The sequence below is a fragment of the Brevundimonas sp. GN22 genome (assembly GCF_054824005.1).
Genome location: NZ_JSYD01000015.1, coordinates 1 through 56777 on the forward strand (window position 1 = coordinate 1; position 56777 = coordinate 56777).

Annotated in this window: 52 protein-coding genes, 4 tRNA genes and 1 pseudogene (1 of these 57 running past the window's edge); 34 read left to right on the top strand and 23 right to left on the bottom strand. The window is 60.7% G+C overall.

Annotation, left to right across the window (positions count from 1 at the left end; translation table 11 throughout):
• Window positions 1-40: 40 nt before the first annotated feature.
• Window positions 41-790 (bottom strand): DUF72 domain-containing protein, encoded by a 750-nt coding sequence (locus OB03_RS02420; RefSeq protein ID WP_461343124.1) that lies wholly within the window; start codon window positions 788-790, stop codon window positions 41-43.
• An 85-nt stretch (window positions 791-875) separates the two neighbouring features.
• On the opposite strand from OB03_RS02420, the gene OB03_RS02425 reads away from it, so the two are divergent.
• Window positions 876-1211 carry an excalibur calcium-binding domain-containing protein gene (locus OB03_RS02425; protein WP_242915642.1) on the top strand — a complete coding sequence of 112 codons (336 nt, stop codon included), beginning with the start codon at window positions 876-878 and terminating at the stop codon, window positions 1209-1211.
• A gap of 63 nt (window positions 1212-1274) precedes the next feature.
• Here OB03_RS02425 and OB03_RS02430 read toward each other — a convergent pair.
• Together OB03_RS02430 and OB03_RS02435 are read right to left on the bottom strand one after the other, a co-directional pair.
• Window positions 1275-1349, bottom strand: a tRNA-Asn gene (locus tag OB03_RS02430).
• A gap of 159 nt (window positions 1350-1508) precedes the next feature.
• Window positions 1509-1583: transfer RNA gene (locus tag OB03_RS02435), tRNA-Asn, on the bottom strand.
• Between the two features lie 124 nt (window positions 1584-1707).
• Here OB03_RS02435 and OB03_RS02440 point away from each other — a divergent pair.
• A complete protein-coding gene (locus OB03_RS02440) occupies window positions 1708-2526 on the top strand; it encodes a TrmH family RNA methyltransferase (RefSeq protein WP_461343125.1) in 819 nt (272 codons plus the stop codon).
• 42 nt (window positions 2527-2568) lie between these two features.
• Here the strand turns inward: OB03_RS02440 and OB03_RS02445 are convergent, their stop codons facing one another.
• Together OB03_RS02445 and OB03_RS02450 are read right to left on the bottom strand one after the other, a co-directional pair.
• Window positions 2569-3888, bottom strand: a complete 1320-nt coding sequence (locus OB03_RS02445) for an SGNH/GDSL hydrolase family protein (RefSeq protein WP_461343126.1) — start codon at window positions 3886-3888, stop codon at window positions 2569-2571.
• A gap of 469 nt (window positions 3889-4357) precedes the next feature.
• Window positions 4358-4431: transfer RNA gene (locus tag OB03_RS02450), tRNA-Cys, on the bottom strand.
• 127 nt (window positions 4432-4558) lie between these two features.
• Between OB03_RS02450 and OB03_RS02455 the strand changes: the two genes are divergently transcribed.
• The 5 genes from OB03_RS02455 to OB03_RS02475 all read left to right on the top strand — a co-directional run bounded on the left by OB03_RS02455 (window position 4559) and on the right by OB03_RS02475 (window position 11244).
• Complete coding sequence (locus OB03_RS02455; RefSeq protein WP_461343127.1) at window positions 4559-5188, top strand: protein-L-isoaspartate O-methyltransferase family protein; 630 nt, start codon at window positions 4559-4561, stop codon at window positions 5186-5188.
• Between the two features lie 145 nt (window positions 5189-5333).
• Entirely contained in the window at window positions 5334-6914 is a 1581-nt protein-coding gene (locus OB03_RS02460; protein ID WP_461343128.1) for a TolC family outer membrane protein, read from the top strand.
• Window positions 6915-7118: 204 nt separating this feature from the next.
• Entirely contained in the window at window positions 7119-7667 is a 549-nt protein-coding gene (locus OB03_RS02465) for a DUF2497 domain-containing protein (protein ID WP_461343129.1), read from the top strand.
• A gap of 113 nt (window positions 7668-7780) precedes the next feature.
• Window positions 7781-10510 (top strand): valine--tRNA ligase, encoded by a 2730-nt coding sequence (locus OB03_RS02470; RefSeq protein ID WP_461343159.1) that lies wholly within the window; start codon window positions 7781-7783, stop codon window positions 10508-10510.
• Window positions 10507-11244, top strand: coding sequence for a TlyA family RNA methyltransferase (locus OB03_RS02475; protein ID WP_461343130.1), 738 nt, complete (start codon window positions 10507-10509; stop codon window positions 11242-11244). Before OB03_RS02470 ends, OB03_RS02475 begins: the two co-directional genes overlap by 4 nt.
• Before the next feature lie 66 nt (window positions 11245-11310).
• Here OB03_RS02475 and OB03_RS02480 read toward each other — a convergent pair whose 3' ends face one another.
• A complete protein-coding gene (locus OB03_RS02480; RefSeq protein WP_242913597.1) occupies window positions 11311-11892 on the bottom strand; it encodes a glycine zipper 2TM domain-containing protein in 582 nt (193 codons plus the stop codon).
• A gap of 154 nt (window positions 11893-12046) precedes the next feature.
• Here OB03_RS02480 and OB03_RS02485 point away from each other — a divergent pair, with 154 nt between their 5' ends.
• The gene (locus tag OB03_RS02485) at window positions 12047-13291 is read left to right on the top strand and encodes a class I SAM-dependent RNA methyltransferase (RefSeq protein WP_461343131.1); all 1245 of its coding nucleotides are present in this window, start codon (window positions 12047-12049) and stop codon (window positions 13289-13291) included.
• Between the two features lie 19 nt (window positions 13292-13310).
• Complete coding sequence (locus OB03_RS02490) at window positions 13311-13715, top strand: hypothetical protein (protein ID WP_461343132.1); 405 nt, start codon at window positions 13311-13313, stop codon at window positions 13713-13715.
• A 4-nt stretch (window positions 13716-13719) separates the two neighbouring features.
• Here the strand turns inward: OB03_RS02490 and OB03_RS02495 are convergent, their stop codons facing one another.
• The gene (locus tag OB03_RS02495; RefSeq protein WP_461343133.1) at window positions 13720-14790 is read right to left on the bottom strand and encodes a PA0069 family radical SAM protein; all 1071 of its coding nucleotides are present in this window, start codon (window positions 14788-14790) and stop codon (window positions 13720-13722) included.
• A 323-nt stretch (window positions 14791-15113) separates the two neighbouring features.
• Here OB03_RS02495 and dnaE point away from each other — a divergent pair, with 323 nt between their 5' ends.
• From dnaE to lpxB, 16 genes are all read left to right on the top strand, one after another.
• The gene (dnaE, locus tag OB03_RS02500) at window positions 15114-18569 is read left to right on the top strand and encodes a DNA polymerase III subunit alpha (RefSeq protein ID WP_461343134.1); all 3456 of its coding nucleotides are present in this window, start codon (window positions 15114-15116) and stop codon (window positions 18567-18569) included.
• Window positions 18570-18758: 189 nt separating this feature from the next.
• Window positions 18759-19556 carry a 30S ribosomal protein S2 gene (gene rpsB / locus OB03_RS02505; protein ID WP_242913592.1) on the top strand — a complete coding sequence of 266 codons (798 nt, stop codon included), beginning with the start codon at window positions 18759-18761 and terminating at the stop codon, window positions 19554-19556.
• Window positions 19557-19657: 101 nt separating this feature from the next.
• Complete coding sequence (tsf, locus tag OB03_RS02510; RefSeq protein ID WP_461343135.1) at window positions 19658-20596, top strand: translation elongation factor Ts; 939 nt, start codon at window positions 19658-19660, stop codon at window positions 20594-20596.
• Between the two features lie 140 nt (window positions 20597-20736).
• Window positions 20737-21474: a UMP kinase gene (pyrH, locus tag OB03_RS02515; RefSeq protein ID WP_242913590.1), complete on the top strand. Its 738-nt coding sequence runs from the start codon at window positions 20737-20739 to the stop codon at window positions 21472-21474.
• Between the two features lie 41 nt (window positions 21475-21515).
• Window positions 21516-22073: a ribosome recycling factor gene (gene frr / locus OB03_RS02520; protein ID WP_242913589.1), complete on the top strand. Its 558-nt coding sequence runs from the start codon at window positions 21516-21518 to the stop codon at window positions 22071-22073.
• Between the two features lie 38 nt (window positions 22074-22111).
• On the top strand, window positions 22112-22870 hold the full coding sequence (gene uppS / locus OB03_RS02525; protein WP_461343136.1) for a polyprenyl diphosphate synthase: 759 nt from the start codon (window positions 22112-22114) through the stop codon (window positions 22868-22870).
• Entirely contained in the window at window positions 22870-23688 is an 819-nt protein-coding gene (locus tag OB03_RS02530; protein ID WP_242913587.1) for a phosphatidate cytidylyltransferase, read from the top strand. The genes uppS and OB03_RS02530 overlap by 1 nt, the downstream gene beginning before the upstream one ends.
• Complete coding sequence (gene dxr, locus OB03_RS02535; protein ID WP_461343137.1) at window positions 23685-24881, top strand: 1-deoxy-D-xylulose-5-phosphate reductoisomerase; 1197 nt, start codon at window positions 23685-23687, stop codon at window positions 24879-24881. The genes OB03_RS02530 and dxr overlap by 4 nt, the downstream gene beginning before the upstream one ends.
• Window positions 24882-24908: 27 nt before the next feature.
• The gene (locus OB03_RS02540; protein WP_461343138.1) at window positions 24909-26126 is read left to right on the top strand and encodes a M50 family metallopeptidase; all 1218 of its coding nucleotides are present in this window, start codon (window positions 24909-24911) and stop codon (window positions 26124-26126) included.
• A gap of 29 nt (window positions 26127-26155) precedes the next feature.
• Complete coding sequence (gene bamA, locus OB03_RS02545; protein ID WP_461343139.1) at window positions 26156-28558, top strand: outer membrane protein assembly factor BamA; 2403 nt, start codon at window positions 26156-26158, stop codon at window positions 28556-28558.
• 35 nt (window positions 28559-28593) lie between these two features.
• Window positions 28594-29175 carry an OmpH/Skp family outer membrane protein gene (locus OB03_RS02550; RefSeq protein ID WP_242913583.1) on the top strand — a complete coding sequence of 194 codons (582 nt, stop codon included), beginning with the start codon at window positions 28594-28596 and terminating at the stop codon, window positions 29173-29175.
• 8 nt (window positions 29176-29183) lie between these two features.
• Window positions 29184-30203: a UDP-3-O-(3-hydroxymyristoyl)glucosamine N-acyltransferase gene (gene lpxD / locus OB03_RS02555; protein ID WP_461343140.1), complete on the top strand. Its 1020-nt coding sequence runs from the start codon at window positions 29184-29186 to the stop codon at window positions 30201-30203.
• Window positions 30200-30664 (top strand): 3-hydroxyacyl-ACP dehydratase FabZ, encoded by a 465-nt coding sequence (gene fabZ / locus OB03_RS02560; protein WP_242913581.1) that lies wholly within the window; start codon window positions 30200-30202, stop codon window positions 30662-30664. The genes lpxD and fabZ overlap by 4 nt, the downstream gene beginning before the upstream one ends.
• Entirely contained in the window at window positions 30661-31452 is a 792-nt protein-coding gene (gene lpxA / locus OB03_RS02565; protein ID WP_461343141.1) for an acyl-ACP--UDP-N-acetylglucosamine O-acyltransferase, read from the top strand. The genes fabZ and lpxA overlap by 4 nt, the downstream gene beginning before the upstream one ends.
• Complete coding sequence (gene lpxI, locus OB03_RS02570; protein ID WP_461343142.1) at window positions 31449-32291, top strand: UDP-2,3-diacylglucosamine diphosphatase; 843 nt, start codon at window positions 31449-31451, stop codon at window positions 32289-32291. The genes lpxA and lpxI overlap by 4 nt, the downstream gene beginning before the upstream one ends.
• Window positions 32284-33450: a lipid-A-disaccharide synthase gene (gene lpxB / locus OB03_RS02575; RefSeq protein ID WP_461343143.1), complete on the top strand. Its 1167-nt coding sequence runs from the start codon at window positions 32284-32286 to the stop codon at window positions 33448-33450. Before lpxI ends, lpxB begins: the two co-directional genes overlap by 8 nt.
• A 1-nt stretch (window position 33451) precedes the next feature.
• Here the strand turns inward: lpxB and OB03_RS02580 are convergent, their stop codons facing one another.
• The 3 genes from OB03_RS02580 to gltX form a co-directional block, all read right to left on the bottom strand.
• Complete coding sequence (locus OB03_RS02580; RefSeq protein WP_242913577.1) at window positions 33452-33616, bottom strand: hypothetical protein; 165 nt, start codon at window positions 33614-33616, stop codon at window positions 33452-33454.
• Between the two features lie 92 nt (window positions 33617-33708).
• Window positions 33709-35004: a citrate synthase gene (gene gltA, locus OB03_RS02585; RefSeq protein ID WP_242913576.1), complete on the bottom strand. Its 1296-nt coding sequence runs from the start codon at window positions 35002-35004 to the stop codon at window positions 33709-33711.
• Window positions 35005-35068: 64 nt separating this feature from the next.
• Window positions 35069-36484: a glutamate--tRNA ligase gene (gene gltX / locus OB03_RS02590; protein ID WP_461343144.1), complete on the bottom strand. Its 1416-nt coding sequence runs from the start codon at window positions 36482-36484 to the stop codon at window positions 35069-35071.
• Between the two features lie 106 nt (window positions 36485-36590).
• Here gltX and OB03_RS02595 point away from each other — a divergent pair, with 106 nt between their 5' ends.
• Window positions 36591-38651: a ComEC/Rec2 family competence protein gene (locus OB03_RS02595; protein WP_461343145.1), complete on the top strand. Its 2061-nt coding sequence runs from the start codon at window positions 36591-36593 to the stop codon at window positions 38649-38651.
• On the opposite strand, the gene lexA is transcribed toward OB03_RS02595, so the two are convergent.
• The 4 genes from lexA to OB03_RS02615 form a co-directional block, all read right to left on the bottom strand.
• The gene (gene lexA / locus OB03_RS02600) at window positions 38645-39343 is read right to left on the bottom strand and encodes a transcriptional repressor LexA (protein WP_461343146.1); all 699 of its coding nucleotides are present in this window, start codon (window positions 39341-39343) and stop codon (window positions 38645-38647) included. The two genes, OB03_RS02595 and lexA, sit on opposite strands and share 7 nt — an antisense overlap.
• Window positions 39344-39535: 192 nt before the next feature.
• Window positions 39536-39612: transfer RNA gene (locus OB03_RS02605), tRNA-Asp, on the bottom strand.
• A 190-nt stretch (window positions 39613-39802) separates the two neighbouring features.
• Window positions 39803-40363, bottom strand: a complete 561-nt coding sequence (locus OB03_RS02610) for a GNAT family N-acetyltransferase (RefSeq protein ID WP_461343147.1) — start codon at window positions 40361-40363, stop codon at window positions 39803-39805.
• A complete protein-coding gene (locus tag OB03_RS02615) occupies window positions 40363-42555 on the bottom strand; it encodes a S9 family peptidase (protein WP_461343148.1) in 2193 nt (730 codons plus the stop codon). The genes OB03_RS02610 and OB03_RS02615 overlap by 1 nt, the downstream gene beginning before the upstream one ends.
• 70 nt (window positions 42556-42625) lie before the next feature.
• Here OB03_RS02615 and OB03_RS02620 point away from each other — a divergent pair, with 70 nt between their 5' ends.
• Window positions 42626-43447: a trypsin-like serine peptidase gene (locus tag OB03_RS02620; protein WP_461343149.1), complete on the top strand. Its 822-nt coding sequence runs from the start codon at window positions 42626-42628 to the stop codon at window positions 43445-43447.
• On the opposite strand, the gene OB03_RS02625 is transcribed toward OB03_RS02620, so the two are convergent.
• Together OB03_RS02625 and OB03_RS02630 are read right to left on the bottom strand one after the other, a co-directional pair.
• Complete coding sequence (locus OB03_RS02625; protein ID WP_461343150.1) at window positions 43414-44202, bottom strand: energy transducer TonB; 789 nt, start codon at window positions 44200-44202, stop codon at window positions 43414-43416. The two genes, OB03_RS02620 and OB03_RS02625, sit on opposite strands and share 34 nt — an antisense overlap.
• Before the next feature lie 146 nt (window positions 44203-44348).
• Complete coding sequence (locus OB03_RS02630; protein ID WP_461343151.1) at window positions 44349-46136, bottom strand: acyl-CoA dehydrogenase; 1788 nt, start codon at window positions 46134-46136, stop codon at window positions 44349-44351.
• A 136-nt stretch (window positions 46137-46272) separates the two neighbouring features.
• Here OB03_RS02630 and OB03_RS02635 point away from each other — a divergent pair, with 136 nt between their 5' ends.
• Window positions 46273-47208, top strand: a complete 936-nt coding sequence (locus OB03_RS02635; RefSeq protein WP_461343152.1) for an L-threonylcarbamoyladenylate synthase — start codon at window positions 46273-46275, stop codon at window positions 47206-47208.
• Here OB03_RS02635 and OB03_RS02640 read toward each other — a convergent pair.
• The 4 genes from OB03_RS02640 to OB03_RS02655 form a co-directional block, all read right to left on the bottom strand.
• Window positions 47205-48224 (bottom strand): patatin-like phospholipase family protein, encoded by a 1020-nt coding sequence (locus tag OB03_RS02640; RefSeq protein ID WP_242913567.1) that lies wholly within the window; start codon window positions 48222-48224, stop codon window positions 47205-47207. The genes OB03_RS02635 and OB03_RS02640 overlap by 4 nt on opposite strands.
• Window positions 48225-48253: 29 nt before the next feature.
• Complete coding sequence (locus tag OB03_RS02645) at window positions 48254-49051, bottom strand: 3-hydroxybutyrate dehydrogenase (RefSeq protein ID WP_242913566.1); 798 nt, start codon at window positions 49049-49051, stop codon at window positions 48254-48256.
• A 63-nt stretch (window positions 49052-49114) separates the two neighbouring features.
• Entirely contained in the window at window positions 49115-49888 is a 774-nt protein-coding gene (gene yaaA, locus OB03_RS02650; protein WP_461343160.1) for a peroxide stress protein YaaA, read from the bottom strand.
• A 100-nt stretch (window positions 49889-49988) separates the two neighbouring features.
• Window positions 49989-51392 (bottom strand): FAD-binding oxidoreductase, encoded by a 1404-nt coding sequence (locus tag OB03_RS02655; RefSeq protein ID WP_461343153.1) that lies wholly within the window; start codon window positions 51390-51392, stop codon window positions 49989-49991.
• A gap of 78 nt (window positions 51393-51470) precedes the next feature.
• Between OB03_RS02655 and OB03_RS02660 the strand changes: the two genes are divergently transcribed.
• The 3 genes from OB03_RS02660 (at window position 51471) to OB03_RS02670 (ending at window position 53431) form a co-directional block, all read left to right on the top strand.
• Complete coding sequence (locus OB03_RS02660; RefSeq protein ID WP_461343154.1) at window positions 51471-51884, top strand: NUDIX hydrolase; 414 nt, start codon at window positions 51471-51473, stop codon at window positions 51882-51884.
• Between the two features lie 78 nt (window positions 51885-51962).
• On the top strand, window positions 51963-52967 hold the full coding sequence (locus tag OB03_RS02665; RefSeq protein WP_242913563.1) for an SPFH domain-containing protein: 1005 nt from the start codon (window positions 51963-51965) through the stop codon (window positions 52965-52967).
• 5 nt (window positions 52968-52972) lie between these two features.
• Entirely contained in the window at window positions 52973-53431 is a 459-nt protein-coding gene (locus tag OB03_RS02670) for an NfeD family protein (protein WP_242913562.1), read from the top strand.
• 25 nt (window positions 53432-53456) lie between these two features.
• Here the strand turns inward: OB03_RS02670 and rnhA are convergent, their stop codons facing one another.
• Window positions 53457-53906, bottom strand: a complete 450-nt coding sequence (rnhA, locus tag OB03_RS02675) for a ribonuclease HI (RefSeq protein ID WP_461343155.1) — start codon at window positions 53904-53906, stop codon at window positions 53457-53459.
• 112 nt (window positions 53907-54018) lie between these two features.
• Here rnhA and OB03_RS02680 point away from each other — a divergent pair, with 112 nt between their 5' ends.
• The 3 genes and pseudogenes from OB03_RS02680 (at window position 54019) to tatC (ending at window position 55612) form a co-directional block, all read left to right on the top strand.
• Complete coding sequence (locus OB03_RS02680) at window positions 54019-54222, top strand: twin-arginine translocase TatA/TatE family subunit (RefSeq protein ID WP_242913560.1); 204 nt, start codon at window positions 54019-54021, stop codon at window positions 54220-54222.
• 23 nt (window positions 54223-54245) lie between these two features.
• Window positions 54246-54474: pseudogene (gene tatB / locus OB03_RS02685) on the top strand (Sec-independent protein translocase protein TatB); the annotation flags it as partial.
• Between the two features lie 253 nt (window positions 54475-54727).
• Window positions 54728-55612: a twin-arginine translocase subunit TatC gene (gene tatC, locus OB03_RS02690; protein WP_242913559.1), complete on the top strand. Its 885-nt coding sequence runs from the start codon at window positions 54728-54730 to the stop codon at window positions 55610-55612.
• A gap of 49 nt (window positions 55613-55661) precedes the next feature.
• On the opposite strand, the gene OB03_RS02695 is transcribed toward tatC, so the two are convergent.
• Both OB03_RS02695 and OB03_RS02700 read right to left on the bottom strand, forming a co-directional pair.
• On the bottom strand, window positions 55662-56636 hold the full coding sequence (locus OB03_RS02695; RefSeq protein WP_461343156.1) for a hypothetical protein: 975 nt from the start codon (window positions 56634-56636) through the stop codon (window positions 55662-55664).
• On the bottom strand, window positions 56633-56777 hold the end of the coding sequence (locus OB03_RS02700) for a glycosyltransferase family 2 protein (protein ID WP_461343157.1). 1082 nt of this gene lie beyond the right edge of the window; only the last 145 of its 1227 coding nucleotides appear in the window; the start codon falls outside the window, past its right edge; it ends in the stop codon at window positions 56633-56635. Before OB03_RS02700 ends, OB03_RS02695 begins: the two co-directional genes overlap by 4 nt.

Genomic DNA, 56777 nt, shown 5'->3' on the forward strand with positions numbered 1-56777 from the left:
GTCTTTCGTCATGTGAAACCTCCCCCGAGAGACCGGGACGTTATTTCACCTTCTCGATCAGCGCCATCGCCGCGGCCGGATTGCGGACTTTTGCGCCGGAGATGAAGTAGGCGAACACGTCGCCGTCTTTGGCCAAGTTGCGGCTGCGGGCGGCGATGGTGTCCAGTTCTTCGCTGGTCAGGCCGGTGGGTTCGTCGGCGCGGCTGGACATAAGGCGGGCGTAGGTGAAGTCGGCTGTGCGCTCGTCGATTTCGGGCCATGTCGGCTCTTCGTCATCGACGGCATAGACGATGGCGGCGTTGTATTTGCGCGCGAGGTCGTAGAACTCCTCGCAAGCGAAGGTCGGGTTACGGACCTCGAGTGCGTGGCGCAGGCGTACGCCGTCCTTTTCTGCTGGCAGCAGTTTCAGGAAGCCCTCGAAATCGACAGGATCGAACTTCTTGGTAGCCATGAACTGCCAGTTGATCGGGCCGAGTTTGTCGCCCAGCACGGTCATGCCCTGAGACAGGAACTTCTCGAAACTCTCTGCGCCTTCGGACAGCACCTTGCGGTTGGTGCAATAACGGCTGGCTTTCACCGCGAACACGAAATCCTTTGGCGTCTCGTCACGCCATTTGGCCCAACTGTCGGGCTTGAAGGTGGAATAATAGGTGCCGTTAATCTCTATGCTGGTCAGCTTGGATGCGGCGTATTCCAGCTCTCGGCGCTGTACGAGGCCATCCGGATAAAAGGTGCCGCGCCAGGGCTCGAAGGTCCAACCGCCGATTCCGATGTGGGTTTTTCCAGCCATAGGGCGCTCCTCGCAAGACGTTCACCAAGATGTCTAACGAGTTGTTGGGTGGTTTTCATTAGGAATGCGGTTCGGGAGGTGGACTATGAAAACGATACTCATCGCATCGGCATTGATGGCAGGCTTGGCAACGCCAGCATTGGCCCATTCAGGTGGTCTGAATTCGGAGGGCTGTCATAACGACCGGCGCAATGGCGGCTATCATTGTCATAGGTCGGGCGGAGGCAATCGCTCGTCGTCCAACGCCAACACCCAACCGCGAGGCCTGATCGGTACGGGCGTCGGGGTGGGAACGCGCACGCGTTATTACGCTAATTGTAGCGAAGCGCGTGCCGCAGGGGCCGCTCCTATCCGTCGTGGCCAACCGGGTTATGGCTCACATCTGGATCGCGACGGGGATGGCATCGCCTGCGAACGTTAAGGGAAGGTCCAGATACGAAAAAAGCGCCGCATTGAAGCGGCGCTTTTTGCATTCCGAGGGGAGTGGCTCCGCGGGTAGGGATCGAACCTACGACCAGCCGATTAACAGTCGGCTGCTCTACCGCTGAGCTACCGCGGACCAGCGCCTCTCGGTGAGGTGCGTATAGCAGCCCTATTTTGATTCTCGCAAGCTAAGACTTGATCTAAAAGAGAAAAATCTTTGATCCTTGGAGCGAGGAAAGGGGCAGATACGAAAAATGCGCCACAGCGGGCGCATTTCGTAAAATCCTCTCGGGGCTGGCTCCGCGGGTAGGGATCGAACCTACGACCAGCCGATTAACAGTCGGCTGCTCTACCGCTGAGCTACCGCGGAACACTGCCCCGAGGGAGAGGGGCGTATAGCAGCGAGGTTTCGGGTTTTGCAACAGCTAAAATGCAGAAAACGGCAAGAATTTTCGTTCGCGGCTTCATGCATCTGCTGGGCTAGGTTGGTGGCCATGACGCCAATTACCATCACCAGCGCCGACCATCCCGCCGTCCAGCCCTTTCGGGACATTAAAGAGCGGGATCTGACGGGGCGAGCCGGGCTGTTTATCGCCGAGGGCGAGGTGGTGCTGAACGTTCTGCTCTCTTCGGCCAGCTTATGCGAACCGGTGTCCGTCCTGATTGCGCAAAAGCGATGGGAAGGTCTCGAGCCTCTATTGAGTCGCTTGCCGGAGGAGGTGCCGGTGTTCTTGGCGACTCAGGAAATTTTGGACCAAATTGCCGGCTTTCACCTGCATCGCGGCATTCTCGCGTTGGGGCGTAAGCCTCAGCCTTTGGGGCTGGACGGGTTTCTGGATCAGATTGAGGCCGAGCCGCGCGTGTCTTTGGTCGTGGCTAGCGGGATCGGGAACCACGACAACATGGGTGGCATGTTGCGTAACGCTGCAGCCTTTGGGGCACGTGGGATGCTGATGGATTCGGCCTGCTGTGATCCCTTCTATAGAAAGGCTATCCGCGTTTCGGTTGGGGCGGCGTTACGCACGCCCATGGTTCGCACAGGAACCGCTTCCCAGATCGTCACGGCGTTGCAGGCTAGGGGGTATGAGGTGCTGGCCCTGACGCCCTCTGCTGAACAGCAGTTAGCCGATTATCGCCCAACTGCACGCGTGGCGTTGCTGCTGGGAGCCGAGGGGCCAGGGCTGCCTCAGGAAGTCGTCGACCAATGCACTCCGATAGGGATCCGCATGGCGGGCGGCTTTGATTCCCTCAACGTCGCAGTCACCACCGGCATCGCGCTGCATCAGATAACGACGGCCTCGCTGAGGGCCTGAAAAAAAACATCCCGAAGCGGCACTTCGGGATGTTCGAGGATTTTAGACGATCTTGCGTACAGCCGCGCTCAGGATGTCGATTGTGCCTGAGACGCCGGTGTGCGGGACATTCTTGAAGTAGATCCAGATGTCGCAACGGGCGTTTTCGCCGGGAGCCAGCGCGTGGGTCAGCGTGAGCGCTGGCGTCTTGATTACACCTCTGAAGCCAGAGTTGGTCCAATCGTCTGAAACAGACACCGAGCCGCCGTAGGCCGACTTCAGCGTCGATGCCTGATCGATCGCGAAAAAGGGCACGACGCCTGACACCGCGGGAAGGCCCGCAAGTATGTCCAGTTCGACGATGAACTCGACCTTGTCGCCCGCCTTGAGGTGTTCCTGATATTGGAGACCGTAATCATTCATGACGATGACGGTCTGCCAGCCGCCCGTGACATTGCCCGAGTATGTAATGCGCTGGGCCGCCATTCCGGTGGCGGGATGGGTAATTTTGCTGGCGGCGATACTCAGCGCTGACAGGTCACCGCCGCCTTGGGATGTCGTGATGCTCCAGTGGTCCGCCAACTGGCCGGTCACGCCGCCGCTAACCGATCCGCCTGTGCCCGAAAGCGCGGGGTTCTGGTTGAGATAGCCGCCTTCATTCGTCGTCGGCCAATAGTGGTCGGTAATGGTCTGTAACTGGCGGCTTTGCGGCTTGCGCAATGTCAGAAGAAGGTCTGCCACCGGCTGGGCCGCATATCGGGCACCGATCCCCATTGGGTGCAGCCCGTCATAAGTGAAGCCGGGAAGGGGCGACATCGTCAGTGAATACGGATCGCCAAAGGGTTGAGATGCATCGACGACGCGCAGGCAGGGGAAGTTGTTTTCTTGCTTGCGGATCCACTGGTTGATCGTGTTGAGCCAGCCATAGGCAGACGTGCCAACAGCCGTGCGCGGCAGGATCGTCATGGCGATCGTCAAAATGCCGGCATCCGTCAGGGCGCTATAGATAGCCGACAGATTCGCTTTTGTGGCACTGATGCTGCCGCCGATGTCATTGGTGCCGATCAGGACCACGCAGGTTCCGGCACCGCAGTCGATCACCGATTGAATGCGAGCCAGCGCGCCAGCGGTGTTGTCGCCCGACACGCCGAAGTTGAGGTCCTGACGGGTCTGGAATGCCTGACGCGTCAGGGTAGGGATCCAAAAACCCATCCCGCGAGCCGTGTCACGCAGATTGCTGGCATCATTGTTGATGCCCGAAGAGGTTATGCTGTCGCCCAAGAAGGCGACCAGATTATTGAACGGCAGATCACGTCCGGCAGATGCCGAGAAGCCCATGGGGCTAGCCGAGGGCTCGGACGTGGGGTGAATCGTCTCTTCCATTTTTGAATTTCCATCTCGGGAAGGCGGCGTCATCCGACGCTGCTGGGTTGTTTTACGCAGGCACGACGTGCCGGAAAAAAGCTAAGGGCGACCGCTGCCAAGCCTATTGGTCAGCGGTCGCCCCTTACTGGGCGTGCAAACGATGACGCCATTCCATCAAGGGATACCGCACAGTCTCGCGACGTTCGGAAAAGTCGAGCGGCCGTAGGCCAGCCCCACACGGCATGCGGCCGTGTCTGATTTCAAATGTCAGATTTTCGGGGTGTCGATTCGTTTGGGCTGCACGAGACAAACCCACCGACGCAATCGATGGCCGAAAGATTGCACATTTTAACATCAATGTCAAGAGCGGCGGACGCGCAGGGAGCGTCAGCACACAGTCTCGGCGCGGCGCGAATCTTTCGTCAGGGGGGTAGGAATAAAAAGAAAGCCGCCCCGAAGGGCGGCTCACTTTTTTGCTCTGCAGCAGTGGAGGCCTGACCGGGAATCGAACCCGGGTGCAAGGATTTGCAGTCCTCTGCGTCACCACTCCGCCATCAGGCCGTCGCCCCGAGGGGCACTGCGCTGCTGCGAGGAAGGGGTGACTACCTGATTAGTTTGCGGTTCGCAACGTAGAGTCTTATAAGCGCGGCAGATTTTTTGCCTTAGTCGCCTTCAAGGACACCGAAACATGGATTTCGCCGCCGCTCGCAAGGTCATGGTGGACAGCCAAGTCCGCGTAAATGACGTCACGAATCGTGAACTGCACGCTGCAATGGGCAGCGTCGAGCGTGAGCGTTTCGTGTCGCCGGAGCGCGCCTTCTCCGCATATGCCGACGTCATGCCGGAAGTGACCGCTGGTCGCCGCCTGATGCTGCCCCGCGATATGGGCAAGCTGCTCGAAGGTGCCGAAGTTCAGGCGGGCGAAAAGGCCCTCGTCATTGCAGGTCCGTACGCTGCGGCCGTTCTGGCTCGCATGGGTCTGAAGGTGACGGTGCAAGATTCGGACGCCGAAGTGTTCGCGGTAACGGGTGAGGCCCTGGCTGACTACGGCGTCGAGACCGTAGTCGCCCCGCTGAGCAAGCCGCATGGCGAAGGCTATGACGTCATCGTTTCGGAAGCTGCTGTCCCCGGCCGTCAGGACGCATGGATCGCTTCACTGGCGGAACGTGGCCGTCTGGTAGTCGTTGAACGTTCTGGACCGGCAGGCAAGGCGGTCGTTTACGTCAAGGGTAAGGAAGGCGTCTCGCGTCGCGAGCTGTTCGACGCGGCTCCGGATCTCCTGTCCGAACTGGTCGAACAACCGGCCTTTGCCCTCTAACGAATTAAAATCGTGACGGGCGACGGACCACAGCCTTGCCTGCGTGAAAAAATCTTAACTGGCGCAGATGAAAGGTTACGATCATCTACGCCAGTCACAAGAACGATGTTGGACCCTCACTAGAGGGCAGTCAGGAACAGGTTTTATGTTGAATCGCTCGCGCGTTTTGGCTTCGGCAGCAGTTATTTCTCTGATCGTAGGTGGGCTGTCAGGTCCTGCCATGGCCGAGTCGCTGCGCGATGCCGTGAACCTGGCTTACCGCACAAACCCAACCCTGCTGGCCCAGCGCGCAAACCAGCGCGCCCTGGACGAGACCACGGTTCAGGCGCGTGCGGGCTTGCGTCCGAACATCTCTGTTTCGGGTGGCCCCAACTATCAGCGCAGCACCACCGAGCGTGTTTCGACAACTGTTCCGCCCACAGTTCTTCCCATCGACCTGAACGGTGACGGGATCGCTGACGCAACGGGCACCATCCCGGGCTCGACTACGGTCGCGGGCGGTACGCGCGAATCCGATTCCCTCTCGGCGACCGTTCAACTGTCCCAGACCCTGTGGTCGGGCGGCCGGACCAGCAACGCCATCGCGGCGGCCGATGCTAACATCCTGTCGGGTCGCGAAAACCTGCGCGGTGTCGAGCAGTCGGTGATGCTGTCGGTCATTCAGGCCTATGCCGACGTAATTCGTGACATGGAAATCCTTCGTGTCCGCGAGGAGAACCTCGTCGTTCTGCGTCGTCAGCTGGATGAGTCGAACGCCCGTTTCGAAGTGGGCGAAATCACCCGTACCGATGTGGCCCAGTCGGAAGCCCGTCTGGCCCAGTCGGAATCGGATCTGGCTCAGGCTCAGGCCCAACTGTCGGTTTCGCGTGCCAGCTATGCCACCGTTGTGGGTCAGTCACCTAGCAATCTGGAAGAGCTTCCGGCCCTGCCGAACGTTCCCTCGGACTTCGATGCTGCGCTGGACGTCGGTCTTGAGAACAACCCGAACCTGCTGGCTGCCCAACATGCCCTGCAGGCCGCAGAGGCCAATGTCGCAGCGGCTCGCGCCGAATACCGTCCGTCGGCCCGCCTGACCGCGTCGTATGGTGGCACGTCGTCGGAGTTCACTAATGTGGACCTGACCGACAACACCAACTTCACCGCAGGGGCCAGCATTTCTGTGCCGTTGTTCACGGGTGGCTTGAACCAGTCGCGCGTCGCCCAGTCGCTTGAACGTGCCAACGCCGCCCAGATCAATATCGAGGGCGAGCGCCGTAACGTTCTGCAAGCGGTCAGCTCGGCCTATGCCCAGTCGATTTCGGCCCGCTCGTCGCTGCAAGCTGGCGAACAGGCAGTCCGTGCTGCTTCGGTTGCTGCCGAGGGTGTGCGTCAGGAAGCTCAGGTCGGTCTGCGTACCACCCTGGACGTCCTAAACCAGGAACTCGAACTGCGTAGCGCGCAGGTGACGCTGGCGTCCGCGCGTCGCAACTACTACGTCGCTCAGGCTCAACTTCTGGCCGCCATGGGTAACCTGACGGGGCCGGCTCTGGATCCGACCCTCGAAGTCTATGACGCCGGCGATAACTATCGCGCCGTGCGCAACCGCGGTGCCCTGCCGTGGGATGGTGTGGTCGAGGCGATCGATGCGATCGGCTCTCCGCGCATCACCCCGACCGCCGATTACGAGGACGCTCCGGTGGATCGCCAGCTCAAAGGCGAAGTAGTCCGGACGGCACCGCAAAACTAAGTCGGAAGGGACGGGGTCAATCCCGCCCTTTTTCTATGCCCGGGTCCCCCAAAAAGGGAAAAACGGTCGTTGATTCTGACGGGGGTTGGTGCGACGAAGGCAAATCTACTGTTACGTGCGTACAGATTCCCGTTTTTTTAAAACTTATGGTTTCTGATCGCGCTACATTCGATTTCTGGCACCCGCCATATCCCAAGGCTCGTTATGACCGACCAAACCGCTCAGGAACCGACGATGGAAGAGATTCTGGCTTCTATTCGCCGGATTATCTCGGAAGACGATGCCCCGGCCGAGACCGCTGAGGCCGTTGAGGATGTGCCGGTTGTAGAGCCGGAACCGGAAGTCGCCGCCTTCGTTGCCGAACCGGAGGACGAGGTTCTGGAACTGACAGAGCCGTACGAAGCGCCTGCCGCCGAGGTCATCGGTGACCTCGATGTCAGCGCGCCTGTCTATGAGCCGGAGCCGGAAGCGCCGGTCGTAGAAGATTTCCCGTCCATTTCGGACGATGCGCTCGTCAGCGACACGACCGCTGCCGAAGCCGCGAGCGCTTTTGCCGGTCTGGCTGCTGTTGGTCGTCCGTCCGCTGCACCGGCGGCTCACGACATGCCGTTCGAGAGCGGCAACACCGTAGAAGGCATGGTGCGTGACATGCTGCGCCCGATGCTGAAATCGTGGTTGGATGCCAACCTGCCGTCCATCGTTGAACGTGAAGTTCGTAAGGAAGTAGAGCGCATCGCACGCAGTGCGAGCTAGCCCTCGGCTTCGCCAGACATTAGATGAAGGGGGCGGCTCCGGCGGGGCCGCCTTTTTCTGTTGTTATTTATCACCCTCGGCGCGTCTGACGCGCTAGAGACAAAGACATGACCATGCTTGAGAAGACGTTCGAACCGAAGGCCGCCGAGCCCCGCCTGTATGCACAGTGGGAAGAAAGCGGACTGTTTTCACCCAAGACCGACGGCGCTGCCGAGGCCTATTCGATCGTCATTCCGCCGCCGAACGTGACGGGCAGCCTGCACATCGGCCACGCCCTGAACAACACGCTTCAGGACATTCTGGCGCGCTATCACCGCATGACCGGCAAGGCCGTCCTGTGGCTGCCGGGTACCGACCACGCCGGTATCGCGACCCAGATGGTCGTCGAGCGCAAGCTGGCCGCTGATGGCCTGCCGGGCCGTCGCGAGATGGGCCGTGAAGCCTTCGTCGAAAAGATTTGGGACTGGAAGGCTGAATCGGGCGGCACCATCATTCGCCAGCTGCGCCGTCTGGGCGCGTCGGCTGACTGGTCGCGTGAACGCTTTACGCTGGATGAGGGTCTGAACGAGGCCGTCCGCAAGGTCTTCGTGCAGCTGTACAAAGAAGGCCTGATCTACCGCGCCAAGCGTCTGGTGAACTGGGACCCGCATTTCCAGACTGCCATCTCGGATCTCGAGGTCGAGCAGAAGGAAGTCGACGGCGCCTACTGGCACTTCGCCTATCCGCTGGCCGACGGCGTGACTTACCAACATCCGGTCGCTTTCGACGAAGAAGGTAAGCCGACCGAGTTTGAAACCCGCGATTACATCGTGGTCGCCACCACGCGTCCGGAAACCATGCTGGGTGATACCGGCGTGGCCGTTCACCCGAAGGACGAGCGTTACGCAGGTCTGGTTGGCAAGGAAGTCGTCCTGCCGATTACGGGCCGTCGCGTGCCGATCGTGGCTGACGAATACGCCGATCCGGAAAAGGGTTCGGGCGCGGTGAAGATCACACCTGCGCACGATTTCAACGACTTCCAGGTCGGCAAGCGTGCCGGTCTGCCGTCGCTGAACGTCATGGACTCGCTGGCCCGCATCATCGCTGATGAAGTGCCGGAAATTCCGGCTGAATACGTGGGCATGGACCGCTTCGTGGCCCGCAAGGCGATCATCGCCAAGGCGGAAGAAGACGGCTGGCTGAAAGAAATCGAAAAGACCAAGCATCAGGTCCCGCACGGCGACCGTTCGGGCGCGGTCATCGAGCCGTGGCTGACCGACCAGTGGTGGGTTGATGCCAAGACGCTGGCTCAGCCTGCGCTGAAGGCTGTTCAAGACGGTGAAACCGTCTTCGAGCCGAAGTCCTACGAAAAGGTCTACTTCGAGTGGCTGAACAACATCGAGCCGTGGTGCGTCTCGCGCCAGCTGTGGTGGGGCCACCAGATTCCGGCTTGGTACGGTCCGGACGGCGAAATCTTCGTTGCTGAAACCGAAGAGGAAGCCCGCGCCGAGGCCGAAACCAAGCACGGTGCAGGTGTCGAACTGACCCGCGAAGAAGACGTGCTCGATACGTGGTTCTCGTCGGCTCTGTGGCCGTTCTCAACCATGGGCTGGCCGGAGAAGACCGACGATCTGGCGCGTTTCTATCCGACCGCCGATCTGGTCACCGCCGCCGACATCATCTTCTTCTGGGTTGCCCGGATGATGATGATGGGCAAGCACTTCATGGGCGATGCGCCTTTCAAGCGCGTCATCATCAATGGCCTCGTCCGCGACGAGAAGGGCCAGAAGATGTCGAAGTCCAAGGGCAATGTCATCGATCCGCTGGAGATCGTCGACGAGTTGGGTGCTGACCCGCTGCGCTTCACCATGGCGATCCTGTCGGGCACGCGCGACATTAAGTTGTCGAAGCAACGCATTGAAGGTTATCGTAATTTCGGCACGAAGCTGTGGAACGCCGCACGCTTTAGCCAGATGAACGAATGCGCTCGCGTTGAAGGTTTCGATCCGTCAACCGTCGAGCAGACCATCAACCGCTGGATCCGTGGCGAACTGGCCAAGGCCGAGCGCGTCGTGTCGGAAGCGATCCTCGGCGGTCGTTTCGATGACGCGGCTGGTGCCCTGTATCGCTACATTTGGAACGTCTTCTGCGACTGGTATCTGGAACTGGCCAAGCCGGTCTTCAATGGTTCGGACGAAGCCGCCAAGGCCGAGACCCGCGCCATGACCGCATGGGTTCTGGACGAGGCGCTGAAGCTACTGCACCCGGTGATGCCGTTCATCACCGAGGAACTGTGGGCTGAACTGGGCAAGACCGGTCCGGCACGCGAAACCCTGTTGATCGGCGCTTCGTGGCCGCAACTGCCGGACTCGTTTGTTGATGCTGCTGCCGAGGCCGAAATCGGCTGGCTGGTTGACCTGATCGGTGAAATCCGCGCTCTGCGTGCTGAAATGAATGTGCCGCCGTCGGCCAAGCCGCCGCTGTCGTTCGTCGGTGCCGAGGACGCGATCAAGGTTCTGGTCGAGCGTCACCGTCCGCTGATCCTGCAACTGGCCCGTGTGTCGGAAGTCTCGCTGCTGGATGCCGCGCCTGCCGGTGCTGTGACCTGCGTGTCGGGCGGTTCGACCGTGGCTCTGTCGCTGGCTGATTTCATCGATCTGGGTGCCGAAAAGGCTCGCCTGAACAAGGAAATCGCCGCGTTCGACAGCGACATCGGCCACTACAACAAGAAGCTGGGCAACCCGAACTTCGTCTCGCGCGCTGCGCCGGAAGTCGTTGAGGAACAGCGCCAGAAGCTGGCTGATGCCGAAGCCGGCAAGGCCAAGATGGTTGCCGCTCTGACCCGTCTGGAAGCGATGGCGTGAGCCGTATCCGGCTCGACCAACATCTTGTGACCCTTGGGCTGGCTGCAAGCCGGTCCAAGGCCAAGGCGGCCATTGAGGCGGGCAATGTCTCCGTGGACGGCGAAGTGGCCAAGGCCGCTTCGCTCAAGGTGCTCGAGGACGCGAATATCCAATATGCCGACGCCCACCGCTGGGTCGGGCGGGGCGCGCTCAAACTGGAGCGCGCTTTTGAACTTTGGCCGCTGGATGTTGCGGGCAAGGTAGCGATGGATGTCGGGGCTTCGACGGGCGGCTTTACCGAGGTTTGCCTGGATCGCGGTGCCGCTAAGGTGTTTGCCGTCGATGTGGGGCAGGGGCAGATGCATCCGCGCGTCGCCGATGACGCCCGCGTCGTGAACCTTGAAAAGACCGATGCCCGCGAACTGACGACCGCCGAGATCACCAAAGCGCCCGGGCTGATCGTCTGCGACGCCAGCTTCATCAGCTTGTTAAAGGTGCTGCCTGTGCCGCTTTCGCTGGCGGCAGACGGTGCCCACCTTATGACGCTGGTTAAGCCCCAGTTCGAGGCCGATAGCCCCAGCGCCATCGGTAAGAAAGGCATCGTCAAAGATGCCAACGCCCACGACGCCGCCGTGACAAAGGTCCGTGACTGGCTGGAAAGCGAAGGCTGGGCTGTTCAGGATGTCGCCGACAGCCCCATTGAGGGCGGAGACGGCAACCGCGAGTTCCTGCTCTGGGCTATCAAACGCCCCTAAAGATCAAAGGCCCGCCAGATTGCTCTGGCGGGCCTTTTCACGTCGTCGATGACAGGGGGGCTGAAGTTAGTCGACGACGCGATAGCGGCCGTTCTCGTCGCGGCAGGTGCGGACGTAACGGGTTTCTATACGACCATCAGGCAGGCGGATTTCGCTCTGCGCCAACTGGCACTCGTCGCGCGAGGGGGCAGGCTTGGCGTAGCCTTGGTCGTAATCTTGCGGATATCGGTAGTCGTCGTAACGGTCGTCGTAACGACGGTCGTAAACTGGCGCTGGCGGCGGGGGCGGCGCGTCATAACCTACCGGATAGGTCGGAACGGTGTCGTATCTCGGCGTACAGGCCGCGGTGCTGCGACCTACGCCCGCACCCACCGCAGCGCCCAATACGCCGCCAAGCAGGCTACCTTCGGTGCGGCGACCGCGCGATGCCATTTGCGATCCGGCGATGGCACCGATGGCAGCGCCCAGCAGACCGGACGAAGCCTGACGCTCGCGTTGGTCCCGCATACACGGGTCGTAAAAGCCCGAGTTCTGGGAATAGGACGGATAGCCATAGGACTGGGCCGCTGCGGATTGCGGCATCGCCATAATGGCGCAGGCCATCCCGGCCAGAGCAAATGCAGCGGGTTTCGCGATCTTGGCAATCATGTAATTCACAGCTCCCTCGGGGAAGGGTGACCGCGTGGTCTCCGTTCCGTTGTCGAGATATGGCTTAGGTGAACGAACCTGAACGAAGATTGATCGCTGTGTTCATCTTCGTTCATCTTTGTTTTCGCCGCGATCTGCGGATAGAAGCCCCCTTATGACGCAGACCCTTACTATCGCCCGAATGGGCCACCACGGCGACGGAATCGCCGAAACCCCCAATGGACCTGTCTTTGTGCCCGGTGCATTGCCCGGCGAAGTCGTGCGTGGCGAAGTGAAGGATGGTCGTCTCGATTCCTTTGAACTGGTCGAGGCCAGCGCTGACCGCCGTCCGATTTTCTCGCATGCCTATGCCGAATGCGGCGTAGCTCCGCTCCAGCACTGGGCGGATGGGCCTTATCTGGAGTGGAAGCGTGATGTGGTCATCCACACCCTTTCGCGCGAAGGCCTGGAAACCGAAGTCGAGGCGACTGTGGCAACTCCGCCGGCCTCGCGCCGTCGCATTGCCTTGCACGCTCGCCGCAGCCCCAATGGTCGCGTTGTTCTCGGGTTCAAGGCGCGCCGCTCGTGGCGTCTGGTTGAGATCACCGACTGCCCCGTATCAGATCCGGCTCTGGTTGCGGCGTTTCCGGCACTGCACAAGGTCGCCGACGCATTTCTTACCCATCCCAAATCCGCCCCCACACTTCACGCGACCCTGACCGATACGGGCTTGGACGTGGACGTTACGGGCGTTGAAAAGCGTTCGGGCGGTCCGTCGGCTGACCAGATCGCCAAAGCGATTACCGCGGCGGCAGAGGGCGGCTTGGCTCGTCTCGGCCTTGATGGCGACACGCTGGTGATGGAACGCCAGCCGCGAGTGACCTTCGGCCGCGCGTCCGTGCCGATCCCGGCGGGTGGCTTCCTCCAGGCATCGCCCGCCGCCGAGGCTGCTATGGCCGAGCGTGTCGTGGCTGCTGTCCAGGGTACCAAAAAGGTGGCCGATCTGTTCTGCGGGGCAGGGACTTTCACCTTCCCGTTGGCCGAAGTCGCTTCGGTTATGGCCGCGGATTCGGCTGCATCGTCCATTGCGGCGCTTAAGGCAGGCTTTGCCACGGCCAAGGGCTTGAAGGGGATCGATGCTCAGGCCCGCGACCTGTTCCGCCGTCCGTTATCGCCCTACGACCTCAAGGGCTGCGAAGCCATTGTTCTGGACCCTCCGCGTGCGGGCGCTCTGGAACAGACCCAGCAACTGCCGGGCACCAAGGCGCACACCATCGTCGGCGTGTCGTGCAATCCGCAAACCTTCGCGCGTGACGCCCGTGTGCTGGTGGATGCCGGTTTCCGACTGGAGAAGGTGACCCCGATTGATCAGTTCATCTGGTCCACCCATATCGAACTCGTCGGCGTATTCCGCCGCTAAGCGCATTTGAGGACCTGACATGACCGAAGCGCACGATGCCGAGGATATCGACGGTGGCGGCTTTGACTTCGACGACTGGGATCGTCTGAAACCGTTCACCGGCCGCGTGGCCTCACTTGAAGACGTTCAGGCCAAGGCGGCAGTGTTCGCACTTGGCGATACCCAGCGCCCGTATCCGATGGATATGGAACTGCCCCAGCCCGCCATCTGGTGGGACGACGACGGCGAAAAGCCCGCCATCATTGTGCAGGCCGAAATCCATACCAACTCCGACGAGGAGGAGATGGAGGTCTATGGCCTGATCCTTCCGGACGGCGACGGCGCAGTAGCTTTGTCAGAGGACGTTGATCTGGTCGATGCCACTGACGCAACATGGCGTAAGCTGGTGCAGGATTATATCGATCCGTCCGCAGCCGACGACTGATCGACTAGATATCAAATAGATCCCGCTGGATGCGCTCGGACGCAGGTATTCTGAACCGGCTCGTATCCAGCGGTTTCGCGGGCTGATCAAGCCCGTAGCGCTTACGTGCCGCCCTGAACCGTGCTGCAATCAGGTCCGCCACAGGGCCGGTACCTTTCATCCGTTGCGACCAGTCCGGATCATAGTCCTTGCCCCCGCGTGTCTGGCGCACCAGCGACATGACTTTGCGAGCCCTGTCCGGCGTCGCGTCCTCCAGCCATTCGCGAAAGAGGTCTTTGATTTCCAGAGGCAGGCGCAGGGTCACGTACATAGCCCGAACTGCGCCGGCGTCCGCCGCAGCCTCCAGAACAGCCTCCAACTCGTGGTCATTCAGCCCGGGAATAACGGGCGCGAAGCCTACGGTGACGGGGCATCCGGCTTGGGTGAGGCGGCGGATTGTTTCCAGTCGCTTGGACGGAGTTGCGGCCCTCGGCTCCATCGCGCGGGCGAGCTTGCGGTCTAGCGTGGTGATGGACACGCAGGCATGTGCCAAGCCCTCGCGCCCCATTTCGCCCAGGATATCCGCATCGCGGGCCATCAAGGCCGACTTGGAAATAATCGACAACGGGTGATTGAAGCGTTGCAAGACCTTCAGGATCTGGCGCGTCACTCCGGTATCGCGCTCCACCGGTTGATAGGGATCGGTGTTGCCTCCGATGTGGATCGGGCGGCATTCGTATCTCGGCCTTTTGAGTTCGCTGGCTAGTAAGGTCGCCGCGTCGGGCTTGTAGAAAAGCTTGCTTTCGAAATCGATGCCTGGCGATAACCCCATCCACGCGTGAGCGGGACGGGCATAGCAATAGATGCAGCCGTGTTCACATCCCCGATACGGGTTGATCGATCGATCAAAGCTGATGTCCGGACTGCTATTGCGGGTGATGATGGTTTTGGCCGCTTCAATCGAGAGTGTGGTGCGCAAGGGGGCCACTTCGGCGTCGTCCACCACCCATCCGTCATCGAAGGCTTCTCTGACTTCCGGCTCGAATCTGCCTGTCCTGTTAGATCGCGCACCGCGACCGCGTACCGCTTCCTGCATGCCTGAACATCACCACGGGCGTGCGAACATAACAAGAACAAAAATTCACCCAACTGCGTAATTTGGGCTTGCGCAAACCTATCCTGCGTGACTAGAACAAAAGAAGAACATGTATTATGGATTGGGGATAAGCCTATGACCCGTCGTTTCAAAGACCTTCTGGCACTTGCGTCCTGCGGCAGCTTCGTCTGGATGGTTTGGCACGCAGCATTTTTGGTGTCGTAAGGGTCGGCCTCGCTCTCGCCGTCAGCTAGAGCGACAGACCGACTCTGCACACAATGGTAACCATGACCGGAATCGGTCGTGAGTTTGGAGCAGAGTGGGTGACTGAAACCACTGACACCGCTGGATTTGTCCACCTTCGCGTTCGCAGCGCTTATTCGCTGCTGGAAGGTGCGATCAAGGCGAGCAAGATCGGCAAGATGGCGGCGGATGCAGGCATGCCCGCAGTGGCTGTTGCTGATCGCTCCAACCTGTTCGGCGCGCTGGAGTTCAGTCAGTCGGTAAAGGATGCCGGTGTCCAGCCGATTGTGGGCTGCGCCCTGCCGGTGTTCGGTATTGGTGGCCGCAAATCCGAGCGATGGGCCAAGGTGCCCACCATCACGCTGCTGGCCCAGAACGAGCAGGGCTGGCTCAACCTTTGCGCCCTGTCGTCCTCCTCATTCCTCGACACCATCGAGCTGACAGAGCAGGGGGTCCAGTGGGAACTGGTCGCAGAACGATCTGAGGGTCTCATTCTTCTTTCCGGAGGACCTGACGGTCCTGTCGACCCGTTGTTCGCACAGGGCAAGGATGAAGAGGGGCAGGCGGCTCTGGAGGAAATGAAGCGCGTCTTCGGTGACCGTTTCTATATCGAACTTCAACGCCATGACCTGCCCGAAGAACGCGCTGCAGAAGGCGGGTTAGTAGACTGGGCCTATAAATCCGAAACGCCACTGGTCGCGACCAACGACGTCTATTACGGCAAGGCGTCCCAGTACCGGTCGCACGATGCGCTGCTGTGTATTTCGGACGGCTCGTTTGTAGGCCAAGAGGACCGTCGTCGGATCACCGGCGAACACTGGTTCAAATCTACCGAGCAGATGCGCGAACTTTTCGCAGATTTGCCCGAGGCTTGCGACAACACACTTGAGATCGCACGTCGCTGCGCCTTCCTGACGAAGACGCACAAACCCATTCTGCCCAGCTTCAATACCGGCGATGGCCGCTCTGAGGCCGACGAACTGGCGCACCAGGCCCGAGAGGGCCTGAAGATGCGTTTGTCGCGTCATCAGCATTACGCGCCCGAGCAGGATTATTGGGACCGCCTCGAATGGGAGGTCGGGATCATCCAGCAGATGGGGTTCCCGGGCTACTTCCTGATCGTTTCGGACTTCATCAAATGGGCCAAGACCCACAACATTCCCGTCGGTCCGGGCCGTGGTTCGGGTGCCGGTTCGCTGGTCGCTTGGGCCCTGACGATTACGGATCTTGATCCGCTACGCTTCGGCCTGCTGTTCGAGCGCTTCCTGAACCCCGAACGCGTATCGATGCCCGACTTCGATATCGACTTCTGTCAGGAGCGTCGCGAAGAGGTCATCACCTACGTTCAGCACCACTATGGCACCGACCGCGTTGCGCAGATTATCACCTTCGGTACGCTGCAGGCCCGCGTGGTATTGCGTGACGTTGGTCGCGTAATGCAGTTGCCGTTCGGTCAGGTGGACCGTCTGGCAAAGATGGTCCCGGCGAACCCCGCCAATCCGGTCACGCTGGCGCAGGCCCTGGAGATGGAGCCGCGCCTGCGCCAGATGCGCGACGAAGAGCCGAACGTAAAAGCGCTGCTCGACACATCGATGGAGCTTGAGGGGCTTTATCGCAACGCCTCGACGCACGCCGCCGGTATCGTCATCGGCGACCGCCCTCTGACGGAACTGGTCCCGCTGTATCAGGACCCGCGCTCGACCATTCCGGCGTCCCAGTTCAACATGAAATGGGTGGAGCCCGCAGGCCTTGTGAAGTTCGACTTCCTCGGCTTGAAAACTCTTACGGTTCTGGACCGTGCAAAGGGCTTCCTTGACCGTCGCGGAGCAGGTCCGGAATGGAACCTGATCCCGCTGGACGATGCTAAAACCTATGAGCTGATGGCGTCGGGCCAGACGGTCGGCGTGTTCCAGCTTGAATCCCAAGGCATGCGGGACACGCTGCGCAAGATGCGATGCGGCTCGATCGAAGAGATCACCGCTCTGATCTCGCTGTATCGCCCGGGCCCGATGGAGATGATCGATACCTACATCGACCGTAAGTTCGGTCGCGCAGAGGTCGACTACCTACACCCCAGCCTGAAAGAAGTGCTGACCGAAACCTACGGCGTCATCATCTATCAGGAACAGGTGATGAAGATCGCCCAGATCCTGGCAGGCTACAGCCTCGGCGAAGCAGACTTGCTGCGCCGCGCCATGGGTAAAAAGAAGAAGGAGGAGATGGATTTCCAGCGCCTCCGCTTCGTAAAGGGCGCATCCGAAAAAGACGTACCGGAAGAGCAATCCGGCGGCATCTTCGACCTTGTGGCCAAGTTCGCCGGCTATGGCTTCAACAAATCGCACGCCGCTGCCTATGCGCTGATCTCGTTCCAGACCGGTTGGCTCAAGGCCAACCATCCGGTCGAGTTCTTTGCCGCCTCGATGAGCCTCGACTTGTCGAACACCGACAAGCTGGCTGTCTTCTATCAGGACTGCCGTCGTTTCGAGATTCCGGTACTTGCACCGGATATCAACCGGTCATCCGCCGACTTCGATGTGTCTTGGGAAAGCGGGCAGGGCAGTGTGCTCTATGCGTTGGGCGCCATCCGCAACGTGGGCCTTGAGGCCATGAAGCACGTGGTGGAAGTCCGTCAGACGGGAGGTCCGTTCAAGGATATCTTTGACTTCCTCGAGCGCGTTGACCCTCGCGTCGTGAACAAGCGCGCTCTGGAAGGTTTGGCGCGTGCTGGCGCATTCGACAGCATCCACCCCAACCGCCGCCAACTGTTCGAGCAGGCCGATGTTCTGGTCGCCTATTGCCAGAGCGTTGCAGCCGAGCGTGCATCCTCGCAGGTCAGCCTGTTCGGAGCGGATCAGGCGGGGGCCGCGCGTCCGCGCCTGCGTACGGTCGAGCCGTGGGCCGGACCCGAAAAGCTGGATCAGGAACTGGCCGCCGTCGGCTTCTACCTGTCGGGCCACCCGCTAGAAGAACTGACCCCCGCGCTGAAACGCAAGCGCGTGACCTTTGTCGCCGAAGCCACCGGCCTTGCCGAAGCGGGGCATGAAGCCTTCCAAATGGCGGGCGTCGTGCGTCGTAAACAAGAGCGGGCCAGCCAAAAGTCCGGCGAAAAATTCGCCTTCGTGACCTTCTCGGACCCGACCGGTGAATTCGAATGCCTCTTCCCGCCGGAGCAACTGCGCCGCTGCCGCGAGATTCTCGAGGTTGGTACAGCGGTGCTGGTCAGGGTGCGCGCCAAGGCGTCGGACGGCGAGGTTCGCTTCTTCGGGGATGATGCATCCCGTATGGATGTCCTACTGGACGATGCGAACATCGGCCTGCGGGTCGTCGTGTCGTCGAATGCCGCGGACCCCGAAGCGCTGAAGTCTAGGCTCGAGCGGGCGCGGGCGAACGGGAAGGGCGGCGAAGTTTGGGTGCAGACCACGCTTCAGGGACGCACCGAGGTCGAGGTGAAGCTTCCGGGGCGCTATCGTCTGGACGCTGCCTTGCGCGGGGCGTTGAAAACCGTACCGGGCGTCGTGATGCTGGAAGACGCCTAAATCATTTGTGCGCCTAAGTTTTCTTGCCGTCCGCTCTTGCGTTTTCCCCCATCGGGGCGTAGAGGGGCGGCGCACTTCGCACGTGGATGAGGCGCGGTTGGGGAGAAATCCTGACCTGCACCGTTCCGAGGGACCGTCGGTCCTTTAATCATCCGCGCTACGTTTGATCGGAAAAAGGATAATACGATCATGGCTCTGCCTGAATTCTCGATGCGCACCCTGCTGGAAGCTGGTGCACACTTCGGCCACCAGACCCACCGCTGGAACCCGAAGATGGAGCGCTACATCTTCGGTTCGCGCTCGAACATCCATATCATCGACCTGTCGCAAACCATGCCGCTGATGCACCAGGCTCTGGTTGCAGTTCGCGACGTGGCTGCCAAGGGCGGTCGTGTTCTGTTCGTTGGTACCAAGCGTCAAGCTGCTGATCCGGTTGCTCAAGCTGCCAAGCGCTGCGCACAGTACTACATGAACAACCGTTGGCTCGGCGGTACGCTGACCAACTGGCGCACCGTTTCGGGTTCGATCCAGCGCCTGCGCGAACTGGAAGGCATCCTCGCTTCGGGCGAAGGCCGTAACAAAAAAGAGCTGCTGACCCTGCAGCGCGAGATGGACAAGCTCGAGCTGTCCCTCGGCGGCATCAAGGATATGGGTTCGGTTCCGGACATCATGGTCGTCATCGACACCAACAAAGAGTCGATCGCGATCCAAGAAGCCCGCAAGCTGAACATTCCGATCGTCGCAATCCTGGACACCAACTCGGATCCGGACGGCATCACCTACCCGGTCCCGGGTAACGACGACGCTGCCCGCGCCATCCAAACCTACTGCGACCTGTTCGCTGACGCGGTTCTGGACGGTCTGGCTGCTGGCGCTGCTGCTCAAGGCATCGACCTGGGTGCTCTGGAAGCTCCGGTTGAGCCGGCTCTGGCTGCTGAAGAAGCTCCGGCTGTTGAAGCTGTCGCTGAAGAAGCCGCTCAAGGCTGATTTTTGAAAGTTCGTACCTACATAGGGTCGAACTAACGTCAAACCGACATGCGGCCGGGCTATCCAAGTCCGGCCGCGCATTCGATTTTCAGGAGAAGAACATGGCCGAGATCACTGCCGCCCTCGTGAAGGAACTTCGCGAGCGTTCGGGCGTCGGCATGATGGACTGCAAGAAGGCGCTGGTTGAGAACAACGGCGACATCGAAGCAGCTATCGACTGGCTGCGCGCCAAAGGCCTCTCTAAGGCTGCCAAGAAGGCTGACCGCGTTGCCGCTGAAGGCGTTGTTGCTGTTGCAACCCAAGAAAACGGCGCTGGCGAAACCGCCGCTGCGATCGAATTCAACGCTGAAACCGACTTCGTTGCCCGTAATGACCTGTTCCAGACCGCTGCCAAGCAGTTTGCTCAACTGGGTCTGACCAACGAAGGCGTTGAAGCCATCTCGGCTGCTTCGCTGGAAAACGGTCGCACCGTTTCGGACGAAATCACCCAGCTGATCGCAACCATCGGCGAGAACATGACCCTGCGTCGCTCGGCCCGCCTGTCGGTTGCTGAAGGTGCTGTGGCTTCGTACGTTCACAACGCTGTCTCGCCGGGCCTCGGTCGTATCGGCGTGCTGGTTGCCATCGAAGGCGCCGGCGACAAGGCTGCTGTCCGTGAACTGGGCCGCAAGATCGCGATGCACGTTGCTGCAACCGCTCCGCTGGCTCTGGACACCTCGGACCTCGATCCGGCTGCTATCGAGAAAGAACGCGCTGTTCTGATCGAAAAGGCCAAGGAAGAAGGCCGTCCGGAAGGCATGATCGAAAAGATCGTCGAAGGCCAAATCAACAAGTTCCAGAAGGAAGTCGTGCTGTCGAAGCAGCCGTTCGTGATGGACCCGGACGTGACTGTTGAACAACTGGTTGCAAACACCAGCAAGGAACTGGGCGCTGAACTGAAGCTGGCTGGCTTCGTGCGTCTGGCTCTGGGTGAAGGCGTAGAGAAGGCTGATACGCCTGACTTCGCCGCTGAAGTTGCCTCGATGACGGGCGGCAACTAAGCCAAAAATTGTTCCCATTCGGGAATAAAAAGCAGTAAGGGCGCGTTCGGCTTTGAAGGTCGGCGCGCCCTTCGTTTATATGGATCCGCCGATTCTTCTTTCGCGCGGATGCGTGACCCAGTTTTTACGGATATTGCCGCATGACCGACGCCCCTTCTGAATTCCGATATAAGCGCGTCCTGCTCAAGGTCTCGGGTGAAGTGCTCATGGGCGATCAAGCCTATGGCATCGACACCAAGACCGTGAACACCGTGGCGGCCGCCGTGGCAGCTGTCGCGCGTCAGGGCGTTGAGATCTGCCTCGTCATCGGTGGCGGCAATATCTTCCGCGGCCTGTCCAAGGCAGCAGAGGGCATGGATCGTGCCCAGGCTGACTATATGGGCATGCTGGCGACCATCATGAACGCGCTGGCTATGCAGGGCGCTCTTGAGAAGATCGGCATCGAGACCCGCGTCCAGAGCGCCATTCCGATGGCAGCGATTGCTGAACCATACATTCGCCGTAAGGCGCTTCGCCACCTCGAAAAAGGTCGCGTGGTTATCTTCGCTGCGGGCGTTGGCGCACCGTTCTTCACCACTGATTCCGGCGCCGCGCTGCGCGCTGCCGAAATGGGCTGCGACGCCTTGCTCAAGGGCACCAGCGTCGATGGCGTCTATACCGCTGACCCGAAGAAGGATCCGAACGCGACGCGTTATGACACGTTGACCTACCAGGAAGTGCTGGCGAAAGACCTACGTGTCATGGACGCCTCCGCCATTGCGCTGATGCGCGACAGCGGCGTGCCGATTGTGGTCTTCTCCATCCGTGAAGAAGGCTCGCTGATGAAAACCCTGACGGGCGAAGGCACCTTCACCGTCATCAAGAACCAACCTGCCTAATCGGCAGGAACAAGAACAAAACAGTCCAAGGACCCACCGTCATGGCAAAACCAGACCTCAAGACCTACCGCGACCGCATGGACAAGTCGGTCAATGCGCTGAAAGACGACTACGCCGGTCTGCGTACGGGCCGCGCCAACTCGGGCCTGCTAGATCCGGTTCAAGTCGAAGCCTACGGCTCGCTGTCGCCGCTGAACGCTGTGGCAGCTGTGTCGGTGCCGGAACCGCGCATGATCTCGGTCAGTGTCTGGGACAAGGGCATGGTTGTATCGGTCGAAAAGGCCATCCGCGCTGCGGGTCTGGGCCTGAACCCGATCGTTGATGGGCAAACCCTGCGTATTCCGATCCCGCCGCTCACCGAAGAGCGCCGCAAGGATCTGGTCAAGCTGGCCGGCAAGTACGCCGAGGACAAGAAGATCGCTGTCCGCAACGTTCGCCGCGACGCCAACGACGAGCTGAAGAAGGCTGAAAAGGCCGGCGAAATCAGCCAGGACGATCAAAAGAAGATGGAAACCGAGGTCCAGAAGGACACCGATGCCGCTATCAAGCGCATCGATGAGACCTACAAGGCCAAAGAAATCGAGATCATGCAGGTCTAAGGCCGCCGTAAGCCTTAGTAACCAAGGACCAGAGCTTGATGTCGGCCTCAACCGTCACGCCTAAGCCACTTCATGTGGCGATTATCATGGACGGCAACGGACGGTGGGCCGAGCGCAGAGGTGTACCTCGTGCGCTAGGCCACCGTGAGGGCGTGCAGGCTCTGCGCCGTACGATCAAGGCGGCTCCGGAGTTGGGCGTGAAATGTCTGACGGTTTTCGGCTTCTCGACCGAAAACTGGAGCCGACCTGCCGACGAGGTATCGGACCTTATGGGTCTGATCCGCGCTTTTATCGGTGGCGACCTCAAGAAGCTGGACAAGGCCGGTGTGCGCGTGCGTGTGCTGGGCCGTAGGGCGGGCGTTCCCGCCGACATTCTCAAATTAATCGATCACGCTGAGGCTACGACCGCAGGGAATGACAAATTCCTGTTGCAGGTCGCCTTCAACTACGGCGGGCGCGCCGATCTGGTGGATGCCGCGCAGGCTCTGGTTGACCGTGCCGCGCGCGAAGGAACGTTCGAGGTCGATGAAGACACCTTCGGCGACCAACTATCGACAGCCGGTTCGCCGCCCGTTGATCTGATTATCCGCACTTCTGGCGAGCAGCGGTTGTCGAACTTCCTGTTATGGGATTGCGCCTACGCCGAACTGGTGTTCCAACCAGTGCTGTGGCCCGATTACGGACCCGAGGCCTTACAAGCCGCAATCGAAGAGTTTTCCCGTCGCGAACGCAGGTTCGGCGGGCGTGAGGTTTTAGAGGCTCCCGTGTCGCCTTCCGCAGAAAGAGTGGTCATCTGATGGCCCTCAAACCCAAAGATATTGCTATTCGCGCCGCATCGGCGGGCGTGCTCGCTCCGGCGGCTGTACTGGCCATCTGGGGCGGCGGAATCTGGTTCTCCATGCTGGTGTTCGTTGCGGGCTGCATGCTTGCCCTCGAATGGGCCCGTATGAGCGAACCGCGCGACTGGCAGTCCGTAGGCCTTACCGTCGCTGGCGGCGTTTTGGCCCCGCTGATTGCCGCGCACTTTGGCTTGATGTCCCTGTCATTTGTGTTGCTGGTGTTTGGCGCTGCCGTCGCCGGACTGGTTTCGCACCGACGAGGCGGCGAGGGGCTGGATGCTGCCTACGGCGTGCTCTACCTCGGTTGGCCGTGCATTCTGCTCATCTGGATGCGCGATTTGAACTCGGCGCAGGGTCTGTACTGGACCGTGCTGGTGTTCGCTGTGGCTTGGGCTGCGGATATACTCGCCTATCTGGTCGGCAGCGCGCTGGGCGGCCCCAAACTGTGGCCGCGGTTCTCTCCAAACAAGACGTGGTCCGGCTTTATCGGCGGTCTGTTAGCCGGCTCGATTGCCGGTGCGGTTATGGCCGCATGGTTGGACATGGGCGCGCTGACAGCCCTGTGGGGCGGTGTGCTCGGTCTTGCTGCGGCATTGGCGACCATGGGCGGTGACCTTTGGGAGTCGGCCCTGAAGCGCCGGTTCGGCGTCAAGGATGCCGGTAACTTGATCCCTGGCCATGGCGGCCTGCTGGATCGCGTTGACGGTTTGATGTTTGCCGTGGTCGTTGTCGCTATCGGCCGCCTAATTGTCCTCTGGATCGGGGGCAACGGGTGATTAGCCGCACCATCAGTGTGCTGGGGTCGACAGGTTCGGTCGGCACCTCGACACTCGACCTGATGGCCGCTGCCGAACAAAACGGCTCGGGCCAGTTTCAGGTAGAAGTCCTGACCGGTGGCTCTAACGTTGGCCTGCTGGCGGAACAATGCCGCCGCTGGAAACCCAAGCTTGCGGTCATCGCCAATGAGGCCAAGCGCGCCGAACTGGTTGACGCTATATCCGGCACGGGGATCGAGGTCGGGGCAGGGGATGCCGCAATCGTAGAGGCCGCCTCACGTCCGGTGGACTGGGTTATGGCCTCTATCGTCGGCGCTGCAGGCCTTCGTTCGGCATGGGCGGCGGCGGGTACCGGAAACACCTTGGCGCTCGCCAACAAAGAAAGCCTCGTCTGCTGTGGCCCAGCGCTGCTGGAGCGCGTCCGCACGGCAGGTGGACGGATCATTCCGGTAGATTCCGAGCACTCGGCTATTTTTCAGGTCTTCCCGCTGGACGCTCCCGAGCGCGTGTCGAAGCTGGTCCTGACGGCTTCGGGTGGTCCATTCCGCCAAACGCCCATCGAAAACATGCGCGCTATCACGCCTGAACAGGCTGTGGCCCATCCGAACTGGTCCATGGGGGCCAAGATTTCGGTCGATAGTGCATCCATGGCCAATAAGGGTCTGGAGCTTATCGAGGCGGCCTATCTGTTTGATATGCCCCAGTCCAAGATCGACGTGGTGGTACATCCTGAGTCGATTATCCACAGCCTTGTGGAATACGTCGATGGCTCGACGCTGGCCCAGATGGGGCCGCCGGACATGAAGACGCCGATCGCCAACGCCTTGTCGTGGCCGGATCGAATGCCGTGGCCGGCACCAAAGCTGGATCTCGCCGCGCTGGGCCAGTTGACCTTCGGGCGGCCCGATGTGGCGCGCTTCCCGGCGCTTGCGCTGGCACGCGATGCACTCGAGGCAGGCGGTATTTCGCCTATCGTGTTCAATGCCGCCAATGAAGTGGCCGCATTCGCTTTTCTTGACCGACGGTTGGCATTTCTAAATATTGCCGCAGTCATAGCCGAAACCCTTGAAAAGGCGACGAGAGACGGCCTTGCGATGGGAACGGGAAGCGCTGCTGAAGCGGCGCTGGCCGTAGATCGTGAAGCCAGACTTATCGCACGGGGTGTTGTCTCGGCACTGGATATGGCGGCGTAAACGTCGCGGTTTTAGACTGGAGATCGGATGATCGGCTTCTTGGGCCAACTGCTGACCTATGTGGTCCCGTTTCTGCTGGTCCTGACCGTCGTGGTCACGATCCACGAACTCGGCCATTTCCTTACGGCCCGCGCTTTCCGCGTAAAGATCGATCGTTTCGCTATCGGCTTTGGCCGCGCCATCTTCCAACGCACCGACAAGCACGGCGTGGAATGGCGCGTCGGCTGGCTGCCTCTGGGCGGCTATGTGAAATTTGCCGGTGATCTGGATGAAACCGGCGTGCCGGACCGTGCCGGGCTGGAAGAACTGCGCAAGCGGATCGTCGCCACCGAAGGGCAGGGTGCAGAGCGCGCCTATATGTATTTCAAGCCAATCTGGCAGCGCGCCCTCATCGTAGCGGGCGGCCCGTTCGCTAACTTTGCGCTGGCCATGGCCATCTTTACCCTGATCTTCTCTGTCGTGGGCGCGCCGCAAAGCCCGGCGCGGGTCATGGACGTATCGGATGGTTCGCCAGCCGCCCAGGCCGGCTTCGAGAAAAATGACGTCATTACCCACGTCAACGGCCGCGCCATCGAAGATAGCTCCGAAGTCATCCGGGCTGTCGTGCTTTCCAGCAATACGCCTGTGAATTTCACGGTCGAACGCGGCCAGGCGATCGTTTCTATCGTCGCGACCCCCGTTCGCACCATGGTGGATGATCCTGTCGGTGGCCGCGTCTCCATGGGACGTATCGGTCTCGCGCTGGGGTCTCTTCCTAACGAAGTGCGTCGCGTCCGCTATTCGCCCGTCGCGGCCGTGGGCAAGGGCGTCGAAGAGATCGGCGACATTCTGGGCACAACCTTCAAGTATATCGGCCGCATTTTCACTGGCCGCGAAAATGGCGATCAGTTCAGTGGACCGCTCGGCATTGCCCGTGCTTCCGGAGCGATCACAAACGCTGCAGTAGCCGTAAATCCCGATCCCGCTGTGGCTACGTTAAACCTGTTGCTGACGCTAACGCACTTTGCCGCCATACTTTCGGTCGGAATCGGATTTTTAAATCTTTTGCCGATTCCGGTTTTGGATGGGGGGCACCTTATGTTCTACGCTTATGAAGCTATTGCTAAACGCCCCTTGGACGCCCGTATTCAGGCTGCCGGTTACAGAGTTGGACTTGCCATGTTGGCCTGTTTGATGTTGTTCGCCACTTGGAACGACCTACAGAAGCTGAATCTTTTTAAATTCCTTGGCGGGCTCGTCGCGTGAGTCGAGACCTGCCCCTAAGGACATCCCGAATGATCGACCTGATGAACCGAACTTCCTTCCGCGCGCGAATTCTGGGTCCGAGTAGTATCGCCCTCGTGATGGCCGCTGGTCTGGCCACGCCATCGTTGGCCCAGCAAGCTGCTCCGGTTGCCCAAGAGACGCCGAACATTGTGGTGCCCGAGTCTGATCGCGCCCAGGTGAACCGCATCGTGGTTCGCGGGAATCAGCGCATCGATCAAACGACGGTCCTGTCCTACCTGCCGATCCAGCCGGGCGACATCGTCGATCCGGTGACGTTCGACGTTGCTGTTCGTACTCTGTACCGCACCAACCTGTTCGCCAACGTCCAGTTGGGCCTGCAGCCGAATGGCGATCTGGTGATCGAAGTGGTCGAGAACCCGATCATCAACCAGGTGACGTTCGAGGGTAACAAGGCTCTCACCGAGAAGAAGCTGCGCGACGAAGTCAGCATCAACCCCCGTGGCATCTACACCCGTGCGCGCGTTCAGGAAGACGTTGGCAAGATCGTGGAACTGTACCGTATGTCGGGCCGTATCTCGGCCACGGTGACGCCGCGTCTGGTTCAACTGGACCAGAACCGCGTAGACGTCGTGTTCGAGATCGATGAAGGCCCCGAGAGCGGTATCTCGGGCATCACCTTCCTCGGTAACAAAGCTTTCACCGACGCCGAATTGCGCGAAGTTATGGTCACCCAGACCTCGCGTTGGTGGCGCCTGTTCTCGTCGAACGACAACTACGACCCGAACCGTCTCGACTACGACCGCGAGCAACTGCGTAAGTTCTATACGAACCGCGGCTACTACGACTTCACCATTCGTTCGTCGGTTGCAGAACTGAAGCCGGACAACAGCGCGTTCGCTGTGACCCTGACCGTGGACGAGGGCGATAAATACACCTTCGGCGACGTCAAGGTTGTCACCGAAAGCGACCGCTTGAATGCAGAGTTCCTGACCAGCCTGCTGCCGATCCGCTCGGGTGACCTGTACCAGAGCGACCGCATTGAAACGGCAGTCGACACCCTGACGTTCGCCGCCGGCTCGGCAGGTTACGCCTTCGTTGATATCAACCCGACCTATCGCGCCAATCCGGAAACCGACAAGGTTGACGTGACCTTCAATGTCCGCGAAGGCCAGCGCGTCTATGTCCAGCGCATCAACGTCGTGGGCAACACCCGCACGCTGGACAGCGTGATCCGTCGCGAAATGCTGCTGGGCGAGGGCGATGCCTTCAACCGCAACCTGATCGAGCGCTCGCGTAACAATCTGCGTGCACTGGGCTTCTTCAAGGATGTGAAAATCGAGGAGACCCGTGGCTCGGCACCGGACCGCTCCATCGTCAACGTGACGGTTGAAGAGCAGCCGACGGGCGAACTGTCGGTGGGTGCCGGCTTCAGCTCGTTTGACAGCTTCACCCTGAACCTCGGCATCACCGAGCGTAACTTCCGCGGTCGTGGCCAGAACATCGTGGCCCGCGCAGAGTGGGGCTCGATCCGTCAACAGATCGACTTCCGATTCACTGAGCCGAAGTTCATGGGCCGCGATATCGCTGCTGGTTTCGACCTGTTCCACACCCGCCTCGATCTGAGCGAGTACTCGTCCTACGACTACCGCTCGACCGGCGCAGGTGTGCGTCTGACCTATCCGCTCAACAACTACACCCGTCTCAGCCTGCGCTACTTCATCAAGGATGATGAGGTCATGGTGCCGAACAGCTACTGCTCGCAAGCAGGTTACGGCTCGTCGGCCCTGTGTGATCAGATCGGTGCCTATATCAACTCGTCGGCAGGCTACACCCTGTTCGTGGACCGTCGTAACGACCCCATCCGCGCGACCCGCGGCTGGACCGCTGCACTACGTCAGGATCTGGCCGGTATCGGCGGCGATGTGAACTACATCAAGACCGAGATCGATGGTGCCTACTACTACGGCATCACGCCGAATTGGGTCGTCAGCGTCCAGGGCTCTGTCGGCTACGTCGCGGGCTGGGCCGGTGACTCGATCCGCATTAACGACCGCTTCTTCAAGGGCGGCCAGTCGTTCCGAGGTTTTGAAACCGCCGGTATGGGCCCGCGCGATCTGACCACGACCGACGCCCTCGGCGGCAACTTCTACGCCATCGGCACCGTCGAACTGACGGTCCCGAACGGTCTGCCTGAGCAGTATGGCATCAAGACCAGCCTGTTCGCGGACGTGGGTACGCTTGGCCAGTTGGACGACCGTTACCTCGTCAACTCGCAGGGTCTGCCCAACCCGCAAATCGTTGATGACATGGCATTGCGCGCCGCTGCGGGCCTCAGCATCCACTGGCGTTCGCCGATGGGTCCGATCCGCTTCGATCTGTCGAAGGTCCTCGCCAAGGAAGACTACGACAAGACCGAAACCTTCCGCTTCTCGACCTCTACCCAGTTCTAAACCGCGGCTTTCAGCCCGCACTAAGGCTTAACACTATGAAGATGCTTTCTATCGGTGCATTCGCTCTGGCCACGCTGACCGCTTCGGCTGCTGCAGCTCAACAGGCTCCGGCAAACCCGGGTCCGGTCCTGCCGGGCGTCTGCTCATTCTCGGGCGAGCGCGTTCTTGGCGCTTCGGCCGCTGGCCAAGCCCTGCAAGCCCGCATGGTCCAACTGTACCAAGAAGTTCAAGGCGAACTGCAGCCGTACGCCACCTCGATCGAGAGCGAAGCCCAGCAGCTGCAACAAAGCGCCGCCAGCCTGTCGGAAGCTGATCGCAACAGCCGCCTGCAAGCGCTGCAAACCCGTGACCGCGAACTGCAACAACTGCAGCAAACCCGCGCTAACGAGCTGCGCTACACCCAGTCGGTTCAAGCTCAAGCCATCGATACCGCTGCACGTCCGATCGTGATCGCTGTGTACCAAGAGCGTGGTTGCGGCGTCCTACTGTCGGCTGAAGCCGTCGCCTACATCAACCCTGCTATGGACATCACGGACACCGTAATCCAGCGCCTGAACGCTCAGCTGCCTTCGCTGTCGTTCAACCGCATGCCGGTTCCGGTTCAAGCTCAGAACTAATAGGGGCCATGCCCGACACGACCTTCTTCACGACCTTGCCCCCCCGCACGGTCTCCGCCATCGCCGCTGATCTCGGCGCGGAGGTGATCCGGGGTGGAGAGGTCATCGTATCGGCGGTTGCGCCCCTGTCCGGAAAGGACGGGGGCGCTATCGCTTTTATGGGTGATCGCAAATTTCTATCGGCGCTACGGGAAACCCGCGCCGCTTGCGTCATCGTACATCCATCCATGGTGGAGCACGTCCCCGACGGCGTGGCGATCATCGCCTCGCGTCAAGCGCAGGCCGACTGGGCGCGCACGTCGATGATGCTGCACGCCCCGCGTCGCCTTACGCGCTCGATCCCGCTGTCCGAAGCGGCGGAAGACGACACCGTCGTCACCGAGCCGGGTGTGGTGATCGGCGAGGGAGCCCGCATCGGTCGGGGTTCCTACATCGGTGCAAACACGGTCATTGGCTCGGGCGTACAGATCGGCCGTGACTGCGTGATCGGCTCGAACGCCAGTCTAACCTTCTGCCTGTTGGGGGACAGGGTGAAGGTCTATTCGGGCGTCCGTATCGGCGAATCCGGCTTTGGTGCCGCTGTTTCTCGCGACGGCCCGATCGACATTCCGCAACTTGGCCGCGTAATCCTTCAGGACAACGTGACCATTGGTGCGAACTCTTGTGTGGACCGCGGGGCCTATGACGACACCGTCATTGGCGAAAACACCAAGATCGATAATCTGGTCATGATCGGCCACAACTGCGTCATTGGCCGTAACAACCTGATGGCGGCAAACACCGGCATTTCGGGTTCGGTTACGACCGGCGACAATGTCATCTTCGGCGGCAAGGCCGGCATCGGTGACCACATCAACATCGGCGAAGGCGCACGAGTTGCGGCCGGTGCCGGTGTGCTAGCCGACATTCCGCCCGGTGAAACATGGTCCGGCTATCCGGCTAAACCCCTTCGCCAGTTCCTGCGCGAAACGGTCTGGCTCTCTAAACAAGTGGCCCACCGTAAGGGCTCGAAGGAATCTCAAGCATGAGCGAACAGATCAACATCGACTATGCCGAGGTGATGCGTCGCCTGCCGCACCGTTACCCGTTCCTGCTCGTCGACAAGGCTGAGAACTTCGTTCCGGCCACGTCGATCACCGGCATCAAGAACGTAACGCACAACGAGCCGTTCTTCCCCGGTCACTTCCCGATTGATCCGGTTATGCCGGGCGTTCTGATCGTCGAGGCCATGGCCCAGACGGGCGCTCTGCTGATGTCCAAGACGCTGGACGTGGCTGTGGCTGACAAGGTCATCATGTTCATGTCGATTGATGGCGTGCGCTTCCGCAAGCCGGCCCGTCCGGGCGATCAACTGCGCATGGAAGTGAAGGTCATCAAGGCTCGCGGCGACGCCTACAAGTTCCGTGGCGAGACCTTCATCGATGGCAAACTCGCCGCCGAAGCCGAGTTCATGGCCATGGTCGTGACGGTTCAGGAGCCTGCGGCGTGAGCAATGTCCACCCGACAGCCGCCGTCGATTCCAGCGCCGTCATTGCGGACGGCGCTATCGTCGGACCGTGGAGTGTCGTCGGACCGAACGTAAGTCTGGCTGACGGCGTCGTGCTGAAATCGCACGTCGTGGTCCAACAGGACACCACGATCGGTGCCAACACTGTCGTGCACCCGTTTGCGCTGGTCGGCGGCGACCCACAACACCTCGGCTACAAGGGTGAACAGGTTCTCCTCCAGATCGGCGAGAACAACATCATCCGCGAGCACTCGACGCTGAACCGCGGCACGCCGCAGGGCACGGGTGTGACCATCCTTGGCAACAACTGCCTGTTGATGACGGGTGCACACATCGGCCACGACTGCGTCGTCGAAGACAATGTCACCATGGCCAACAATGCGACGTTGGGCGGTCACGCCCACATCGGCGCGCGCACCTTCCTGGGTGGCCTCTGTGCAGTGCACCAAAACGCTCGTGTGGGGCAGGGCGCGATCATCGGCGGTCTTGCCGCTGTAACCCGCGACGTCATCCCCTACGGCTCGGCATGGGGCAACCATGCGCGTCTGCGTGGACTGAATATCATCGGCCTGAAACGCAAGGGTTACGGGAAGGATCAACTTCGTCGTCTGCTGGCCTTCTACCGCGAACTGTTCGAGGGCGAGGGTGCCTTTGCCGACCGTCTGGTCAGCGTGGGCGACAGATATTCGGACATTCCGGAAATTGTCGAAATCCTCGACTTCATTCGCGATGGTGCTAAACGCCCGCTCTGCCTACCGAACGCTGAATGAAAAAGCTTGGACTGATCGCTGGCGGCGGCGACCTGCCTGCCTCCGTGGCGGCCCGCTGCGAAGAAGAAGGCCGCGCGGTCTATGTGATCCGTCTTGATGGTTTCGCCGACGACAGCGTATCGCGCTGGCCCGGCGAGACCATCGGCATGGCCCAGATCGGCACCATCCTGAAGGCTCTTCGCCGCGAAAACTGCGAGGCAGTTTGTTTGGCGGGATACGTAAATCGTCCTGATTTCAAAACGTTGAAGCCGGATTTTAAGGGCGCGACTCTGCTTCCGGGCATTGTCGCTGCGGCCACCAAGGGTGACGACGCCCTGCTACGTAAAATCCTCGGGGTGTTCGAAGGCGAAGGTTTCGCCGTCGAAGGTGCCGATGACATTCTGGGCAGCCATATGCTCTCCGCCGGCGCGCTGGGATCGGTAAGCCCTACTCCGGAGCAGATGTCGGACCTGAGAAAAGCTATCCATGTCGCTGAAAAATCAGGTGAACTTGATATCGGTCAGGGCGCCGTTGTAGCTGACGGCCTCGTGTTGGCTGTCGAAGCTCAAGAGGGCACTGACCTGATGCTGACCCGCGTCGCAGCTCTGCCGCAAGATTTGCGCGGGACACCAGCGACCCGCAAGGGCGCGCTGGCCAAGGCACCCAAGCCCATCCAGGACATCCGTGTCGATATGCCTGTCATCGGTCCTCGCACGGTTGAGCTGGCTGCCCAGGCCGGCCTTGCCGGCATCGGCGGATATGAGGGCCGGCTGATCATCATGGACATCGATGCGACGCGCCAGACTGCGGATCGCCTAGGAATGTTCGTATGGGGCATTGCCGGAGGCGAGCGTGTCTGAGCCAACCAAAATCATGCTGATCGCCGCCGAGGCTTCCGGCGATGCGCTGGGCGCAGGCCTAGCCAAGTCGCTGAAGGAGCGCGTGGGAACCGATCTGACGCTGGTTGGCGTCGGAGGGCCCCGTATGGCGGCCGAGGGGATTAAAAGCCCTTTCGACATTGCGGAGCTCTCGATCCTTGGATGGATCGACGGCATCAAAGCCTACGGGCGCGTGAAGAAGCGTATCGACGAAACGGTCGCATTTGTCCTGCGTGAACGACCGCAGGCAATCGTTTTGATCGATTCGTGGGGCTTCACCATCCGCGTGGCCAAGGCCGTTCGTAAGGTGGCTCCGGAAATCACCCTGATCAAATACGTCGGACCTCAGGTTTGGGCGTCGCGACCGAAGCGCGCTAAGGTGCTGGCCAGTGCGGTCGATCACCTGCTCGCGCTTTACACCATCGACGCGCCGTGGTTCGAGCGCGAAGGCTTGCCGACCACTGTGGTTGGATCGTCCGCTTTGCACATCGACATGAGCGGTGCTGATGGCGACGCCTTCCGTGCCAAGCGGGGCATTGCGGCTGATGCACCTTTATTGCTCGTCCTGCCAGGGAGCCGCCCTAGCGAGATCGAACGCATGACGTCCGTCTATGAAGAGACGGTCAAGCGCGTCAAATCCCAGATACCGGGCTTGCAGGTTGCCGTGATTGCGGCGGGCACTGTAGCTGACGATGTAGCAGGCCGCGTGGCGGCTTGGCCCTTCCGCGCACATCTGGTTCAAGAAGACGAGAAGTACGCGGCCATGAAGGCGGCCAATCTCGCCTTGGCTACCAGCGGCACGGTCTCAAGCGAGATCGGCATGGCTGGCACCCCAATGGTGATCGCCTACCGCATCGACAACCTGTCCTATGCGCTGATGAAGCGTCTGGTGACGGCCAAATATATCACCATGCTGAACATCGCCGCTGATCGTGAAGTCGCGCCAGAGTTCATCCAGCATGATGCGACGCCCGAAAACCTGACCAAGGCTGTGGTGGAGAGGTTGGCCAACCCAGATTTGGCAGGGGCGCAGGCCAAGGCCCAACTCGAGGCGCTCGAGGCGCTGGGCGGGGGTGGACCGCATCCTTCGGACATCGCCGCGGATGCAGTCCTAAAGGTTCTAGCCGACCGTAAGGTCTGACTTACTTCGTCATCCACGGGCGAGATTTACCCGCACCAATACGTTTGTTCTGTTCGCGTTGGAAAGCGCCGCCACGCGGTGCTTGCTCGCGCGCCGCGATGGCTTCCTGCTTTTGGCGCAGGGCGCGTTGGATCGGCGTCTCGTTCTGGGTGTTTTCGTTTGTCATGTCGCCCTTTAACACAGTTGGACCATGACCGCAGACAAAGAAAAACGCCGGGGCAAAACCCCGGCGTTTTCCATTTGATCTGTTCGGATCGATTAGCCGCGCTTGTCGATCGGAACGTAATCGCGCTGCGTCGGGCCGGTGTACAGCTGACGCGGACGACCGATTTTCTGGGTCGGATCGGCCATCATTTCCTGCCACTGCGAGATCCAGCCGACGGTGCGGGCCAGAGCGAACAGGACGGTGAACATGGTGGTTGGGAAGCCCATCGCCGACAGGGTGATACCCGAGTAGAAGTCTACGTTCGGGAACAGCTTGCGCGAGGTGAAGTACTCGTCCGACAGGGCGACCTTTTCCAGTTCCTTGGCAACGAGGAACAGCGGGTCGTTTGCACGGCCGGTCGCTTCCAGCACTTCGTATGCCGACTGCTGCATGACCTTCGCGCGCGGGTCGTAGTTCTTGTACACGCGGTGGCCGAAGCCCATGAGCTTGTACTTACGATCCTTAACGCCTTGGATGAACTCAGGAATACGGTCCGGGGTACCGATTTCCTTCAGCATGTTCAGGGCTTCTTCGTTCGCGCCACCGTGCGACGGGCCCCACAGGCAGGCGATGCCCGCTGCGATACAAGCGAACGGGTTTGCGCCCGACGAACCGGCCAGACGGACGGTCGAGGTCGAGGCGTTTTGCTCGTGGTCGGCGTGCAGGGTGAAGATGCGGTCCATGGCGCGGACCAGACGCGGGTCGACCTGATAGTCTTCAGCCGGAACGGCGAAGCACATACGCAGGAAGTTTTCGGCGTACGACAGGTCGTTGCGCGGCGAGATGAACGGCTGGCCGACGTGGTACTTATAAGCACGGGCAGCGATGGTCGGCATCTTGGCGATCAGACGGATGGCCGAGATGTCGCGCTGAACCGGATCATGGATGTCCAGGCTGTCGTGGTAGAATGCCGACAGAGCGCCGACGGTACCAACCATGATCGCCATCGGGTGGGCGTCGCGACGGAAGCCCTCAAAGAAGCGGTCAAACTGCGCGTGCAGCATGGTGTGGCGGGTGACGGTTTCCTTGAACGCTTCGTATTCGGCAGCGTTCGGCAGCTCACCCTTGAGCAGCAGGTGGCAAACTTCCAGGAAGTTCGATTCCGAGGCCAGTTGGTCAATCGGATAGCCGCGGTGCAGCAGCACGCCAGCGTCGCCGTCGATATAGGTCAGAGCCGACTCGCACGAAGCGGTCGAGGTGAAGCCCGGGTCGAAGGTGAAAGCACCGGTGCCCGCATACAGCTTGCGAATGTCGATGACGTCCGGACCGGTCGAACCGGCCAGAACGGGGAGGTCGATGCTCTTGTCGCCGAGGGTAAGAGTGGCGGCAGGTTTAGCTTGTTCAGTCATCTGGGCCCCTTGTTATACTTGGACCGGGCGCGGGGAGGCGGACGGCCTTGTGTTGGTTGGTGTGTTACTTAGTCTGTTGCAGCGCATCATCCAAGCGCTGGAGACTTTCGTCGCGGCCGATAGCGACCAGAATTTTTGCAATATCTGGAGCTGGAACGCCGCCCGTCAAAGCGGCGCGCGCAAAAGGCCCGATTTTACCGAAGCCTACGCCTTCTTTTTCAGCAAAAAGTTTAAGCGAAGCTTCAAGGTTTTCTACTGACCAACCCTGAATTTCGGTCAGGAATTCACGAAGTCGTGAAAGGCGGTCGAGGTTTTCGCCTTGCAGCAAACCACGGCTTTTCTCGTTTAGCGCGATTGGGTTCACCAGAAGGGCGAATTGAGCCTGATCAGCCAGTTCCGGAACCATCTTGGCCCGGTCCTTGATCAAGGGAATGACGCGCAGCAGTTTTTCGCGTGCCGCTGCATCAAGGGTCTGGCCCCGCGAGGCCAGCACGCCAGTGGTCAGATCAGCCAATCGCTGATCGTCGGCCTGGCGAATCCAGTGGGCGTTGACGTGCGCCAGCTTGTCGAAGTCCAGACGCGCCGGAGCCTTGTTGATGCCGCCGAAGTCGAACCAGGTCTTGGCCTGTTCGTCGTCAAACAATTCATCATCGCCATGAGCCCAGCCGAGGCGCGCCAGGTAGTTACGCATAGCTTCGGGCAGGTAGCCCATCTCGGCATATTCGTGGACAGCCTGTGCGCCGTGACGCTTGGACAGCTTGGCACCGTCAGGACCGTGAATCAGCGGGATGTGGGCAAACGTTGGGCGCGTCCAGCCCAGAGCATCATAAATCAGGCCCTGACGCGCAGCGTTGTTCAGGTGGTCATCACCGCGAATAACGTGCGTCACGCCCATATCGTGGTCATCGACAACCACGGCAAGGTTGTAGGTCGGAGCACCATCCGAGCGCAGAATAACCAGATCATCCAGGGCCGAAGATTCCCAGCGAACCGTTCCCTGAACAGCATCATCGACAATGACTGACTGTCCCAGCGGGCGACGGAAGCGAACCGTGAAGGGGTTACCCGCTTCGGCGTCGGTCGGCTCACGGTCGCGCCACGGCGATACGAAGTCCTTGCCCTCGGCCTTGGCCTGATCGCGCAGAGCCCCGGTTTCTTCAGCGGAAAGGTAGTCGCGATAGGCGTGACCGGTGTCGAGCAGTTGCTGGACTACCTCGCGGTGACGGTCAGCGCGCGAGAACTGATAGACCGGTTCTTCATCGGCGTGGAGGTTCAGCCAGTCCAGACCATCGAAAATGGCCTTTACCGCTTCGTCGGTCGAGCGCTCGCGGTCGGTGTCTTCAATACGGATCAGGAATTTGCCGCCGTGGCCCTTGGCGTACAACCAATTGAATAACGCGGTTCTCGCGCCGCCGATATGCAGGTAGCCTGTCGGCGAGGGGGCAAAGCGGGTGACAACAGTCGAAGATGGGGAGGTCATAGGCAATGAGTCCAATTCGGCCGCCCTTATACGCTCGTCAGCGACAAAACGAAGCCTTACGGTAAAGTTGATCGACGGTTTCCGTTCTCTCCTTAAGCACGAATGGATGGCCCAAAGTGACCGCTGGCCACTGTGGAGCGCCGTCTGCTTTGGTGCAGGTTGTGCCAGTTATTTCTGGTTTCGGACAGAGCCACCCCTTTGGCCGCTGCTTATATTTGCGGCCCTAAGCCTTTTAACGTGGGGATTTTCGCGTGTCCGAGGTGCGGCCAGATCGGTAACTTTGCCGTTGCTCATGCTCGCCTGCATGGCTGGAGGACTAGCCACGGGCAAGGCGCGTTCCGATGCAGTTGCTGCGCCCATTGCGCCGTCTATGGGCAAACCGACTTTGGTCGAAGCGTATGTAATCGATGTCGATTCTCCGGGGGCGAGAGGTCATCGCGTGATTCTGGCACCGGTTCGGATTCGCGGACTGGAGCCAGAGCAGGTTCCGCATCGCGTCCGCGCCACTGTCAAAGGCGAGCCCCCGCGACCGGGTGAGGCGGTGACGATATTCGGGCTTTTGAACCCTCCGCCCGCCCCGGCCAGTCCGGGCAGCTACGACTTCGGGCGAGGGGCATGGTTCGAGAGTATGGGCGGCGTATTGTTCGGTCTGACGGAGGCGCGATCTGCCGATCTTGCCGAGCCACCCTACGCAGTGCGGCAGGAAATGCGCATCAATGCGATCCGGTTCGCGTTGGCCGAAAGGTTGGTAGCGCGGCTGGGCGAACAAAGAGGCGGCATTGCCGCCGCAATGGTCACGGGCCACGAGACTTGGATCGGTGCAGACGACCTCCAGGCGATGCGGGATTCGGGACTGGCGCACATCCTGTCGATCTCGGGCCTGCACATGGCGGTGGTTGGGGGATTTGTATTCTTCCTGATACGCCTGCTGGTGGCTCTGGTGCCGTGGCTGGCGTTAAGGGCGTCCGGAAAGAAGATTGCAGCCGTGGCGGGCTTGCTGGCGGTCGGGGCCTATCTGTTGCTGTCCGGTGCACCGGCTCCGGCCGAAAGGGCGGCGGTGACAGCAGCGATTGCCTTCGGTGCCATTCTGCTGAACAGAAAAGCCATCAGCATGCGGGCGCTGGCGACGGCCGCTTTCGTCGTTCTCTTGTTGCAACCCGAAGCGGTGATCACGCCCGGCTTCCAAATGTCGTTTGCAGCAACGGCTGCTCTGGTGGCGCTAGCCGAGATTTGGCCAAGACGGATACGCGAGATCAACACGCCATGGCCGATAGCCGCGCTCCAACGGGCACTTTCGTGGGGTGGCACAGCGATCGCAGCAAGCCTGGTGGCGGGGCTCGCGACGGGGCCTTTCGTGATGCATCACTTCAACCGCACCAGCGTCTATGGACTGGTTGCGAATATGGCCAGCGCGCCGTTGGCGGATTTGATCATGCTTCCGGCGCTGGCCTTGGGTGCGGTGTTGGAGCCATTCGGGCTTGGCGGACCGTTCCTCTGGGTTGCAGGCGTGGGCGTGGAGGCCATGTTGGCGGTCGGGCATTGGGCTGCCTCCTTGCCCGGAGCTGTTCAGACCATGGCCAGTGCACCCGCTATAGCCCTTCCGGTCGCCTTCATCGGCGTTCTGTTCATGTGCCTATGGCGCGGATGGCTGCGACTGCTTGGACTACCCATGGCATGCGCGGTTTTGTTGTGGCCGCGACCTGAACCTCCATCGATCTGGATAGGCGAGGCCGCCACCAATGCCGCATGGGTTGAAGGCCAGCAGGCGACAGTTTTTCGTCCTGTCAGGGCATTCGCATCGCAGATCTGGGCGCAGCGATGGAATTTGGAAGTTCAGCAGCGCGACAAGTCCGACTGGACTTGCGGGAGAACGCATTGTCACCAATCCGAAGGCATCGCCCCTATAGCGCTGTGGTGGGGAAGGGCGGTGCCGGCAACCGACAAGCTGGAGGCTATGTGCATGGCCGCGGAAGTCGTTGCCGTCAGGTCGGTCGTGGCGGATTTACCTGCGGCCTGTAGCAATCGTCTGGTGCTGGACGGTCATGACTTCGCTGAAGGCGGAGCCGTCCAACTTTGGCGCGACCCCTCGGGTTGGCGTGCCAAATGGGTGCGGGACACGCGCGGGGTCAGGCCTTGGTCACGCTGGGGCGACCCCGACTATCAGTGATAGCGGCGCAGCAGGCCCACCAGCTTGCCCTGAACCTCGACCTGATCCGGACCGAAGATGCGGGTCTCATAGGCGCGGTTGGCCGGTTCCAGCGCAATCGACTGACCCTTGCGGCGCAGACGCTTGAGGGTAGCCTCTTCGCCTTCGACCAGAGCGACGACGATTTCGCCGTTGTTGGCGTTGTTGGTGCGTTTAATGACGACGGTGTCGCCATCGAAGATGCCCGCTTCGATCATGGAATCGCCCTCGATCTCCAGCAGGTAGTGCTCTCCGGAGCCCAGCATGGATTCGGGAACGAAAAAGCGGTCCTGTTCGTGCTGAATAGCGGCAATCGGCGTACCGGCGGCGATCTTGCCCAGCAGCGGCAGTTCGCGCACGTCGTTCGCCGCTTGAGGCACGGCGCGGTTCTGGCCGCCACCTTCGATGACATCAGGCTTGAACGGTGCGCGGCCCTTGGCGGGTGCAGCAGCCGTGGCCTGTTCCGGCATTTTGACAACTTCGAGAGCGCGGGCGCGGTGCGCCAGTCGGCGAATGAAGCCACGTTCCTCAAGAGCGGTGATCAGGCGGTGGATGCCCGACTTCGATGCCAGATCCAGCGCTTCCTTCATCTCGTCGAAAGAAGGCGACACGCCGGTTTCCTTGATGCGTTCGTGGATGAACATCAGGAGTTCGTGCTGCTTCTTGGTGAGCATGTCAGAGCGCTTTCAGAACAAGGCGTGAACCGTTGCCGAATGTTCTGTAAGTGTTCTGGTTAAAAGTCAACTAACGCCAGCTTGAAACAACAACAGGCGCACGAGGGCGCTGGGCGGTTTGTTTCAATTTTCAGGAAAGCGTTTCGGACCAAGAGCGGTATGCGCCACTCCGTACTTCTTAAAGAAGGGGAGTGGCGCGAGTGACGGGGCTCGAACCCGCGACCTCCGGCGTGACAGGCCGGCACTCTAACCAACTGAGCTACACCCGCTTGGTCCCGTTCGCGCCTTGTCCGGCGGGAACGAGGTGGTGTTTAGGTGGGGCTTCGTTTCGGGTCAACGGAAAAAATGCAGAGCCCTGAAAAAATACGGCAATTTGCGAAATGGATAGCGAATTCAGAACCTTGTTAGATACGAAGACGGGGACGTTGCCGCCCCCGCAAAAGCCCGCAAATCCGGCCTTTATCGTCCCTTGTCACTGAGCAGAAGCGCTGGCCCATCCGGCGGCGTGGTGTCTCCGGCCCCGAGTGAGAGCTGCATGAAAATAACGTCGCGCCATCCGTCCAACTTCCATCCAGCAGATGTGAATCGGCCGGAATCCGCGAATCCCCGTGAGCGATGCAGCGCGATTGACGACTCATTTTCGGAATCGCCGATGACCGCGACCATCTGGCGGACGCCTTTTCCTTCGCATTCGTGAATCAGTCGGTCGAGAAGAGCGCCGCCGACGCCCATGCCCTTGGCTTCCGGATCGAGATAAATCGAATCCTCGGCCATGTAACGATAGGCCTCGCGGGCGCGGAACGGACCGGCATAGGCATAGCCCATGACCTGACCGTCTTTCTCGGCAACCAGATAGGGCATGCCCAGCGCCCGCACATAGGCAAAGCGGGCTTTCATCTCGTTTTCGGTCGGGGGCACCAATTCGAAAGTGCCGCAGGCTTCGTTGACCCATCTGGCATAGATTTGCGTGATGGCGAGGAAGTCATCTTCCACCGCCTCACGAATAATGAACTCAGGCATCAGGCGAAGTCTTTTTCCCAGCCCTTGTTCACGGCCCAGATCGCGAAGGCGTAATCCAGCGCGATATCCTTCAGATAGTCGAAGCGACCCGACGAGGCGAAGTGGCCCGCCTCCATATTGATCTTCAGCAGGACGGGATTGGTCGAGGTGGTGTGGTCGCGCAGACGGGCGACCCATTTCTGCGGTTCCCAATAGGTCACGCGGGGGTCGGACAGACCGCCGGTCGCCAGTACCGCGGGGTACGCCTTGGCCGAAATCTGATCGTATGGGCTGTACGACCACATGTAGTCGTAAGCTTCGGCGTCCTCGAGGGGATTACCCCATTCCGGCCATTCCGGCGGGGTGAGGGGCAGGGAGGTGTCGCTCATGGTGTTGATCAGGTCCACGAACGGTACGCCGCCGATGATGCCTGCCCACAGTTCGGGGCGCATATTGGTGACGGCCCCCATCAGCAGACCACCAGCCGAGCGGCCCTCGGCCACGATGTGGCCTGCGCGGGCATAGTCTTTGTCGATCAGGTGATCGGCGGCCGCGATGAAGTCGGTGAAGGTGTTCTTCTTGGTGAAGCGGCGGGCGTTCAGGAACCAGTTCCAGCCCTTGTCCGCACCACCGCGAATGTGGGCGATGGCATAGATGAAGCCGCGATCCACCAACGACAGACGGTTGGTCGAGAAGCCCGCAGGCATCGACATACCGTAGGAGCCATAGCCGTACAGCAGCACAGGCGCGCTGCCGTCCGCGGGCGTGTCCTTGTGGCGCAGGATGGAGACGGGGACCAGTTCTCCGTCGGCAGCCGGAGCGTTCAGGCGTTCGACGATGTAATCGGCGGGGTTATGACCCGACGGCACTTCCTGAACCTTGCGCAGGGTGCGCTCGCGGGTCTTCTGGTCATAGTCGTAAACCGAGGTCGGCGTGGACATGGAATTGTAGGTGTAGCGGATAACCGTAGTGTCGAATTCCGACGCGCCTGCCAGCGACAGGCTGTAGGCCGGCTCGTCCACGGCGATCTCGTGCTCTGAACCCGCGCGGTCGCGAATGACGATCCTGGTGTTGGCGTCCGAGCGTTCCTGACGCGAGACAAAGTCCTTCGTCAGCGAGAAGCCTTCGATGTACCGACCCGGCGTATGGGGAACGAGGTCCGTCCAGTTGGCCTTGGCGGGGGCGTTTGTCGGGGCTTCGACGATTTTGAAGTCGATGGCGTCGTCAGCGTTGGTACGGATTACCCAGCGGTCGCCCCAGTGATCCATCGAATAGAGGCGGGCCTCTACGCGCGGCTCTACGACCACCGGCGTTGCGGTGGGGTTGGTGCCCGGGATCAGACGCGATTCTGAAGTTTCCTGATTGGCGATTGTCACCAGCATGAAGGCATCGTCCGAAGTACGGCCGAAGCCGAGGAACATGCCCTCGTCCTCTTCCTCATAAACGAGGGTCGTTTCTCCGCCTTTGGCCGGTCGGCGGAAAATCTTGTCAGGACGGCCGTTGTCGTTGCGATTGGTCCAGAAGATCCACTGGCTGTCCGGCGAGAAGGTGAAGTCGCCCGTTGCGGAGTCGATGACATCCGGCAGGACCTGACCGGTAGCGAGGTCCTTCACGTAGATTTTGTAGACTTCGGAGCCTTGGGCATCCTCGGAATAGGCGAACAGGCTGTGATCTGGGCTGACCTCGGTATCGCCGACTTCGGAATAGGCCTTGCCCTCGGCCAGTTTGTTGGCGTCCAGCAGGATTTCTTCGCCGTCGGTGCGGCCACGCGGGCGGCGGCAGTACAGTGGGTGCTGATCACCCACATTATAGCGGGTGTAGTATTCCCACGGACCATCAGCGGACGGGACCGAGGCGTCGTCTTCCTTGATGCGGCCCTTCATCTCCTCGAACATCTGGGCCTGAAGCGTGGTGGTCGAGGCCATCATGGCTTCGCGATAGGCGCTCTCTTCGTTGAGATGCTCTTTGACGTCCTGTTTGATCAGTTTCGGATCACGCAGAACGGCCTGCCAGTTGTCGTCCTTCATCCACTGATATTCATCGGTGCGGGTGCGACCCAGCTGTTCGATGGTGACAGGGACTTTCTTGGCAACGGGCGGTACAGGGCGAGGCATTCGGGCTCCGGTAGTCTGGGTAATCGACGGGTAGGCGAGGGCAGGTGTCGCGGCCACAAGGCCGGCGACGGTGGTAGCGAGTAGCTCGCGGCGATTCATAGACCCTGCCTCCCAGTGAACTTGTGAAACGGACCTTGTGCCGGTCGCGTCATAAGGTCAAATGTCGATCATGGTCCTCGACGCATATCCCCCCGAACCGCCCGTTGCCCAGTCGCCTGCTGCCGAGTGGGACATGACCCTCGGCCTGATCAGCGCGACGATCCAGATCGACCAGTCGATTGGCGGGGGGCGACGCAAAGTCGGGACGGGATTTCTGATCGAGGCACCGCGCCCTGACGGCTCTCCTCGTGTGGTCTTGGTCACGGCTGATCACGTGTTCAGTGTCATGCCCAACGCCCAGGCGCGTGCAGGATGGCGGGTGGCCGAGGCGGACGGGAATTGGCGCTACGCCCCTCAGGAGTTCCCGATCCGCGCGGAAGACGGCACGCCCCTGTGGACCAAGCATCCGGATCAGGACGTCGCTGTCATCGAGATCGAAGCGCCGGAGGCGTTTGCCCGTGCCGCCATTCCGGTCGGCTGGCTGGGCGATTCCCAAACCTTTGACCAATGGCGCATGGGGCCAGGCGACGAGTTGTTCGCTCTGGGCTATCCGCACGGCCTGTCTGCGAACCGTGCCGGTTTTCCCATCCTACGCTCGGGGCGCATTGCATCGTGGCCGCTAACGCCGGTGCAGCATTTTGCGACCTTCCTGTTGGACTTTAACGTCTCGCAGGGAAACTCTGGCGGCCCTGTATTTTGGGTGCCGGCGGCCACACGTCGTCCGGACGTTCCTGTGCCGGACCACCCCTTTATTGCCGGCATCCTGATCAAGGAAGTTCAAGGTGACGGTGAGGGCATCGAACTGGGCGTGGTGGCCCATGCCCAATATGTCCGCGAGACACTGGCGCTGATGGACGCTCAGCGGACCACGTACGAAGAACCGCAGTCGTAGGTCTCGCAGACACGCACTCTCAGCGGGGCGAAGTTGGTTTCGGGGGAATAGATGCTGGCGACCGCCTGATCCATCTCCCGAACCCAGTCGTCCCAGTCTGCAGGCTTCTGGGCCGGCACCGAAGTCTCGCCGCGTTTGGCCAGCACCATAGCGATCCCTTTGGCCAGCAGCTTCGCGTTGGTGCGCCCGATATACATTTCGGCGATCCAAGCCTGAACTTTCATCGCGCGCTCAGGTGGCAGTTGGTGCAGGCCCCAGTCAAAGTCGGATGCCGCGTTACGATCCCGCGCTAGCGACTGTGCGGCCACCATGCCGGCCAGCAGATTTGCGTTGCTCGGCGGCGGTCCCATCCAGATCGAGGGTGGGGGATCGACAGGCTCGGGAATGAAGGGGACCGACACCTTCAGCTGTCCGTCGGTCGCCACGCCATCAACCCGTCGCGGGGTTAGACGGCCTCGCTCGACAATGGCGACTGCCGCCGCCTCGAATCCTAGGCCTTCAGGGATGGCTTTTACCGCTTCACAAGCGGGCACGCCCTCTGCGCTGATCTGGCATTCGACATCGACCCGCCCCGACATGCCCAGATGGTTTGCCAAAATGGGATAGTCAGAGGGTTCAACTGTCGGCGCGGTGTGCCACACGGGATTTGTGATCCTGACTGGCACCTGCGGGACCGCGACCACTTCGACAGTGGGCTCGCCTACCTGAATCGAGGCAGCGAACAGCATCGCACCGGCCAGAACTGAAAGCGTCATTAGATCGAATCCCCCTCGGCCCAATCTCTCACGTCGGAGGGCGAGCCGTCGAGAGAGTGGGCTATTCCCTAAACCGGACATGAAAAACGCCCCCTGCATGCCATGATGCAAGGGGCGTTCCTTCTTAGGAAGCGCGTCTTGGCTGATTAGCCAGCCAGAGCTTCAACCGTCAGTTTGTTCAGCAGCTCGCCGCCTTGGCCGACGCCAGCCAGACGGCTGGAGACGTGACCCAGAACGTTGGCAGCGTAGACGTCGTAGAGGTCCAGCTTGCCTTGCAGCCATGCCGCATCGCCGTCATTGGCGTCCAGCTTGGCCTTGGCTGCCAGAGCGCCCTTGGCCAGCATCCAGCCGCCGACAACGTCGCCCAGCAGCTTCAGATAGGCATCGGCACCCGCCAGTACGTCGGCAGCGCGAGCCTTGTCCTGCTTGGCATCCAGCAGCCATAGGGTGGCATCTTCGACCGACTCGATAGCGTTCGCGAAACGCTCGACCGGCTTGCCCGAGTAGATCGACGACAGCTGGTGCAGAGTCGTCTTCATTTCTTCGATCAGGCGCTTGGCCGATTCACCGTTGTCCATCGACAGCTTGCGGCCAACGAGGTCCATGGCCTGAATGCCGTTGGTACCTTCGTAGATGGGGGTGATGCGGGCGTCGCGATAGTATTGTGCCGCGCCGGTTTCCTCGATGAAGCCCATGCCGCCGTGGACCTGGACGCCCAGCGAAGCGACTTCACAGCCGACGTCGGTCGACCATGCTTTGGCGATCGGGGTGAACAGGTCTTCGCGACCCTTCCAGATTTTGCGCTCTTCTTCGGTCGCAGCGTGGCGAGCCAGATCGGCAGCAACGCCCGTCGACAGGCAGATGGCGCGGGCAGCCGAGGTCTTGGCTTTCATGGTGACCAGCATGCGGCGCACGTCGGGAAGGTCGAACAGCGGTGCGTTACGCTCACCGGTCCAGACGCTGGTGCCCTGACGGCGTTCCAGAGCGTAGGCGAGAGCGTGTTGGTATGCGCGCTCGGCAATGCCGACGCCTTCAACGCCAACGGCCAGACGGGCAGCGTTCATCATGACGAACATGTGGGCGAGGCCCTCGTTCGGACGGCCAACCAGCTCGGCGACAGCGTTGTCATACTGCATGACGCAGGTCGGGCTGCCGTGGATGCCCAGCTTGTGCTCCAGACCGACCGGCGCGAAGCTGTTGCGCTCGGTGGTGACGTTGCCGTCTGCGTCGAGGTGGAATTTCGAGGCGAGGAAGAGCGAGATGCCCTTCGGACCTGCAGGCGCACCCGGCAAGCGGGCCAGAACGAGGTGGACGATGTTGTCCGTTGCGTCGTGATCACCCCAGGTGATGAAGATCTTCTGGCCGTTCAGCAGATATTTGCCGTCTTCGGTCGGGGTCGCGGTGGCAACCAGTGCGCCGAGGTCCGAACCTGCGCTCGGCTCGGTCAGAACCATCGCGCCGGTCCATTCGCCCGAAACCAGCTTGGGCAAATAGGTATGCTTCTGGAAGTCGGTGCCGACAGCTTCAAGGGCTTCGATAGCCGCCAGCGACAGCATCGGGCACAGGCCGAACGCCATGTTGGCCGAGTGCACGGTCTCGTACGACGCCAGTTCCAGCGCCTTAGGAAGCGCCTGACCACCGGCTTCGGTCGATGCCGACAGCGAGGTCCAGCCACCGGCTGCGAACTGACGATAGGCGTCGGCGAAGCCCGGCGATGCAGTGACGTTGCCGTCCACGATGGTGGCCGGATTCAGGTCGCCCACGCGGTTCAGCGGAGCCAGCACTTCTTCGGAGAATTGTGCGGCAGCCTCCAGCACAGCAGCAGAGACGTCGGCGTCATAGTCGGGGAATGCCCCCGTGGCCGCCACATCGCTAATGCCCGCAACGGCTTCCAAGGCGAAGGCAATGTCTCGAACCGGAGCGCGATAAGTCATCGTAATTCCTCTAATCTGATGCGGGGATGTGTCGAACTTCCTCGACCTTTGCGCAAGTCCGGTTGGACTTTAGTCGAGATTTTGCCCAGCGCGGTGTAAGTGTGCACAAGTGCCGCCGCGTAAAGAAAGTCTGTTTATGATAGTGACTCCGCAGAAAGATGCAGTTGCCACAGCCGCTGACGCTTTGCGAGCGGGCAAACTGGTAATTTTGCCGACAGAGACTGTGTATGGGCTGGGCGCGGACGCATCGAACCCCGAGGCTGTGGCGGCCATTTTTGAAGCCAAGGGTCGTCCCCGTTTCAATCCTCTGATCGCGCATGTGGCGAACAGTGCCGCCGCCGAGAAGGTGGCCATTTTTGATGATCGCTCGCGCGCCTTGGCCGAGGCATTTTGGCCCGGACCGCTGACGATCGTGGCACCGATCAAGAATCGGTTCGCGGTGTGTGATCTTGCGCGAGCGGGTCTGGACAGTGTGGCCATCCGCGTTCCGGGGCATGCAAAGGCGCGCGAAGTTATCGCAGCATTCGGCGGTGCGGTCGTTGCTCCGTCTGCAAATCGTTCAGGGCGCCCCAGCCCGACAACCTATGCCGATGCGGTTGAAGAGACGGGATTAGCGACCGGTGCGGCTATCGACGGTGGTCCGTGCGCCGTGGGCGTAGAGAGCACGGTGGTGTCGGTGCTGGGCGGGCAGGTTGCCTTGCTACGTCCGGGGTCGGTCACGCGTCGCGAGTTGGAAGAGATCGTCGGCCCCTTGGCCGAGCGAGCGGAGGAGGGGCATCGATCTCCCGGCCGCATGGCGCTTCACTATGCACCCGACGCCCCCGTCAGGATCAATGTCGAGCAGCCAGCCGAAGGCGAACTTCTATTGGGCTTTGGCGAGGGCGTGGGTGATCCCCGTTGGAGTCTTAGTCCCACCGGAAACCTTCGGGAAGCGGCGGCCAACCTGTTCCGCCTGCTGCGCGAAGCGGACCGGACCCATCCCAAGGGTATCGCCGTAACACCTGTTCCAAATGACGGGCTGGGCGAGGCGATCAATGACCGCCTCAAGCGTGCTGCAGGGTTTGTGGGCTAAAGAAACTCAGCCTGAAGATCTATTGTCGTCGACTTGCCCACGCGAGCAAAGCAGCCTTCAAGCCACTGATTAGCCGCCTCGCGACCCTTGTCTTTCAGGGTTGTGAGGAAGCGCCATTCGGTATCCAGCTTGGAAGCCAGCGACAAATCGCCCAGCCACTGGTCTGCCGGAATGGCGTGCAGCCTGATCTCGCCCCAGCCTTCCCCGCGTTGAAGGCGGCCTTCTTCGATCAGTCGCTGGACGAAGGCGATGGAGCGCAGCTCTGCCACCAATGGGGCGTTGAACAGAATTTCGTTCAGACGATCCATGATCTCTGCCGACTGCTGTGGCGTGTCGTCCCGTCGGAACGGGTTCAAAGGTAGAAGCAGAATGTCGTGAGGCTGCTTGTCTTCGAACAGGGGATAAAGCGCCGGATTAGCCAGATAGCCGCCATCCCAATAGTCCTCCCCATCAATGCGGACGGCTTGAAACATATGAGGCAGGCAGGCGCTCGCCATCAGTACTTCGGGCGAGATTTCCTTGGTTTCGAAGATGCGAGATTTGCCGCTCTGCACCGCCGTGGCTGAAATGTGCATTTGGACAGATGAAGCTCTGACCGCCGCGAAATCGACCGCTGACTCGACCACACGCTTCAGCGGGTTGAGGTTGAACGGGTTGAAAGCATAGGGGCTCATGGACATGGCCAGCGTCTGTCCAGCCTGCCACAGCGGATTATCGGAGACCCATTGTTTGGTCAGGCTCTGTAGCCACTGACCGCTAGAGCCGAAGACGTTGCGACCTCCGGACTGGTTGACCTCGTGCCACAGGTGATCCAGCGCGATCCGCGCCCCTTCATTGCCACCCTTTTCCAGACCCGTCACAAGCGCGGCGGCATTCATGGCCCCCGCAGAGGCGGCTGTCACAGCTGTCACCTCTATGCGGTCGTCTTCGAACAGACGGTCAAGGACGCCCCATTGGAAGGCACCGTGCGATCCGCCCCCTTGCAGGGCCAGACAAACAGGTTTGCGTTTCGCCATTGGGGCCTCCTGACCAGAAGGCCATGAGCTTATTGCGCGGTCCAGCCGCCGTCGACCGAATACGAACTGCCGTTCGCCGAAGCGCCCAGTTCGGACACGAGGTAGAGGAAAATGCCGGCCAACTGCTCGGTGGTGACGAACTTCTTGGTCGGTTGAGAGCCGAGGATGACGTTCTTCATCACGTCCTCTTCGCTCATGCCTCGCGTGCGGGCCTGCTCCGCGATCTGGGCCTGAACCAGCGGGGTTTCCACAAAGCCGGGGCAGATGGCGTTGCAGGTGATGTTCTGCTGGGCCAGTTCCAATGCGACGGTCTTGGTAAAGCCGATCACGCCGTGTTTGGCTGCGACGTAAGCCGATTTGAACGGGCTGGCGACCAGACCGTGGGCAGAGGCCACGTTGATGATCCGGCCGCGACCCTGTTCCTGCATGATCGGAACGGCCGCCTTGGTGGCATAGAATGCCGACGACAGGTTGATCGAAATAATGCGTTCCCACGCATCGTTCGGGAATTTCTCGACGGCCTCGACATGCTGGATGCCGGCATTATTCACGAGGATATCCAAGCGGCCTAATTCACGCTTGGCGAAGTCGACCATGTCCGCGATCTGGTCCGGCTGCGTCATGTCTGCCGGATGGTAGAGGACAGTCACGCCCGTCCTGGCGGCCAGTTCGGCGCGGGTCTTCTCGATGGCGTCGGCGTCGCCCAGTCCGTTCAGGACGACGTTCGCGCCGCATTCAGCGGCAGCAGAGGCAAGGGCCAGACCGATGCCGGAGGTAGAGCCGGTGATGACGGCAACTTGGCCCTTGAGATCGTTCATGGCGAGCATGCGAGGAATCCACCCTGATATTATGATTTGGGTTCAACCTAACGCCGGCTCGCCTTCAACGCATCAGGAATTTCCTTCTCTGATGAATATCCAGTCGGATTCCGTCGAAATATCCGGCATGAAGCGGTAGCCTTCCTGATCAAACCCCTTCAAATCCTCAGCTTTTTCAACGCGGTTCAGGATGGCGTAACGCGCCATCGCACCACGCGCTTTTTTGGCATGGAAGGAAATGATCCGGTCTTCCCCGTCCTTACGCTCTTTAAAATGCGGAGTGACGACCTGAAGTTTCAATGCGCGCGCATCAACGGCACCGAAATATTCCTGGCTGGCCAGGTTCACGAGCGTCTGATCAGGTTGGCCTGCAGCGTCCTCATTGAGACGCAGGGAGATACGCTCACCCCAGAAGTCATAAAGATTATTGCCGCGCGGGGTCTTCAGACGGGTACCCATCTCGAGGCGATAGGGTTGCATACCGTCCAGCGGACGCAGCAGGCCATAGAAGCCCGATATAATGCGCAGGTGATCCTGCGCCCACAGCAGGTCGTCCTTGGTCATCTCGCGAGCCTTCAGGCCCTCGTACACGTCGCCGGCGAAGGCGAACACCGCCTGCACGTCGGCATCGGTGACTTCATTGTTGAAGGACTGGAAGCGCTGCCAGTTCAAATCGGCCAAGGTCTCGGAGATGGACATCAAGCGCCGCAGATCAGCGCGCGTCAGCTTGCGGGTGACCTTCTCCAACTCTGCCGTTTCTTTCGCGCACCGGCGCGGGGTCATAGGCAGGTCGATGGCAGCAGGCGTGAAGTCCAGCTTTTTGGCTGGAGAGACAACGATTAGCAAAACAGGCGCTCCTTGGTCGGCGCTCACATAGGACCTAATCGCGCGAAATCAAACCTCGGCGAGGCTACGCGCGTATTAAGGTCATAGGTCGGGGTGGACCCTAGAAGAGGATTTCCGGATTCATGATCCGTTGGGGGTCGATGGCCCGGCGAATGGAAGCCATCAGGTCGATTTCTACGGGGTTCTTGTACCGTTTGACTTCGTCCGTCTTTAGGCGGCCCAGCCCGTGTTCTGCCGAAATCGAGCCGTCATAACGGGCAACGATGTCGTGCACCACAGTGGAGCCCTCCTTCCAGCGACCGATGAAGGCCGGGATATCCTCGCCGACGCCGGGAATAATATCGTAGTGCAGATTGCCGTCGCCGATATGTCCGAAGCACGACACGCGACAGCCCGGATGGAAGGCCTCGATCGCTGCTGTCGCTTCTTCGATAAAGTCGGCGATGCGGCTGATCGGTACGGAAACGTCGTGCTTCCACCCGCCACCCTCGGGCTTGAGCGCGGCAGAGTGCTCTTCACGCAGACGCCAGAACTGGGCCCGCTGGGCATCGTTCTGGGCGATAGAGGCGTCGGTGATCAGGCCTTCCTCGAAGGCGACCTCCAGTAGACGCTCCATCTGCGCTTCGGCCCCGCCGGGGGTGCCGTTTGTAATCTCGATCAGCACGTACCACGGCGGCGTGCTTTCCAGCGGCTCGCGCGTGTGAGGAATATTCTTGAGCACCAGTTCCATGCCGAGACGCTTCATCATCTCGAAGGCTTCGACGCCGCCGCCTGTCTCGTCCTTGGCGCGTGCGAGAAGCTCGATCGAAGCTGCGGCACTTTCCAGACCCACGAACGCCACGCAGCGCGATCGCATGATCGGGAACAGTTTCAGCGTGGCCGCCGTAATGACGCCTAGCGTACCTTCGCCACCGATCATCAGTTGCTTGAGATCGTAGCCGGTATTGTCTTTGCGCAGTCGCTTCAGGCCGTCGAAGACCTCGCCGCTGGGCAGAACGGCTTCGATGCCCAACACCAGATCGCGCATCATGCCATAGCGCAGCACCTGCGTTCCGCCTGCATTGGTCGAGATAACCCCGCCAATCGTCGCTGAACCTTCAGCGGCCAAAGACAGAGGGAAGAAGCGACCATTAGCCTTGGCAATTTCTTGTGCTTCCAACAGGGTAACGCCGGCTTCAACCGTCATCGCGTCGTCCAGAGGCGTCACATCGCGCACCTCGCGCAACTTGCGCGTCGACAGCAGCACCTGCCCGTAAGGGATTTGCCCGCCAACCAGTCCGGTACCGCCGCCTTGGGTCACAATCGCTGTGCCATGCCTTGCGCAAATCTCGACTGCACGCTTGACCTCTTCGGTGGTGCGCGGTTGCAGCACGATAGGAGCGTGTCCGGTCCAGCGCCCGCGCCATTCGGTCAGCCACGGGGCCATCTGCACCGTGTCATCAATGAAGGCGTCCGGCAGTGCGGATTTCAATTCAGCGAGGGCTTCAGGCGTCGGGAGAGTCATGTTTGCCCTTTTGACAAATGCGTCGCGGTGGTGGAAGCGCAAACCTATGCTGTCGAACCCTCAAACTGCGAAATATTCATGACGCCAGTGCCCGGCGTCGGTGTCGTCTGTCTGAAGGGCGACCAAGTTTTGCTCATCCGCCGTGGCAATCCGCCGCGAATGGGGGAGTGGAGCCTACCTGGCGGTCGAATCGAAGCAGGCGAGCGCGCCATTGATGCAGCCCTGAGAGAGCTTGGCGAAGAAACGGCCGTGACGGCGCGCATAGGCGGGCTATTGGATGTGGTAGACGGCCTGTTTCTCGGATCGGGCCGACATTATGTGCTGATCGACTATTGGGCGGAATGGATTTCCGGCGAGCCGGTAGCGGGGGATGACGCCGCCGAAGCACGGTTCTTCGGGATCGAAGAAGCTCTGCGAATGGTCGATTGGGATGAGACACGGCGCATCATCCGCATGGCCGTCGCTACCTATTCTAACAAAATCGTAGAGTGACAATTGGCCCGGCTGTGTCAGAAATGGGGCACAAGCGCGATGTAGTTAATGTTGCGCGAGCCTGTTCGGAGGAATTTGATGGGCCTCTTTTTCGTAATCCCCTTCGTGGTCTTCGCGCTGGTGCTCTTGTTCAGCGTGGTGAAGATTGTGCCGCAAGGGCGCGAGTTCACGGTTGAGCGCTTTGGCCGCTACACCAAGACTCTGACGCCGGGCATTCACCTGCTGACACCGTTCATCGAGCGCATTGGCCATCGCATGAATATGATGGAGCAGGTCCTCGACGTTCCGACGCAAGAAGTCATCACCAAGGACAACGCCATGGTGAAGGTCGACGGCATCGTCTTCATTCAGGTGACGAATGCCTCGGCTGCGGCATACCGCGTTGATAATCTGCCTTATGCTATCTCCCAGCTCTGCATGACCAACCTGCGTACGGTGGTTGGCTCGATGGAACTGGACGAGGTTCTGAGTCAGCGCGACAGCATCAACACCCGTCTGCTGCACGTCATTGATTCCGCGACTGAACCGTGGGGCGTTAAAGTCGCCCGTATCGAGATCAAGGACCTGACCCCTCCGGTCGATATCACCAATGCCATGGCCCGCCAGATGAAGGCCGAGCGCGAGCGTCGTGCGGTCATCACCGAGGCGGACGGCGAGAAGCAAGCCGCCATCGCCCGCGCCGAAGGTGCCAAGCAGTCGGCCATTCTGCAGGCCGAAGGCCGCAAGGAAGCCGCCTTCCGCGACGCAGAAGCCCGCGAGCGTGAAGCGGAGGCCGAAGCCCGCGCAACCAGCATGGTTTCGGATGCAATCGCCGACGGCAACGTCAACGCCATCAACTACTTCGTCGCGCAGAAATACGTCGAGGCCTTCGCCGAACTGGCCCGCAGCCCGCAACAGAAGACCGTTATCGTGCCCAGCGAAATGTCGGCTCTGGTCGGCACCATCGCCGGCGTGGGCGAATTGGTCGGTCTGGCGCGCAGCGGCGACGAGCCGGGTCCGGCACGCGCACGTGCGCGTCAGGCCCAGAATACCACTTCGTCGCGCGGTAATCCGCCGCGCACATCCGTTCCGCCTTCGGAGTGATCGCTATGGAATGGCTGACAGGTCTGTATGCTTCCCAACCGTTCTGGCTATGGCTGGGCGTCGGTGTAGCCTTGCTGGGCATCGAGGCCATGTTCTCCACCGAGTGGCTTTTATGGCCTGCAGTTGCGGCGGGTATCACCGCACTGCTGTCAGCCATTCTTCCCGAACTGGGTCTGTGGGTTGAGCTCGGTGTCTTTGCCGCGCTGACGGTGCTTTTGACGCTGCTGTCGAAGCGTTTCGTCAAAAAGGTCAATCCGGACGACTCGCCCGATATAAACGACGTGAACCTGCGACTGGTGGGGCAACGCGCGCGCGTTGTAGAGCCCTTCCACAACGGTTCGGGCCGCGTGTTTATCTCGGGGGCCGAATGGGCGGCCGAGATCGAAGGGGGCAACCCGCTCGTCGGCGAAAACGTCGTCGTCGAGCAGGTACTGGGCGGACGCCTTCGCGTGCGTGCCAACTAAATACCCTATGAGTGGAGGAGGGGCCTTAGCGGCCCCTCGCTTCATCTACGCCGCGATTTGCCAGCGAATCAGCGCGCTCATTCAGTTCATGGCCAGCGTGACCCTTCACCCAATGCCACTTCACCTCGTGGCGGTTGCGCGCTTCATCCAGCCGGCGCCACAGGTCTTCGTTCTTCACCGGCTTCTTGTCTGCAGTTTTCCAGCCGCGTGCTTTCCAGCCGCGCATCCACTCGGTGACACCCTGCATCACGTATTTGCTGTCCGTGTGCAAATCCACGCGGCACGGGCGTTTCAAGGCTTCTAGCGCCTGAATGGCGGCCATCATTTCCATGCGGTTGTTGGTGGTGTTTAGCTCACCGCCCCACAGCTCTTTTTCGTGGCCGCGCGTTTGCAGGATTGCTCCCCAGCCGCCGGGGCCGGGGTTGCCTTTACAGGCTCCGTCCGTGTGGACGATGACGTGATCTGGGAGACTCATTTAACCTTGCCTACAGCGTCACTTGGCGCACTGCCATCTCTGCGCCTATATGAGCGATAACAATCTGTGTTCGGGCGCGCGACACTCGCGGCCCACCGAGGAGGATTTTTCGATGGGCTCTTTCAGCATTTGGCACTGGGCAATCGTTATTGTTGTCGTCGCCGTTCTGTTCGGCGGTCGCGGTAAGCTGTCGAGCGTGATGGGCGATGCCGCCAAGGGCATCCGCGCTTTCAAGGACGGCTTGAAAGACGACGACAAGACCAAGAACGAGCCGGTTGGCACCATTACCCGCACCGAAGACAAAGAAACCCACTAATCTGCTCTGAAAGACGCTGAAGTATGGGTGGTCTAGGCCCCGGTATCGGCGGTTTCGAAATCCTTGTGATCGGAATCGTGGCCCTGCTTGTCGTGGGGCCAAAGGATCTGCCGCTGTTGATGCGTCGGGTGGGTCAGTTCGTGGGCAAGGCTCGGGCCATGGCCAACGAGTTTCGTGCCAGCTTCGACGAAATGGCGCGCCAGTCCGAGTTGGACGACCTTCGCAAAGAGGTTCAGGCGCTGCGTACCGGTTCAGGTATGTATGCTCTGGGGGCCGACGCCGAGAACGCCTTCAAGGATATCCGTAAGGAACTGGAGGGCGCGCCAGAGACCGGGAAGGCTGATGGCGACGCGGACCAAGTGCCTGTGTCGGAAGCCGCTCCAGTGGACCCCGTGATCGTGCCGACCGGCGTCGACGAATGGCCTGATCTGGACGCGCAGGCGGCTCAGGTCGAGCAAGCCCAGCTCGAGCAGACCCAAGCAGACGCGTTCAAGAAGGACGCTCTATGACGCATATTGATCGAGACGAGGCCGAGATCGAGGCCTCGCGTGCGCCATTGATGGACCACCTCGTCGAATTGCGCTCACGCTTGCTCAAATGCGTGGTCGCGTTCGGTCTGGCCTTCATCCTGTGCTTCTACTTCTCCAGCCAGATTTATCTGTTTCTGGTGAAGCCATATGTCGCGGCTTATGCGTTTTTCCAGTCGGCGGGCGGTGGTCATCCACACGCTTCCCCGATTGATCTGATCCTGGGTACGGCTGGTGCTATCCCGCTGCCGCACGTAGATGCGGAGGAAGTGCGGCTGATCTATACGGCCCCGCTGGAAATCCTTTTCACCAAGATGAAGCTGGCGGCTCTGGGGGCTGTGTTTGGGGCCTTCCCGGTGATTGCCTATCAACTTTATCGTTTCGTTGCGCCGGGCCTGTACAAGAACGAACGCGGGGCCTTCCTGCCATTCCTCGTGGCGGCACCTGTTCTGTTCGTCGTTGGTGCGGCGCTGGTCTATTACGTGATGCTGCCGTTCGTGATGTGGTTCTCGTTGAGCCAGGGTATTGTCGGCGAAGGCGTCTCTGCAGAACTCCTGCCCAAGGTTTCCGACTATCTCAGCCTCGTGATGGCGCTGGTGCTGGCGTTTGGCTTCTGCTTCCAGCTGCCCGTCGTCATGACGCTGATTGGCATGGCAGGCCTGATCAGCAGCGAGCTGATGGCCAAGGGCCGCCGCTACGCCATTGTGGCTGTGGTTGTCGTTGCTGCGGTGGTTACGCCGCCGGACCCCATCAGTCAGCTGATGCTGGCGATCCCGATGGTGCTTCTCTACGAAGTCTCCATCTGGTGTGTGCGCATTATCGAGATGCGCCGCCGTAAAGCGGATTTGGCCGAAGCGGCTTAAAAGAAAAGGCCGGCCCCTTCAGGAGCCGGCCTTTTTGTTTGACTGAGCCTTAGAATGCTCGGGTCAGCCCGACATTGAACTGCGTGTAGTCGTAGGTGTACCCGCTGGCGATAGGGGTGTTGGAATAGGTCACGCCTGCATTGACGGCCCATTCGCGCACAGGCGGGCTAACGACCTGCGCGGTGACAAAGCGGGCCTCGTTCCAGTCGTCTCCGCTGGCCTTCTGGCCGCCATAGCCGCCTGCCACGAGGTAGCGCCAGCCACCGTAGTAACGGCGCATCTGCACCACCGGCATGACCTCGACGTAGTCCTCAGGTGAGAAATAGTCGAACTCGCCCGGATGGCTGCTGTGGAAATAGCGGGCGCGTAGTTGTACCGAGACGCCCCATTCCGGCTTCAGCACGTGCACATAGGTTGCCCGCAAATGGGTACGAACATTCTCGCCGGCAAAGTCCTGCAGACCGGCGACCAGCGTCACATTGTTGCGGTCGTTGATCGGCAGGTCGAGCGCGCCACCAATGAAGGTATAGTAGATGCCGTCATCGACGCCTTGCGGGGTCTCGAGAACTTCGCGCTCGATGAAATACTCCTGACGGAAGCGGGCATTGTTGTTGACCGAGGCCGAGCCGAGTAGGGCGTCGCCATCGGTCCCGGCGTTGAACTTCCACGTCCAGTCGCCGGTAGTATCCGCGCTGCGCAGATAGACCCGTTGAGCCTCGCGCGAGGACTGCCCGATGGGGCTGAACCTGGCCGTCTCAACCCGCAGGCCCAAATATTCGTCAGGGCCCTTCCACTTCCAGTCCAGATTGGCACCGAGTTTCAGCACTTCGGTGCCATCGGCATCGGTCGAATAGAAGATGTCAGCACCCACGGCGTGTGAAGGCGAAAACCCCTCGGCGGATCTGTCGCGATGCTGCTCGCGAGCAATCTCCTGCGCCGTCTCAACCGTTTGTGCTGATGCATGCGACGACAACGCGACGGCGGACACCGTCACCAGCAGGCTGAAGATCGAGTGACGGTTCATTTGGTATCCCACTTTTTGGCCATGCCGATGCTCTCGGCGACATAACCCCAAACGCAGACCGGTTGCATCAGAAGGCTGTAGGCGAGCGAATAGAAAAGGAAGCCACCGAAGTTCTGGCGAACCTTGAGGCCTTCGCGGCGG

Bases quoted from the DNA above. Each gene is read 5' to 3' on its own strand.
- frr (WP_242913589.1), top strand. From the start codon at position 21,516: ATGGCAAAACCAGACCTCAAGACCTACCGCGACCGCATGGACAAGTCG.
- OB03_RS02490 (WP_461343132.1), top strand. From the start codon at position 13,311: ATGACCGAAGCGCACGATGCCGAGGATATCGACGGTGGCGGCTTTGAC.
- OB03_RS02620 (WP_461343149.1), top strand. From the start codon at position 42,626: ATGGTCCTCGACGCATATCCCCCCGAACCGCCCGTTGCCCAGTCGCCT.
- OB03_RS02550 (WP_242913583.1), top strand. From the start codon at position 28,594: ATGAAGATGCTTTCTATCGGTGCATTCGCTCTGGCCACGCTGACCGCT.
- rpsB (WP_242913592.1), top strand. From the start codon at position 18,759: ATGGCTCTGCCTGAATTCTCGATGCGCACCCTGCTGGAAGCTGGTGCA.
- OB03_RS02695 (WP_461343156.1), bottom strand. From the start codon at position 56,636: ATGAACCGTCACTCGATCTTCAGCCTGCTGGTGACGGTGTCCGCCGTC.
- OB03_RS02645 (WP_242913566.1), bottom strand. From the start codon at position 49,051: ATGCTCGCCATGAACGATCTCAAGGGCCAAGTTGCCGTCATCACCGGC.
- fabZ (WP_242913581.1), top strand. From the start codon at position 30,200: ATGAGCGAACAGATCAACATCGACTATGCCGAGGTGATGCGTCGCCTG.
- OB03_RS02615 (WP_461343148.1), bottom strand. From the start codon at position 42,555: ATGAATCGCCGCGAGCTACTCGCTACCACCGTCGCCGGCCTTGTGGCC.
- lpxI (WP_461343142.1), top strand. From the start codon at position 31,449: ATGAAAAAGCTTGGACTGATCGCTGGCGGCGGCGACCTGCCTGCCTCC.
- OB03_RS02540 (WP_461343138.1), top strand. From the start codon at position 24,909: ATGATCGGCTTCTTGGGCCAACTGCTGACCTATGTGGTCCCGTTTCTG.
- OB03_RS02660 (WP_461343154.1), top strand. From the start codon at position 51,471: ATGACGCCAGTGCCCGGCGTCGGTGTCGTCTGTCTGAAGGGCGACCAA.
- lpxD (WP_461343140.1), top strand. From the start codon at position 29,184: ATGCCCGACACGACCTTCTTCACGACCTTGCCCCCCCGCACGGTCTCC.
- pyrH (WP_242913590.1), top strand. From the start codon at position 20,737: ATGACCGACGCCCCTTCTGAATTCCGATATAAGCGCGTCCTGCTCAAG.
- OB03_RS02640 (WP_242913567.1), bottom strand. From the start codon at position 48,224: ATGGCGAAACGCAAACCTGTTTGTCTGGCCCTGCAAGGGGGCGGATCG.
- OB03_RS02580 (WP_242913577.1), bottom strand. From the start codon at position 33,616: ATGACAAACGAAAACACCCAGAACGAGACGCCGATCCAACGCGCCCTG.
- OB03_RS02485 (WP_461343131.1), top strand. From the start codon at position 12,047: ATGACGCAGACCCTTACTATCGCCCGAATGGGCCACCACGGCGACGGA.
- bamA (WP_461343139.1), top strand. From the start codon at position 26,156: ATGATCGACCTGATGAACCGAACTTCCTTCCGCGCGCGAATTCTGGGT.
- OB03_RS02470 (WP_461343159.1), top strand. From the start codon at position 7,781: ATGCTTGAGAAGACGTTCGAACCGAAGGCCGCCGAGCCCCGCCTGTAT.
- OB03_RS02610 (WP_461343147.1), bottom strand. From the start codon at position 40,363: ATGCCTGAGTTCATTATTCGTGAGGCGGTGGAAGATGACTTCCTCGCC.
- OB03_RS02625 (WP_461343150.1), bottom strand. From the start codon at position 44,202: ATGACGCTTTCAGTTCTGGCCGGTGCGATGCTGTTCGCTGCCTCGATT.
- OB03_RS02480 (WP_242913597.1), bottom strand. From the start codon at position 11,892: ATGATTGCCAAGATCGCGAAACCCGCTGCATTTGCTCTGGCCGGGATG.
- OB03_RS02455 (WP_461343127.1), top strand. From the start codon at position 4,559: ATGGATTTCGCCGCCGCTCGCAAGGTCATGGTGGACAGCCAAGTCCGC.
- OB03_RS02595 (WP_461343145.1), top strand. From the start codon at position 36,591: ATGGCCCAAAGTGACCGCTGGCCACTGTGGAGCGCCGTCTGCTTTGGT.
- OB03_RS02425 (WP_242915642.1), top strand. From the start codon at position 876: ATGAAAACGATACTCATCGCATCGGCATTGATGGCAGGCTTGGCAACG.
- tsf (WP_461343135.1), top strand. From the start codon at position 19,658: ATGGCCGAGATCACTGCCGCCCTCGTGAAGGAACTTCGCGAGCGTTCG.
- OB03_RS02440 (WP_461343125.1), top strand. From the start codon at position 1,708: ATGACGCCAATTACCATCACCAGCGCCGACCATCCCGCCGTCCAGCCC.
- OB03_RS02465 (WP_461343129.1), top strand. From the start codon at position 7,119: ATGACCGACCAAACCGCTCAGGAACCGACGATGGAAGAGATTCTGGCT.
- OB03_RS02680 (WP_242913560.1), top strand. From the start codon at position 54,019: ATGGGCTCTTTCAGCATTTGGCACTGGGCAATCGTTATTGTTGTCGTC.
- uppS (WP_461343136.1), top strand. From the start codon at position 22,112: ATGTCGGCCTCAACCGTCACGCCTAAGCCACTTCATGTGGCGATTATC.
- gltA (WP_242913576.1), bottom strand. From the start codon at position 35,004: ATGACTGAACAAGCTAAACCTGCCGCCACTCTTACCCTCGGCGACAAG.
- OB03_RS02445 (WP_461343126.1), bottom strand. From the start codon at position 3,888: ATGGAAGAGACGATTCACCCCACGTCCGAGCCCTCGGCTAGCCCCATG.
- lexA (WP_461343146.1), bottom strand. From the start codon at position 39,343: ATGCTCACCAAGAAGCAGCACGAACTCCTGATGTTCATCCACGAACGC.
- gltX (WP_461343144.1), bottom strand. From the start codon at position 36,484: ATGACCTCCCCATCTTCGACTGTTGTCACCCGCTTTGCCCCCTCGCCG.
- tatC (WP_242913559.1), top strand. From the start codon at position 54,728: ATGACGCATATTGATCGAGACGAGGCCGAGATCGAGGCCTCGCGTGCG.
- rnhA (WP_461343155.1), bottom strand. From the start codon at position 53,906: ATGAGTCTCCCAGATCACGTCATCGTCCACACGGACGGAGCCTGTAAA.
- OB03_RS02460 (WP_461343128.1), top strand. From the start codon at position 5,334: ATGTTGAATCGCTCGCGCGTTTTGGCTTCGGCAGCAGTTATTTCTCTG.
- OB03_RS02495 (WP_461343133.1), bottom strand. From the start codon at position 14,790: ATGCAGGAAGCGGTACGCGGTCGCGGTGCGCGATCTAACAGGACAGGC.
- OB03_RS02635 (WP_461343152.1), top strand. From the start codon at position 46,273: ATGATAGTGACTCCGCAGAAAGATGCAGTTGCCACAGCCGCTGACGCT.
- OB03_RS02530 (WP_242913587.1), top strand. From the start codon at position 22,870: ATGGCCCTCAAACCCAAAGATATTGCTATTCGCGCCGCATCGGCGGGC.
- OB03_RS02630 (WP_461343151.1), bottom strand. From the start codon at position 46,136: ATGACTTATCGCGCTCCGGTTCGAGACATTGCCTTCGCCTTGGAAGCC.
- OB03_RS02420 (WP_461343124.1), bottom strand. From the start codon at position 790: ATGGCTGGAAAAACCCACATCGGAATCGGCGGTTGGACCTTCGAGCCC.
- OB03_RS02670 (WP_242913562.1), top strand. From the start codon at position 52,973: ATGGAATGGCTGACAGGTCTGTATGCTTCCCAACCGTTCTGGCTATGG.
- OB03_RS02665 (WP_242913563.1), top strand. From the start codon at position 51,963: ATGGGCCTCTTTTTCGTAATCCCCTTCGTGGTCTTCGCGCTGGTGCTC.
- OB03_RS02655 (WP_461343153.1), bottom strand. From the start codon at position 51,392: ATGACTCTCCCGACGCCTGAAGCCCTCGCTGAATTGAAATCCGCACTG.